Origin of the sequence: Streptococcus sp. DD11 (assembly GCF_001578865.1) — a bacterium.
GTDB lineage: Bacteria > Bacillota > Bacilli > Lactobacillales > Streptococcaceae > Streptococcus > Streptococcus panodentis.
This window is the reverse complement of sequence record NZ_KQ969392.1, coordinates 606,090-656,528: the sequence shown is the minus strand read 5'-3', so window position 1 is coordinate 656,528 and position 50,439 is coordinate 606,090. Positions and strand designations below refer to the sequence as shown.

Sequence of the window (50,439 nt, the reverse complement as noted above, 5' to 3'; positions counted from 1 at the left end):
CAAAACAGATGGCCTGGCTGGCTTGGTAAGGACTGCCTCCGGCTGCCAGCACTAAGGCTGCTGCGCTCATGGCAGAAGCTGAACCGACTTCAGCCTGACAGCCGCCTTCTGCTCCCGAAATGGAAGCGTTGTTGGCGATGACGAGTCCAAAGGCTCCGGCGGATAGTAAGAAATCGAGCTGTTGGCTCTCATCCAGATCTAACTTTTCAATGGCTGAGGTGAGGACAGCTGGCAGACAGCCGGCACTTCCTGCGGTAGGGGTGGCACAGACCAGCCCCATTTTAGCATTATGCTCATTGACGGCAATGGCGTTTTTAGCAGCAGTCAGAATGGTATAGTCTGACAGCGATTTTCCTGATTGAATATAGCGATGCAATTTAGCAGCGTCGCCACCGGTCAGTCCGCTGCGCGATTTACTTTCATCCAGGCCGAGTAGGACGGAGGCTTTCATGACTTCCAGATTTCGCGTCATCAGTCTCAGAACTTCGTCTCTTTCTCTGCCGGTCAGCTCATATTCAGTAGCAATCATCAGCTCGGCAACATTGCCCTGAAAATCTAAATCGGCCTGTTCTACTAATTCTTTGATGGAATAAAACATATGCGCTCCTCTTATTTAAAGAAATTGACATTATGCAGGTGTGGAATGTTTTGAATTTCTTTGATAGCCTCTTCGCAGTTGCGGCTGTCAACCTCAATAATCATAATAGCTTTTTCCCCTGCTTGTTCCCGAGTGACATTCATCTGAGCGATGTTAATATCGTAGCGGGAAAGGGCCTCGGTCACATGGGCAATCATTCCCGGTACGTCTTGATGAACAATGATAATAGTGGGCGTATTCATGCTGAGAGAAACAGAAAAGCCGTTAAGCTCGGTTACTTGGATATTGCCACCGCCGATAGAAACTCCAGTTACACTGATGGTTTTGCGGTCATTTTTGACGGTAATCTTGGTTGTATTCGGATGTGGGGCATTGCTGTCTTTTTGAATGGTCCAGACAATCTTGATACCGCGCTTGTGGGCAATTTCCAGACTATTGGGGATATCAGGGTCGTCTGTATCCATACCCAGAATGCCGGCCACCAGTGCTAAGTCAGTCCCATGTCCCCGGTAAGTCTTGGCGAAAGAATTAAACAGCTGAAATTCAACTTCAGTCGGCTCATCATTAAAAATGGAGGAAACAATTTTCCCAATACGAACAGCACCGGCTGTGTGACTGCTTGACGGTCCAATCATCACTGGTCCGATAATGTCAAAAACGGATTGAAATCTTAATGAACTCATAGCAACTCCTTCATCTTATCTTCTTAGTTTATTATAACAAAGTTAAGGGCTTTCTGCTGATTTTTAAGTTAGAAAAAGTATGATATGGGAAGCACAAGGGTTAAAGCTTTTTTGATTAGACTTATTCGGAAACCGTATGTTGAGTCAGTTGGCCTTAAGCGGCCGGCCTATAAGCAACCAAGTCCGCCCTATCATTGCTAAAGGAAAAGACCGAGGGTCTTTCCTTTGCCTCCTAAGTTTAGAAAAGCTAAATTTAGCTTGACCACAGCGACTGCTGCTTCTGTATCATCGCTTTCAAGAGAACATCACATGTTTTAGACAATCAAGCTGTTCTTTGCTCTCCAATGAAAGCAAAAAAATAGGAATCATTCGTTTCTGAACAGAACTGTTATTAAGTAAGAGCGGTTTTTTGCCTCATTTACTTAAAGCAGGCTTAAAACAAGTAAATACATGTCCTTCTTATTCTCTCCTACACACTGCTGTAATGTATTTAACCCAAGCAATAAAAATCTGTAATGATGAAAGCTTAAGATAGAAACATCACAGAAAAGGAGAATTCAATCATGAATGCACATTTAAAAAAGAAGAAACTGATAAAGGGCGGGCTGTTTAGTTTGGCAGCTGGCGCGGCCTTTCTGCTGCCGAATGCTGTCAGTGCAGACAGCTACACTGTAAAGTCCGGCGATACTCTTTCGGCTATTGCCAGCAGTCACCATACGACTGTTGATGCTATTGCTGCTAAGAATAAACTCAGCGATATCAATTTGATTGCAGTTGGGCAGGTCTTGGAGCTTGACTCGGCTGAAACAGCAGCAGCCCCTGCAGCAGAAACTCCGACAGCAACAGCGGCCTCTGAGATGGGAAGCAGTGCAGCAGATGCGAGTTCTGGTTTGAATGCCCAAGATGCCGAAGCCAAAGAATGGATTGCCCAAAAGGAATCCGGCGGAAGCTATACAGCACAGAATGGCCAATACTATGGGCGTTATCAGCTGACGATTACTTATTTGAACGGTGATTTATCTGAAGCAAATCAAGAAAAGGCAGCAAATGAATATGTGGTCAATCGTTATGGATCATGGACTGCTGCCAAGGATTTCTGGCTGGCAAACGGCTGGTATTAAAGAAAAGGAGGCGGTGGGACAGAACTAAATTTTTAAAAATTTAGTTCGTCGTCCCAGCCCCGCGAGGATGATTAGGAGCTTTTTGGAGTCTAAAAGACGAACAAAAAGTCCAATCAGCTACCGCGCCAAAAGTTTTTTACCAAAACAAAGCGAGACTGAAAGACTTTTGTCTCAGCCTCTTTTTGTTTGACAGTCCTGTAAACTATATTGACAGTTGATTGAGGGCAGCGACCTCTGCCAAAGAAAGACTGCTGCAGTTTTTATCTTTTAAATCCATACATTGTCAGCTTCGATTTGAGAGCGGGGCAGTTTCCTGCGTCTGACTGCCTGCTTTGATTTCAATTTTCATTGAGTAGGACAGGGGCAGGATTGTCTTTGTTTGTTCTTCATATTTTTTCGTGCTATAATAGACCTTGCTCAAGCGACCTTCAATCGTTGAAAGCACAGCACGACCTTCAATCGTGACATAACGAAAAGATGGGAGAACACAATGAGTGATAACTCTAAAACCCGTGTCGTTGTCGGCATGAGTGGCGGTGTGGATTCATCAGTAACCGCTCTGCTCTTAAAGGAGCAGGGGTATGATGTGATTGGCATCTTCATGAAAAACTGGGACGACACAGACGAATTTGGTGTCTGCACGGCGACCGAAGACTACAAAGATGTAGCAGCTGTTGCAGATCAGATTGGCATTCCTTACTACTCTGTCAACTTTGAAAAAGAGTATTGGAATCGCGTTTTTGAATACTTTTTGGCAGAATACCGGGCTGGACGCACCCCTAATCCAGACGTGATGTGTAATAAGGAGATAAAGTTTAAAGCATTCCTTGACTATGCCATGACTTTGGGTGCTGACTATGTGGCTACAGGCCACTATGCTCAGGTCAAGCGGGATGAGGACGGGACTGTTCACATGCTGCGGGGCCGTGACGAGAATAAAGACCAGACTTACTTTCTCAGTCAGCTGTCACAGGAGCAGCTGCAAAAAACGATGTTTCCATTGGGACATTTGGAGAAGCCAGAAGTGCGGGCTATTGCTGAGAAAGCCGGTCTGGCAACAGCTAAAAAGAAAGATTCGACAGGCATCTGCTTTATTGGAGAGAAAAATTTCAAGGAATTCCTCGGCCAGTATTTGCCAGCACAAACTGGAAGGATGATGACCTTAGATGGCCGAGATATGGGCCAGCACGCTGGACTGATGTATTATACGATAGGGCAGCGGGGCGGTCTTGGTATCGGGGGCCAGCATGGCGGTGACAACGAGCCTTGGTTTGTGGTTGGTAAAGATTTAAGTCAGAATATTCTCTATGTCGGCCAAGGTTTTTACCATGACAACCTGATGTCAACCAGCCTTGACGCCAGTCAGGTGCATTTTACAAGAGAAATGCCAGAAGAGTTTACAATGGAATGCACGGCTAAATTTCGCTACCGTCAGCCGGATTCTAAGGTGACAGTAATTGTCAAGGGTGACAAGGCTACTGTAAACTTTGAGCAGCCGCAGCGGGCTGTGACGCCTGGACAGGCAGTCGTCTTCTATGATGGTCAAGAATGCTTGGGTGGCGGATTGATTGACAGGGCCTATAAAGATGAGAAGCTGTTACAGTACATTTAGATTGACAATTTCTCTCAATCTGCTAGAATAGATTTAGCGATACCTATGATGGTCAAAGCTCATGGATGCTGCAGGCTTTTTGTCCTGCACTTCTCGTGACTTGGCCTTTTTTGGTGAAGAAAATGGAATACTATAAGGAAAGAATATGACACACAAGTTTACTGAACATTATGATATTATCGTCATTGGTGCCGGTCATGCGGGAGTGGAAGCATCCTTGGCTGCCAGCCGCATGGGCTGCAAGGTGCTGCTTGCGACCATTAATATTGAGATGCTGGCCTTTATGCCCTGCAATCCATCTATCGGCGGTTCTGCCAAGGGAATTGTTGTTCGGGAGGTGGATGCTCTGGGCGGCGAAATGGCTAAGAATATTGACAAGACTTATATTCAGATGAAGATGCTCAATACAGGCAAGGGACCGGCGGTTCGCGCTCTGCGGGCTCAGGCTGACAAGGAACTTTACTCCAAAGAAATGCGCAAGACAGTTGAAAATCAGGAAAATCTGACCCTGCGCCAAACCATGATTGATGAAATTTTGGTAGAGGACGGTCAGGTGGTTGGGGTTAAGACCGCAACACATCAGAAATATGCTGCTCAGGCTGTCATTGTCACAACGGGTACGGCTCTGCGAGGCGAAATTATCATCGGAGACCTCAAATATTCTTCTGGTCCCAACCACAGTCTGGCTTCGATTGCCTTGGCAGATAATTTACGTGATTTAGGCCTTGAAATCGGGCGTTTCAAGACAGGGACACCGCCTCGTGTAAAGGCATCGTCAATCAATTATGATGTGACAGAAATTCAGCCAGGCGATGAAAAAGCCAATCATTTTTCCTATACTTCTCGGGATGAAGATTACCTTAAAGATCAGGTTCCTTGCTGGCTGACTTACACCAATGCGGAAAGCCATGAGATTATCCAGAATAATCTTCATCGGGCTCCTATGTTTACAGGTGTTGTCAAGGGTGTGGGGCCGCGCTACTGCCCGTCTATTGAGGATAAGATTGTCCGCTTTGCCGATAAGGAGCGCCATCAGCTTTTCTTGGAGCCAGAAGGCCGCAATACAGAGGAAGTCTATGTACAGGGGCTGTCAACCAGCCTGCCGGAAGATGTGCAGAAGGACTTGGTTCATTCGATTAAGGGGTTGGAAAAGGCGGAGATGATGCGAACCGGCTATGCCATTGAGTATGACATGGTTCTGCCTCATCAGCTGCGGGCAACTTTGGAAACCAAGAAGATTTCCGGTCTTTTCACAGCTGGGCAGACCAATGGTACTTCAGGATATGAAGAAGCAGCTGGTCAGGGAATTATCGCAGGAATTAACGCGGCTTTGAAAATTCAAGGCAAGCCAGAGCTCATTCTCAAGCGCAGCGACGGCTATATCGGCGTTATGATCGATGATTTGGTGACCAAGGGAACAGTTGAGCCTTACCGTCTCTTGACCAGTCGGGCTGAGTACCGCCTGATTCTCCGTCATGATAATGCAGATATGCGTCTGACAGAGATGGGACGGGCCATTGGCTTGGTAGATGATGAGCGCTGGAACCGTTTTGAAGTGAAGAAAAATCAATTTGACAATGAGATGAAACGATTGGATACAATCAAGCTGAAACCAATCAAGGAAACCAATGCTAAGGTGGAAGCACTTGGCTTTAAGCCTCTGACAGATGCGGTGACGGCCAAGGAATTCCTGCGCCGGCCGGAAGTTTCCTATCAGGATGTAGTTGCTTTTATCGGTCCAGCAGCAGAGGATTTGGATGAGAAAGTCATTGAGCTGATAGAGACGGAAATCAAGTATGAAGGGTATATCTCTAAGGCTCTGGATCAGGTGGATAAGATGAAGCGAATGGAAGAAAAACGGATTCCCGCCAATATTGACTGGGATGACATTGATTCCATTGCGACAGAAGCCCGTCAGAAGTTTAAGAAAATCAATCCAGAAACCATTGGCCAGGCAAGCCGAATCTCTGGTGTCAATCCGGCTGATATTTCTATTCTTATGGTTTACTTAGAAGGCAGGACGAGGAGCATTTCCAAAAAGCAATGAGCATTGCAAAGTGAGAAGGTACAGGAAGTGACATTCCTGACCTTTTTCTTTGTTTACAGGTTTGTAAAGTTATTATAAGTTTTAACAAGGTACTGAATCCTATTGTTAAGCGAATTTGGCTTTTATTTATATTTATATGTTTGCTTTCTTTTTACAAAACTGTAAAGTATTTGCGGTAGTGGAAGTAGGGGATTCAGGCTGGCTTTTTTAAAAAAACAGCAGCGGATGCAGCCATAGAAGTGACAGGGTTTGCGAGGTCGTTTTCAGAGTAGGAGGAATTCGCTTTTTTCTGGGATTTATGGTAAAATGGCGGAATAAGAGGTCTATGATGAAAAAATTTCGTTTTGCCCCTATTCATTTACTGATGGCGGGCGTCATTTCTTTTATAATATTGGTTATCTGTCTGCGCCTGTTCGGTGATAGTTTTGCCATGCTGGCAGCTCTCTTTGTTGTGCTCGCCCTTCTGGTTCTGTTTTTTATCCAGCAGCAGAAAGTGTCTGAGCTGGATGAGATTGAGCAGATCCATTATGTCAATCATCAGGCGGAAGGGAGTCTGGCTTCTCTGCTGGATAAGATGCCGGTCGGTGTGATCAAGATCAGCGAGGAAAACGGAGATGTAGAATGGTTTAATCCTTATGCAGAGCTGATTTTCACAACGGAAGATGGAGATTTTGATGCTGACTTACTGCAGAATATCATGCAGACAGCTTATTCAGATACTGGCCATTATGCGACTGTCGGGGACAAGAAATACTCTGTTTATTTGGATCAGGCTTCGGGTGTCTTTTACTTTTTTGATGCGTCCAATGAATACGAGGCAACGGTCGGTCTGGTGACTACGCGGCCGGTCATCGGCATCATCTCGGTGGATAACTACGATGATCTGGAAGATGTGGTGTCAGATACGGACATCAGCCATATCAACAGTTTTGTGGCTAATTTTGTGGCTGAATTTGCAGAGCAGTTTCGGATGTTTTACCGCCGGGTCGGCATGGATCGCTTCTATCTCTTTACGGACTATACGGTTTTGGACCAGCTCATGGAAAATAAGTTTTCGATTATCGATCAATTCCGGAAAGAGGCACAAAACCGGGAGCTGCCCCTGACGCTCAGCATGGGCTTTTCCTATGGTGACGGCAATCATGACGAAATCGGGAAAACGGCCCTTCTCAATCTCAACCTAGCTGAAGTACGCGGCGGCGACCAAGCCGTTGTCAGAGAAAACGATGAAGCAAAGAATCCAGTCTATTTTGGCGGGGGAACAGCTGCATCGGTCAAACGCACGCGCACCCGAACCCGGGCTATGATGACGGCTATTTCTGATAAGATTAAAAGTGTTGATCAGGTCTTTGTGGTCGGCCATAGAAATCTGGATATGGATGCATTGGGAGCTTCGCTGGGCATGCAGCTCTTTGCCAGCAATATAATTGATCAGGCTTATGTCGTCTATGATCCTGCACAGATGGCGGCGGATATTGAGCGGGCCGTTCATAAGCTGGAGTCGGAAGGTGCTGATTACTTACTGCCCCTGCAGACAGCAGCCAGTATGGTGACCAGCCGCTCGCTTCTGATCATGGTGGATCATTCTAAGACGGCTCTGACCCTATCCAAAGAATTCTTTGATCAGTTCAGTCAGACCATAGTTGTTGACCACCATCGCCGGGATGAGGATTTTCCGGAAAATGCGGTTATTGCCTATATCGAAAGCGGCGCCAGCAGTGCCAGCGAATTGGTAACGGAGCTGATTCAGTTCCAGAATTCTAAAAAAAACCGCCTCAGCAAAATGCAGGCCAGCATTCTTATGGCGGGAATTATGCTGGACACCAAGGGCTTCTCGGCCCGCGTGACCAGCCGGACCTTTGATGTAGCTAGCTATCTGCGGACCCGCGGCAGCGACAGCGTGGTGATTCAGGATATTTCAGCGACTAATTTTGAAGAATACCGAGCCGTCAATGAGCTGATTTTAAACGGCAGGAAGATTCTGCCTAATGTCATTGTGGCAGCGGGGCCTGAGGAAAATACCTACGACACGGTTGTTATCAGCAAGGCAGCAGATACCATGCTGTCCATGTCGGGGATTGAAGCAACATTTGTGGTCAGCCGAAACACCAAGGGCTATGTGTCCATTTCAGCGCGCAGCCGCAGCAAGATTAATGTGCAGCGGATTATGGAAAAACTAGGCGGAGGCGGTCACTTTAACTTAGCAGCGGCTCAGATTGAAGGGCATTCGGTTGCTGAGGTTGTTCAGACGCTGAATCAGGAAATTATGGACCAAGTCATCAAAGATGAAGTAATGATAGATGAGGAGAAAAAACATGAAAGTCATTTTTTTAGCAGATGTTAAAGGCAAGGGCAAAAAAGGAGAAATCAAGGAAGTACCGACTGGCTATGCCCAGAATTTCCTGATTAAGAAGAAACTGGCCAAGGAAGCTACAGCGCAGGCGGTCGGTGAGCTGCGAGGCAAGCAGAAATCCGAAGAAAAGGCGCATGCTGAACTGGTGGCCGAAGCTAAAATCATTCAGGCTAAGCTGGAAGCAGAAGCAACGCTGGTCGAATTTACAGAAAAAGTCGGACCAGACGGCCGGACCTTCGGTTCTATCACCAGCAAGAAGATTTCTGAAGAGCTGCAAAAGCAATTTGGGATTAAGATTGACAAACGCAATATCAAGCTGGATTCACCGATTCGCTCGCTTGGTTTAATTGATGTCCCTGTAAAGATTTATCAGGATGTGAGCGGTGTTATTAACTTGCGGGTCAAGGAAGGCTGAGGCTGACTGTGAAGGAAGGAACGATCTATGGCAGAGATTGATGAACTGCGAGCCCAGCCTCAGGATATTTTGGCAGAACAGTCTGTTTTGGGGGCTATTTTCATTGATGAAAGCAAGTTAGTCTTTGTTCGTGAGTATATCGAACCGGCGGACTTTTTTAAGTATGCCAACCGTCTGATTTTTAAGGCCATGATTGATTTGGCTGATCGAGGGGATGCCATCGATGCAACAACGGTCCGCAATATTTTGGACAGCCAGAGCGATTTGCAGAATATCGGCGGCCTCAGCTACTTGGTTGAGGTTGTGAATTCTGTACCGACCTCTGCCAATGCGGAATACTATGCCAAAATCGTTGCGGAGAAGGCTATTCTGCGCCGTCTGATTTCACGTCTGACTGAGTCAATCAACCAGGCTTATGATGGTGACCGGCTGTCTGAAGAGATCATTGCAGGTGCGGAGAAGGCTCTGATTGATGTCAGTGAAACAGCTAACCGCAGCGGGTTTAAGAATATCCGGGATATTTTAAATCTGAACTTTGGCAATCTGGAGGCGCGTTCCCAGCAGACATCGGATATTACGGGAATTGCGACCGGCTACCGGGAACTAGATAAGATGACGACGGGGCTTCATGAGGAAGAGCTGATTATTTTGGCGGCCCGTCCGGCTGTCGGAAAGACAGCTTTTGCCCTCAATATCGCCCAAAATATCGGGACCAAACTGGATAAAACCGTTGCCATCTTCTCTCTGGAAATGGGAGCGGAGAGCTTGGTAGACCGGATGCTGGCTTCGGAAGGGGTGATTAACTCTCACTCTATCCGAACGGGTCAGCTGACGGATGAAGAATGGCAGAAATACACGATTGCAACGGCCAATCTGGCCAATGCCAGCATTTACATTGATGATACGCCGGGGATTCGGATTACGGAGATTCGTTCGCGGGCCCGCAAGCTGGCTCAGGAGACCGGAAATCTGGGGCTGGTTTTGATTGACTATCTGCAGCTCATCACTGGTACCGGCCGGGAAAACCGCCAGCAGGAGGTTTCGGAAATTTCCCGTCAGCTGAAAATTTTGGCCAAGGAGCTGAAAGTCCCAGTGATTGCCCTCAGTCAGCTGTCGCGGGGTGTAGAGCAGCGGCAGGACAAGCGGCCGGTGCTGTCAGATATTCGGGAGTCGGGATCCATTGAGCAGGATGCGGATATTGTCGCCTTTCTCTACCGGGATGATTACTATGACCGGGCCGGTGAGGAGGAAGAAGGCATTCCCAATAATAAGGTGGAAGTGATTATTGAGAAGAACCGGAGCGGTGCGCGTGGTACGGTGGAGCTGATTTTCCAGAAAGAGTACAATAAGTTTTCAAGTATTTCTAAAAGAGAGGAAGGATAAAGATGAGTGATGCATTTACAGATGTAGCAAAGATGAAAAAAATCAAAGAGGACATCAAAGCCCATGAGGGGCAGGTTGTTGAGATGACCTTAGAAAACGGCCGTAAACGGCAGAAAAGCAAGCAAGGCCGGCTGATTGAGGTTTATCCGTCTTTGTTTATCGTTGAGTATTCCAATGACGGCGGCCAGCCGGGTGAAATCAGCAACTCCTATGTGGAGTCCTACACTTATTCTGACATTTTAACGGAGAAAAATTTAATCCGTTATTTTGACGAAGACTAAAAAAGTTCCAGAATTTCTTTTTCTGGGATTTTTTCTTACCAGCGTTCGGAAATGAATCGCCCCTCTCTTTTTTTGCAGTAGATTTGTTCAGAAACGTTGCCTTGAATCAGTTTGCCTTAAGCGGCCGGCATGTCAGACTCTTCGAACCTCCCTTTAAACCATAGCAGCGTCTTCTTGCGCTGCAGTCCGGGAGAATTAAGGACATGTGGGGTTATAGTAGAACGAGTATCACTGCTCAAGGAAAGCAAGAGAGAAGTGCCATTCATTTCCGAACAGGTTTGCTCTGAAAATGGTATAATAGACTTAATCGGAAACGAATGCTTACTCTTACTTTTGCTTTCCTTGAATAGTGAGAAACAGAGGACAAAATCGTCTCTTATAGTCTTTTGGTTTGCTTTTAGTAGCGAAACTGTCTGGGGGACAGTTTCAGCCTATCGCTTTGAAATCCGAACGTGACTAATGAAGACAGGTACAGACTAAGAAGATTGAGGGAAAAGATGGGAGGCAGCCATGATTAAAAATTTGGTGTTTGATTTAGGAAATGTGCTGATTGAGTGGAATCCTACCAAAATTTTGACTTATTTTGCGGCAGATGAGGAGGACCGTGAAAGAGTCAGGGAAGCAGTCTTTGACTCGGGGCTTTGGGCCAGGACCGACAGCGGGGAGCTGAGTCTGGAGGAGGCCAGCCGGACAGCCTCTGCTTTGCTTCCGCCGGAGCTAGCCTCTGCCGTCCAAAATATCTTTTATCACTGGTATGAGGTGGTAGCTGTCTATCAGGATCTGCAGAAGAAGATTGAGGCTTGGTCTCAGCAGGGCTATCGAATTTACATCCTCTCTACTACCTGCGAGATTTTTTACCACATTGAAAAAGCGGGGCTCCTGCCCATCTATCCCCTCCTGTCGGGTTATATCCTGTCTTCTGAGGTGGGGGCTGTCAAGCCTGACAGGGAGATCTATCTGGAGCTTTTAGAAAAATATCATCTCCAGGCTGAGGAATGTGTCTTTATTGATGATATTGAGGCCAATCTGGAGGCAGCGGCGGATTTGGGCTTTGCAACTATCCTAGCCAAGAGCGAGGCGGAGAATATTTGGTCTTTGGAAGCGCTGCTGGCCGTCCAAGGAGAATTCCAAAGCTCAGATAAAAGTTCTGACCTTGACTTTTTGCCATGATTGCGCTATCATAAAGACAATTCAATAGGGGAGTCTGTGTACAGTCTGAGAGGAAGTGTAAGCTTCGACCGCACCTGATCTGGGTAATGCCAGCGTAGGAATTCAGCAAGATGTCAGCTTTTTTGTGCACCCTTTCCCGATTGGAAAGGGTGTTTTTAGTACGACAGGCTGCCGTGCATCTGATACTCAATGAAAATCAGCTTTCATCCTCTTCGGAAATCAAAACCAATCGTCGTCCGTTTTGCTTTGTTCTGGCAAAAAACTTTTGATGCGGCGGATAAAATTTCTGTAAGGAAGTGTCATCTTAGATTTTCAAATGTAAAAACGAAACTAAATGTCAATAAGTACAAGGAGGTAAGGAAATGCGTGCTAGTATTGCTTTACAGATACTGCCTTTAGGAGCTCAGGAAAACCGTTTGGCGGTTATTGAGGAAGTGATTGATTTTCTGCAAAAGCAGCCAGTTAAACAGCTTGTAACGCCTTTTGAGACGGTTCTGGAGGGAGAGTGGGAAGAGTTGTTCCCCCTTTTGCAGCAGGCGGTGGAGATTGCTGGGGCTCAGGCAGATACTGTCTTTGCCAATGTAAAAATTAATTACGGAGAGATTTTGTCCATTGATGAAAAACTTGAAAAATATACTGCGGCAGCAGATTAGTTTATTGGGCATGCTGGGCATTTTGGTCCTTTGGCAGCTGGCGGGTTTGCTGCATCTGCTGCCTAAGTTTATTTTGCCGACGCCGCTGGAAATCCTGCAGGCCTTTGTCCGCGATGCGGGGCTCCTTGCCTTTCACAGCTGGGCGACCTTAAAAGTGGCGCTGCTGGGTTTGGTTTTAGGAGTCGTTCTTGCCTGTCTGCTGGCGCTGCTCATGGACAGCCTGCTCTGGCTCAATGATTTGATTTATCCCATGATGGTGGTGGTACAGACCATTCCGACCATTGCCTTGGCGCCCATTTTGGTCCTTTGGCTGGGCTATGGGATTCTGCCTAAAATTGTTCTCATTATCCTGACGGTGACGTTTCCGATTATCGTCAGCATTCTGGACGGTTTCAGGCACTGCGACCGGGATATTTTGACCCTTTTTGAGCTGATGCAGGCCAATCGCTGGCAGCTGCTTTGGCATTTTAAAATCCCGGCTTCCCTGTCTTACTTTTATGCCGGCCTGCGGGTCAGTGTCTCCTATGCCTTTGTTACAACGGTCGTTTCCGAATGGCTGGGCGGTTTTGAGGGACTGGGAGTCTATATGATTCAGTCAAAAAAGCTCTTTCAGTACGACACCATGTTTGCCATTATTATCTTGGTCTCGGCAATCAGCCTTCTGGGTATGAAGCTGGTGGATGTCAGTGAAAAATATGTGATGAAATGGAAGTAGGAGCTCTGCTCAGCTATTTTACAAAAAAGAAAAGAGGTTCATAATGAAAAAAATGTATCAATGCTTACTGGCAGGCTTAGCTGCCTTAGCTATCCTAGGCTTAGCTGCTTGCAGTCAGAGTCAGTCAGGGTCAGAGTCTGCCGGCAAGGATAAAAAGATTGATTTTATCTTAGACTGGTCGCCCAATACCAACCATACGGGCCTGTATGTGGCCAAGGAAAAAGGCTATTTCAAGGATGCAGGGGTTGATGTGGATATTAAGCTGCCGCCTGAGGACAGCACGTCTGACCTGATTATCAACGGCAAGGCGCCTTTTGGTATTTATTTTCAGGACTCAATGGCCAAGAAATTGGACAAGGGGGCAGAGATTACAGCTGTAGCGGCTATTGTCGAGCACAATACTTCGGGGATTATTTCTAAAAAATCCGCCGGCATTACCGAGCCTAAGGACTTGGTCGGCAGGAAATACGGAACCTGGAACGATCCCGTGGAGTTGGGGATGCTCAAGACCTTGGTGGAGAGTCAGGGTGCGGACTTTGAAAAGGTGGAAAAGGTGCCTAATAATGACTCCAACTCCATTACACCGATTGAGAATGGCCTCTTTGATGCGGCCTGGATTTACCATGGATGGGACGGCATTATGGCTCAGTCTCAGGGCATGGAGACCAATTTTTTCTACATGAAGGACTATGTCAAGGAATTTGACTACTATTCACCAGTCATTATCGCGAACAATGATTACCTGAAGAAGAATCCTGAGGAAGCTAAAAAGGTGCTGCAGGCTATCAAAAAGGGCTACCAGTATGCCATGGAGCATCCGGAAGAAGCGGCTGATATGCTGATAAAGAATGCACCGGAGCTGCAAAGCAAGCGGGATTTTGTCATCGAATCGCAGCAATACCTGTCCCAGCAGTATGCATCTGATAAGGACAAGTGGGGGCAGTTTGAGGCCGGGCGCTGGAATGCCTTTTACAGCTGGGCCAAGGACCAGGGAATAGTCGAAAATGACCTGAGCAACAAAGGATTTAGCAACGATTTTATAAAAGAATGACAGAAATTAAACTTGAAAAGGTAAGCTATGCTTACGAGGAGCAGCAGATTTTAAAGGATATCAGTCTGGAGGTCCAAACTGGTCAGGTGGTGGCTATTTTAGGCCCCAGCGGTGTGGGAAAGACGACACTTTTCAATCTGATTGCCGGGATTTTGCCTCTGCAGTCTGGCAGAATCATGTTAGACGGCGAGGACAATCCCAAGGGCCGGGTCAGCTATATGCTGCAAAAAGACCTGCTTTTGGAGCATAAGACTGTTCTGGGCAATGTCATGCTGCCCCTCCTGATTAAAAAGGCAGCCAAGAAAGAAGCGGTTGAGCGGGCGGAGGCTATTCTGCGGGAATTTGGCCTTTATGAAGTGGCGAATCAGTATCCGCATGAGCTGAGCGGGGGCATGCGCCAGCGCGTGGCCCTGCTGCGGACCTATCTGTTTGGCCACAAGCTTTTCCTGCTGGATGAGGCCTTCAGCGCGCTGGATGAGCTGACCAAGATGGAACTGCATGCTTGGTATCTGGATATTCACTGCAAGCTGGGCCTGACCACCCTCCTCATCACCCACAGTATCGAGGAGGCGCTGGCTCTCAGCGACCGCATCTATATTCTGAAAAACCGGCCCGGCCAGCTGGTGGCGGAGCTGCAGCTGGACTGGTCTGGCCAGAAAGACAAGGAGCTGAAGAAACTGGCCTATAAGCAGGAAATTTTGAGGATTTTGGGGGTTAAATCTTAGAACCTGCCTGAATAAATCATCTCACTGTATTAACATCTCTGTTAGCGCCACTCGGCCTTACAGAATCTAAAAATACATCTGCTTTTCCTGTGAAATACTGTCTGGATTGGCACTAGCATACTCCTCAATCTGTCCAACTGATCTTTATGCCTATAGATTCTTAGAATGAATCGATAGGAATGTTGATTTTTAAAAATTTTTATACTAAAATGGCGGTGTCAACAATTTTCAAAGTTGGAAGGAGAAGCAAATGGACAAAGTTCCTAATCAGATTGATTATATAGAATTTCCTTATCCTGACAAGGAGTTGTTCCGTCAAGGAAGAGATTTCTATCGGCAGGTTTTTGGCTGGCAGTATCAGGAATGGGGGCCGGAATATCTGGATACGGCTGACAGCGGCGTTTCCAGCGGTCTGGCTGTCGATTCTGCACGGCTGCAGACTCCTTTAATCGTCCTCTATACAGACCATATCGAGCAGGCGATGACAAGGGTCTTGGAAGCTGGCGGAGAGATTAGTCAGCCCTTGTTTGACTTTCCTGGCGGCCGTCGTTTTCATTTCAAAGACCCGGCTGGCCATGAACTGGCTTTTTGGTCGGAATAACCCATCAAATCAAGCTTGGCAGCTTGGTTTTTTGCAAAAACTGAGACGCATACTTTTCTTTTCTGCCTCTTTACATTCTGCCTTTTTCGTGGTACAATAGCTTTTGTGTGAAATAACAGCAGTTCAAAATGAAGCTCGTCAACAGAAGGTCAGCTATAAGAGTAACCTTTGCTGTTTGGGCGAAGACCTCCTGCACGAATCAGGTTTGAATAAGAGTTATTTCCTCAAATATCATTTATTTAGAGGAGGACATTTTTATGTCTCGTTATACAGGACCATCTTGGAAACAAGCCCGTCGTTTGGGTCTTTCTCTTACCGGTACAGGTAAAGAATTGGCTCGCCGCAACTATGTACCTGGTCAGCATGGACCAAACAACCGCAGCAAATTGTCAGAATACGGTTTGCAGTTGGCTGAAAAACAAAAACTTCGTTTCACTTACGGTGTAGGTGAAAAGCAATTCCGTAACTTGTTCGTGCAAGCTACTAAAATCAAAGAAGGCATCCTTGGTTTCAACTTCATGCTTCTCTTGGAACGCCGCTTGGATAACGTTGTGTACCGTCTGGGTCTTGCGACTACCCGTCGTCAGGCGCGTCAGTTCGTAAACCACGGTCACATCCTTGTTGATGGTAAGCGCGTAGATATCCCATCTTACCGCGTGACGCCAGGTCAAGTGATTTCTGTTCGTGAAAAATCACTGAAAGTACCTGCCATCCTTGAAGCGGTTGAAGCAACTCTGGGACGTCCAGCTTTCGTATCATTCGATGCTGAAAAGCTGGAAGGTTCATTGACTCGCCTGCCAGAACGCGACGAAATCAACCCAGAAATCAATGAAGCACTTGTCGTTGAATTCTACAACAAAATGCTGTAAGATAAGACTTTATATTGTAAGAAGCCTGCAACAGTGGGCTTTTTTCTTTGCCTTGAAAAGCTTATTTTTTTGAAAATTAAAGTTGAAACTGAGAGTTTTTGCCCAGCCTCTATGAAGCTGTATTGCTTTCTCTTGTCATTTTTGATTTTCATTGAACAGGACTGTCACTGTTCCTCATTTTTAAAAGTGTCATTTGAGGGTGAAAAAATGACAGTTGGGGGCAAGTGAAGATTTTTCCAGCAGGATATACTAGAATAAAGAGGTCAAGATTGATTCTTATACTAGACTTGTTTGTGGGTGAGGGTGCAGTTATCATGAGAGTCTGCCCCAGCCTCCTTGCCTCGCTTTTGAATTTGCAGTCTCGGGCTGTTGAAGCGGCCTGATTTGAAGAGGTTTTTGAAGAGCAGGGGAACTGATTCTTTCCTTATGCTTATCCTCAAACTACAAAATGTTAAAAAATTATGCTAAAATAGATTTATTATAGCAAGTCATCTCAGTAATCTGCAGCAGAAAGAGGATGACGGTATTGCTATTGCAGCCCAGCCGGCCCTTTTTTGCATCGGCGGGTAAGGCAAGCCAAGCTTGCAGCAACCGTATCAGTATGGAAGACTTTGAGCAAAGCGAGTGAACATCATGTAGGTTTGAAATAAATGGAGCATGAAAAATTGCTGTTTCAGCTTCATCATCCAAAGTTTGCCAAAACAGCTTACCCTAGTTATCTGAGCTTTTCAAGGGGGATGATGTTTCAAAATATGGGCAGAGCGCATAGAATCACTTGCTTTTTCAGGTGAAGGCCAGTCCCAGGCTGATAGAAACAGCAGGGCTGCTGGAGCGACAGGATGTGCAGTATAAGGAGAAGAAGAATGAAAATTACAATTTTAGAGGATAGTGCGGTTCACCGGGTGCGTCTGGAAACGGCTATCCGGAAGGGTATGGCTGAGTTAGGAGTGGCTGCCCGTATCCTGGCAACAGGAAAAATCATGGAATTCGAGGCTTCTTTAGGCAGGGATACCTCTCATCATCTCTATTTTTTGGACTTGGATATTCAGGGAGAGCGCAACAAGGGATTTGAGGTAGCTCAGCTGATTCGCAGGTACAATCCGCATGCTATTATTGTTTTTATGACGGATGTGCCAGAAGTCTCCCCTCTGGCCTTTCAATACCATGTGTCTGCTTTGGATTTTATTGACAAGGACGGAGCGGACTATGATAAGAGAGTCAAGGAGTGTCTGGAGTACACGGCAAGGCAGCTGCGTATTATTGATCAAAAGGGTGGGAGCAGTCTCCTCTGACAGGATGGTATCGTCAATTCGTTTGTTTTTTATTACTTTGTTAGCTCGCTGCCCTATCGTCCTATATTTTAAGCGATAGGCTGAAACTGTCCTCCGGACTGTTCCGCTATTAAAAGCAAACTAAAGACTATATCGGCTGTTACAGTGTGTAAAGTTTTTTTACAGATTTTTTCAGGCACTTTCGTCTAAATGGTGTATAATGGGGTCAAGAGTCAAAGGGAGTCTGATAGCGTCATTTCGTTAATCTTTTATTACTTTGTTAGCTGAAACAGTCCCAGAGGGCAGTTTCACTACTAAAAGACTATACGGTGTCTTATAAAAGACAAAAGACACCTCCCTCTGCGGGCGATGGCGCAGCCATCATGGGGCCTGTCCCATCGCCTATTTGTGCCAATAAAAGGAAAGGAGCAGACATGAAGGTTCTTGTTACTGGTGCGACAGGCTTTTTGGGGAAATATGTTATTGAAGAACTGGTCGAGCAGGGCTATGAAGTAAGGGCCTTTGGCCGCAATCAGAAGGCAGGTCAGGCTCTGCAGGGACCCTCAGTGGAATTCTTTGCTGGTGACTTTAGTCAGGAAGAAGATATTTTTGCCGCCTGTGAGGGTGTTGATGCTGTTGTTCATGCGGGGGCTCTTTCCACTATTTGGGGTCCTTGGGAGCAGTTTTACCGTGCCAATGTGCTGGGAACTAAGCGGGTTTTAGAAGCCTGCAGGCATTTTGGCATCAAGCGTCTGGTTTACATCTCTTCTCCCAGTATTTATGCGGCGGCGCGGGATCAGCTGGATATCAAGGAAACGGATGCGCCCAAGGAAAATGAACTGAATTTTTACATCAAGAGCAAACTGCAGGCTGAGCGTGTCATTGCTCAATACCCTCAGGTGCCGTCGGTTATTCTGCGTCCCCGCGGCCTCTTTGGTATTGGGGACACCAGTATTTTTCCGAGGGTGCTGCGACTGAGCCAACAATTTGCGATCCCCCTCATCAAGAACGGGCAGCAGCTGATGGATATGACCTGTGTAGAAAATGCAGCCTTGGCGGTGCGTCTGGCCTTGGAAATGCCTCAAGCACATGGGCAGGTTTACAACATTACCAACGGTGAGCCCCATAGCTTTAAGGATTTGCTGGACCAAGCCTTGGAAGGTTTACAGGTGCGTAAACGCTATGTAAAGCTGCCGGCTGGTTTGCTGGCCTTCTTAGCACAGAGTTTTGAAAGCATCTACCGTTTTTTCCGGATTAAAAAAGAGCCTCCACTGACCCTTTACACCTACTATTTGATGCGCTACAGCCAAACGCTGGACATCTCAGCAGCTGTAAGGGATTTAGGCTATCGGCCGCGCTTGACAATCAGCGAAGGAATTGCGAAATATGTCCAAAATTATCGAAACAATTGATTATTTTGCTGCTGGCAGCTGCAGCAGCCATTTACAGAGGATGTTCAAGGGAGTCCCTAAGAAAAAAATCAGCTTCCCGGCCGGTGTTTTTCTGCTTAAACACCGCAGCAAAGGCTATATTTTATACGATACTGGCTATTCCCCAGCTATTCAGAAGCCTTCTTTGAAATATTGGTGCTATGGCTTGGCGACGCCTGTCACTATGAAAAGCGGGGATCGGATTGATCTCCTGCTGCAGGAAAATGGACTGGTGCCTGATGATATTTCCTATATCATCCTGTCACACCTGCATCCTGACCACCTCGGAGGGGCTGCCTTCTTTCCCAAAGCTCGCTTTATCCTCACCCAGGCGGTTTTTGACCGTTATCAGAAGAGGCGCCTCAAAGATTTGATTTTCAGGGAATTTCTGCCGGCAGATTTTGACAGCCGCTTGGAGGTAGTGGAGCCCCAGCAGGTGGAGGCCGCTTTTCTCTACCGCAAGACCGTTGACTTATTTGGCGATGGCAGTATTTATCTGGCTTCGGTAGATGGACACGCAGCTGGTCAGGGCTGCCTCTTTCTGCCGGAGTACAACCTTTTTATTGCTGCGGATCTGTGTTGGGGCGTGGACTTGCTGCCCTATACAGAGCAGATGCGCCTTTTGCCGTCTTTGGTGCAGGACAGCAAGCAGGACTATCTGGCCGGTGTTGCTTTGCTCCGAAGGCTTTTGGCAGACAATCACCAGGTTCTGGTCAGCCACGATCCGACAGAGAGGGTAAAGGAAGTCTTACATGCAAGCAGGAACTTTTCTGAAAACTTTTATTGAGATGCGCTGGCTGCGCCGCTTTGACAGCCGGCAGGCTCTGGAGGCTTATCAGACCAGGCAGCTGGCAGCTTATAGGGCCTTTCTGCAGGAAAAATCTCCTTATTTCAGGCAGGGGATTCCGGCAGATTTCCGCATGGATAAGGCGCTGATGATGCGGCATTTCAATCAGCTAAATACGGTGGGAATGGACCGGGATGAAGCTTTGGAGCTGGCTCTGGAGAGCGAACGAACGCGTGATTTCAGTCCTATGAAAGGGGAAATCGCTGTCGGCTTATCCTCTGGGACTTCGGGGCACCGGGGCCTCTTTATCACCAGTGAGCAGGAGCGCAGTATGTGGGCTGCTGCTGTTTTAGCTAAAATGCTGCCGCCGGGAAAACTCTTAGGCCATAGGATTGCTTTTTTTCTGCGGGCCGATAACGCTCTTTATCAGACGGTCCATTCGGCCCTTATCCGTCTGCAGTATTTTGATACCTTTCAGGCTGCTGAGCAGCATCTGGAGCTTCTCAATGCCTATCAGCCAAGCATATTGGTGGCGCCGGCTTCCATGCTGCTGGAGCTGGCCAAGCTGCGGCAGTCCGGCAGGTTAAACATCGCTCCGCAGAAGGTCATATCAGTAGCTGAGATTTTGGAGGAGGCAGATCGGCAGGCCATGGAGGCTGCTTTTGAGCTGGACAGAATCGATCAGATCTATCAGGCGACAGAAGGTTTTCTGGCTTGCAGCTGTGCCTGCGGTCAGCTTCATCTCAATGAGGACATTGTCTTTGTAGAGAAGAACTATCTGGATGAAGGCCGTTTTTATCCTCTGATTACCGATTTTAAACGCCGCTCGCAGCCTATCTATCGTTATGAGCTGAATGATATTTTAGTGGAAAATCCTGACCCCTGTCCCTGCGGTTCAGTTTTCACTCGGATTGACAGGATTGAGGGCCGGTCGGATGATATCTTTGTCTTTGAAAATGCTGCTGGAGAGCCTGTAGAGGTTTTTCCGGACTTTATCCGGCGCTGCCTGCTCTTTGTGGATGGCATCGGAGAATATCAGGCCGCTCAGCTCAGCAGCCGGCAGCTGGTGATTGCGATTGAACACCGCAGCCGGGAGAGGGAGGCTGCTCTGACTCGGCAATTCCAGCAATTAGCGGCAGATAAGGATTTTCTTGCTCCTCAGCTGATTTTTAAGGACTACCAGCGGGACCGCAGCCGCAAATTAAAAAGAATCTGCCGGATTTGAAACGGAGATTGTTTGGGTCGGGCCCCTCGCCTGACAGAAAGGAAAGAAGATGACAGCAGTAAAAAATCATATTAAGATTGTTGGCTACGGCACGCAGCTGCCGCGCAACACAGTGACTTTTAAGGATCAGACCCGTTACCGAGTGACCGAAGGCGAAGAAACCCAGCTGGACTTGGCGGCGAAGGCTATTGAAAAGGCTTTGAAACATGCCGGACTGACTATTGCAGACATTGACTGTCTTGTATCGGCCAGTGCAGTCGGGGTTCAGCCCATTCCTTGTACGGCAGCTCTGATTCATGAGCTGGTGGCGAAGGGGCTGTCTATTCCGGCTATGGACATCAATACAACCTGTACCAGCTTTATTTCTGCTCTGAGCCTGATGTCGCATTTGCTGGAAGCCGGTGAGTACAGGCGTATCCTCATCGTTTCCAGCGAGGTCGGCAGTCTCGGTCTTAATCCTCAGCAGAAAGAGAGTTTTGAATTATTCAGCGACGGTGCGGCAGCCTTGATTTTTGAAGCAACGCAGGAAGAAAGAGGCGTCATTGCCAGCCTGCAGCGGACTTGGTCTGAGGGTGCGCACGATACAGAGATTCGCGGCGGTCTGACTTCTTTTCACCCCAAGGAATATTCAGACAGCACTAAGAGCCACTATATGTTTGATATGAACGGCAGAAAAATTCTGCTGCTGTCTGCAAGGAAGATTCCGGAAATGTTTGAGGAATTTAAGACCAAGAGCGGTCTCAGTGCAGCAGAGTTTGACTACATCATCCCTCATCAGGCCAGCCGGGCGCTGCCCATGATTATGCACAGTCTGGGGATTCCTGATCATCAGTATCTTGACTTGGTAAAGGACTATGGCAATATGGTTTCCGTCGCTGTGCCTTTTGCTCTCTGCTATGCTTTGGAGCGCGGCTTGGTCAAGGAAGGAGATACCATCGCTCTTATGGGAACGGCAGCCGGTATGACGGTCAATATGCTGGCCATGAAGCTGTAATCCCTGGAAGGACGGACTAAGCGAAGGCAGTATCGTCCGTAACTCCAGTACAAGCTGAGGCTGCCTACCGCTGTCTTTTATCGTCATTTAGTTTGTTTTTATTCGATTGTTAGCTTGGCTTGCTCTGACAGTCTGGAGGACCTGATACTTGAAAGCGGTGGGAGCCTGTCCCAGCCTCACTCTTCTGGACTTAACGAAAATTGGGAACTGCGTTTCCTTTACTCACAACTTCCCACAGTCCGGGGCTCTGTTGAAGCTAAAGTCCGCCATCACACGAGAATAAAGATATGAATCGGTATAAGATGCAAAAGTATCCGCTGGCCGCTCTAAAAAGGACAGGCAAGAAAAAAAGAAGCTGGGACAACAGCACCCAACTTCGTATTTTTCTATTGTTTGACTGCCAGAAGCAGTGGCTGGGAAAGCTTCTGTTGACTTTGGTCAACCAGCATCTTCCCTGCACAGCTCATCAGGCACTTTTATACTCTCCGAAAATCTCTTCAAGCTTCGTCAGCGTCGCCTTGCCGTACCCCAGTACAGCCTGCGGCCCGTTGCCTAGTCCTAAAGACAAACTAAAAGACTTGCTGACGACATCAAAGACTCGGTCTGATTGATTTTATACGGTATCTTCCCAAAGATACATCCCTCTGCGGGTGAGGGCGCAGCCATCATGGGGGTCGTCCCACTCTATTTGTTTAAATCATTTTCAAAAGAAAGTCGGCTATTTGTTCGGGACTTTCTTTTTTTCCTCTGGCAATCCATATCTGACAGACGCCGAAAAAAGCGTTGGTCAGGTAGACCGTGCTGTATTCTTTTTCAAACTGGCTGTAAATCCGGCTGCTGAAGCGGTCCTGCAGGTCCTCAGCCAGCATGACCTGAAGCTTGTGGCGCAGAAAATTCTGGATTTCCTTGGTGCCGTTTTCCGTCAAAAGAGCTGCCAGAAGCGGTTCCAGCTGCAAAAATTTAAAGACTTCAATAATAGCTGTCTTGATATTTTCCTGATGGTGGCTGAAAATGTACTCCAACTGATGAAAAAGCCCCTGCTGGTAGCGCTCAATCATGTCGTACTTATCCTTGTAGTGCGTATAAAAACTGCTGCGGCTGATACCGGCAGCCTGTGCCAGCTGCACAGTGGTGATGTGGTCAAAAGACTCCTGCTTCAGCAGCTGGACCATGGCATTTTCGATAATGGCCTTGGTCTTCTGGCGCTTATTACTTTCAAACATAATCCTTCTCCTTTTTACTACATTCTCTCCCATTGCGGCAAATGAGGCGTCTGCCTGACTCGCTGCTGTTAGAATGATTGTCTCCTGCTTCTATTATATCAAATTTTTAGGAAAATCGTACCAGAAGAAACTCTTAAAAAGGCAGAAAATTTAACAGCGGCCCTCAGCAGAGAAGATTTTTTCAGACTTGCCCCGTTTTGGCTGATGGTTTCAGCTGTATCGGGTCTTGGAAAAGCAGTTTGCCAGCTGGTCCTGCTCTTTCTATTTTCAATCCATATGGGCTTATCTTTCGCGCGTTCCGACAGTTCGGGTTTGTTTAAAATAGAAAGGGCAGGTGTTGACGGTGTGCAGGTTTTCTGTTTTTTTATCGGACAGTCCGTCAGTTCGTTTTCCTTTTACCTCCAGACCATCTCCCTAATAAAAGCAAACTACGGGGGTGCGATAGACAGAAAATACAGACTAAGAGCCTGGCAGAGACTGTTTTTACAAGTCTTTTTAATTGTTCAGGAAAATTTCCTGTTTTGTTTTCTTTAAGTTTTCTTTAGCTTTCTTTTAAGTTTTCATCCGTAAAATGACTGTAGATTTAAGAAAGACAGAGGGGGAGAATCCCATGGCTAAAAAAACAATCAAGAAAAATTTTCAGCGCTTTGAAAGCAAATATATTATTCGGAAGGAAACATTGCTGGATTTATTGCAGGAATTTGAAGGCTATTTAGTCGAAGACGAGCATGCCTACTCAACCATCAATAATCTCTACTATGATACGCCGACCTATCAGATTATCCGAGAGACTTTGGAAAATCCTTATTTTGATGAGAAGCTGCGTCTCCGCACTTATGAAGAATATCCGACAGAAGGCAGTCAGGTTTTTCTGGAAATAAAGAAAAAGATGCGCGGCATCGTCTACAAGCGCCGGATTGTCAGCAATCTCCTGACGGCAGAAGCCTATCTGGACGGCGACCGCAGCCAGCTGGAAGACAGCCAGATTCGTGAGGAAATCGACTGGCTTGCCCAGCATTTCGGCGAGATTGGACCCATGATGCTGATCTGCTACAACCGCTACTCTATGAAAGGTCTTGAGGACGCGGCTGTTCGGATTACCTTTGACCATGATCTGACTTACCGTCCGTACGATTTGAGCCTCTTGGACGGCCGTCACGGAGACCCCCTCCTGCCGGCTGATCATGTCATCATGGAGGTCAAACTGCCAGGGGCCTGCCCTGCCTGGCTGAGTGACATACTGGAGCGCTATCAGCTGACTCCAGCCTCCTTCTCCAAATACGGAGTGGCCTATCAAAAGGCCGCAGATTATATCCCAAGCAAGTAAACTAGATAGGAACAGAAACATGAAAAAAGCAAAATCGAAATTTCAAAAAATCAAACTCTTAGTGCCTTTAGCCTTGGCCACTCTGGCTCTGGCTGCCTGCAGCACCAATTCAAGCAGCAGCACAACAGCCAGCACCAGCAGCAGTCAGAACACCAGCGCAGCCAGTACCAGTCAGACTAAGACAAACACTGCTGACTACTTTGCCGCAGAAGACTCAGATGCTTCTTATGATGCGTCCAAGGCAGCAACCATCAGCTTGAGCGGGTCAAGCGCTCAAAGCACTGGAGACGGAGTCAGTGTATCCGGCTCAACTGTGACGATTTCCGCTGCTGGGACCTATGTCATCTCCGGCAGCAGTGAAAATGTGCAAATCGTCGTTAAGGCCGGTGACAGCGATCAGGTGCAGATCGTTCTCAATGGTGTCACAATGACCGGAACGGATGCGGCTATTTTGGTCGAACAGGCAGGAAAAACGACCCTGACTCTGGCAGATGGCAGCAAGAACTCTATCTCTGATTCGTCTAACCACAGCAATACTGACGCGGATGCGGCTGTTTTCAGCAGTTCGGATCTGACTCTCAATGGCTCCGGCAGCCTGACGGTCGATGGCAAATATGAAACGGCCATCAAGTCGGAAAGCACCCTGCGAGTGACCGGCGGCACCTATACTATCAATGCAGCCAAGCACGGCCTCTCCGCAGACAATGCCCTTAATATCAAGGATGCGACGATTGATGTCAAGGCGACAGAGGATGCCATCCATGCTGATAATGACAATGATACCTCACTGGGCAATCTCTATATCCAGTCCGGTACCGTCACGATTGATGCCGGAGATGACGGGCTCCACGCTAGCAATACAGCTGTGATTGACGGCGGCACTATTAAGGTCTCCAATAGTACAGAGGCTTTGGAAGGAACCAATGTCACCATTAATGGAGGAGAACTGGACTTCTACGCGACGGATGACGGTATCAATGCTGCTAGCGACGTGAGCGGAGCGGACATCTTTATCAAGATTACCGGCGGGGAGATCAAGGTAGAAGTTGGTCAGGGAGATACCGATGCCCTTGACTCCAACGGTGATATCATCATGTCGGGCGGCAATTTGGCTATCACTTCCACCGTTTCTGCCTTTGACTTTGACGGAACAGCCACCTATACTGGCGGCACCATTACTGTAAATGGTGAAACCCGTACCGAAATCACAGCTGACGGACCTGGCGGCGGCGGTTTCGGCGGTGGTGCTCCCGGCGGTCAGGGCGGCGGGCCCGGCGGATGGTAATCCAGTCAGACTCTTCGAAAACCAAGTCCAAGTGCCGTTATACCCTTTGACGAGCGAAGCGGATCCTTCCAATCAGAAGCGCTATCTGCAATCGCAAAACCTCTGCTGGAGCATTTTGAGCGGCGAGAGTGAGACAGCATCCCATGATGGCTGTGCTCTCATCCACAGAGGGATGCATCTTTTGGAAGATACCGTATAAAAAATCGGCGAGGCGGAGTCTTCGATTCCCACCTCCGCACAGCTCGAAGCTGGGACGACGAAGTGTAAATAAAGTCAAGCAAAGCTGGATGTCAAAGCAGCGGCTCGTTGCCTCGTTTGATTTGAGTATCTATATAAAACAGCCCCTCATTCCAGAAGGAGATGAGGGGCTGTTTTGCTATTCATCCAACTGAATCAGCATCCTGTCCGTATCCACCGTCACCTGCGCTCCGATGGTGATGGTAAAAAGCGGCTGGGTGTGGGCAACAAAGTCCAGATCGTACATAACCGGAATGGTCTTGAGGACGGGGTGCTTATCCAAGATGTAGAGGAGCAGGTCTTCTGTCATCTGGCATTCTTTGGGGAGGCTGCCGATGAGCAAGGTCTGCGGATTAGGATAGGCTTGCAGGAGGGCTGCCAAATTGCGGTCAAATTCAAGATAGTCCTCCTCCTCCTCGACAAAGAGGACATAGCTGTCAGGCTGGGGGGCGTAGGGCCGTATCCTGCAGGAGGGAGAAGGTGGGCAGATTTCCTCCAATAGCGGTCGCACGCGCCTGGCCGGGATTGGAGACCTTCCATTCAGTTGGCTGGAAGGTCAGCGGGGCATCTGGCAGATACCATTCATTGCTGCCCCATTTCTGACTGGGGGCCAGCTGGTAGCTGGTCTGGCCCAGGGCCTTGATCCAGCCCTCAGTCTGGTAGTCCTGCAGGGGATCCATCGTATACTCAAAGAAAATCAAAGAGTAAACTAGGAAGCTGGCCGCAGACAGTACTGGAGTGCGTGACACAAACTTTGCTTGCCTTACCCGCCGTATTCAACTGCTTCGTGGGTTCGAAATAGAAGGAGTAGGAAAGGTTATTCGCTGAGTTTGATGCTGCCGGATTGATTGTTGACGGTTAGGTCAATGGCGGCGTTATCAATCTTACGGGTGGCTGAGCCGCCGATCGCATCATCATTCTTACCGTAATTCACCTGTATATCATCAGGGAGGCTGATGTCGCCCAGCTCTGTTTTCAGATCAAAGGATAGCTGAGACAGGCTGCCGGACACTAGGTTCAGGTTGACATCTCCCAGTTGGTCGGTGATAGTGATTTTTCCAGCCAGCTCCAGCTGTTCGGAGTTCAGTGACCCGCTTGAGACTGACAGGCTGCTGTCGGAGATTTTGCTGGTGTTTGCACGAATGTCGCCCAAATCGGTGCTAATCTCGCCGGAGGAGAACTGACTGTTGTTCAGGCTGATGCTGCCTGAAGACAAGCTGAGCTTGCCAGAGCCAATCTGACTGTTATTAAGGGTGATATCTCCTAGTGAATTACTGATTTTGCCAGAGGTGAATTGGCTGTCATTAACAGTCAGGCTGCCATTGGACAGGGAGAAGTCAGCGTCTTTGACCGACAGATTGGAGAGGGTCACATCGCCCAGAGATGCATTGCCGGTGAATGTCTCAAGCTTGGTCCCCTTGGGCAGGGAAAGCTCCACAGTACGCTTCTCCTGAGATTCTTGGTCAAATAAGCTGAGTAAGGAGCGGATGCCAGTGCTTATCCGGATGCCAGTGCTTATAAAGAAAGACTTTTTGCTGTCTTCCTTGATGTTTAAGGAGCCGTTTTCATCAGTTGCCGTGATTTTTCCCAGCGCTTTGCCGTCAATCTCATAATTGCTGTCGCTTTGATAATAGGTCAGATGGGCCTTGTCATCAGGAGATTGACTGATGACAAGATTTCTGGCTGCCAGGTCAATATTGAGGGAAGAAATGTCAGAGAAGCTTTTTTCTTCCTTGGTTAGCTTTAGCTCGCTATTGGCAGAATGAATCAAGTCGTTGACACCGCCTGTAACGGAGCCGATGGCTGTCAAGGCTCCGCCAAAGAGACAGGCTAGAACAGCTGCAGATAAGAGAGATTTTTTCCAGTTGATATTAGCCATGACGAACTCCTTTCTTTGCAAACAGTTGGGCTAGTTTGACAAATCCATTCCTGCCAAACTGAGAAATCGGAGAAATGCCTGAGTAGAAGATACCGGACAGTCCCAGGGATAGGACGCTGAAGCCCAGGATGAACAGGAAGGCTGGGACAGAGGTTGTCAGTCCCAGTGTCAGAGCGTCCCAGATCAGACTGATGCCGAAAATAAAGCAGGCAAAGGAAGCTACAGCCATGACCAGAGCAAGGATGAAAATCAGGAGGAAGAATACAAAGGTCAAAATTGCGGCCACTATAAAAAGCGGAATAGCCAAAGGTGCCGCCAAAATGGACAGGATGGCAATCTGGACGATGCTTTTCGTGCTTTTTGGGGTATTGCTGTCTTGATTGTCTTCTTCTACCTTTTTATCCAAAAGATTCAGCATAATCTCATGGGCTGCTTCCTTGGGGCTGCCTAGGTCGGCCATAGCCGCTGCTTCCCCTTCTGGTCCTACCTCGTCAAAGTACTCGACGAAGTAGTCCATAGTCTCTTGGTAGTCTTTGCGCGGTAGTTTTTTCAGATATTTTTCTAGCTCAGCTAGATACTCGGTTCTTGTCATGGCGGATGCTCCCTTCTATGATGCCGCTGATGGTTGTCGTGTAGGTCTGCCACTCATCTTTCAGAGTGTTCAGTTGCTCTTGGCCATAAGCCGTTAATGAGTAATACTTTCTTTTGCGTCCTTGATACTCCTGTGAATAAGTAGCCAGAAAACCATTTTGCTCCAACTTCTTTAAAATAGGATATAAAGTTGATTCCTTGATGTTGGCAATCAGCTTAATGGTTTGGCTGATCTCATAGCCATAGGAGTCGTCTTTTTCAAGGATTGCTAAGATAAGAAACTCAATCAGAGCAGATGATGTGGGAAAATACATATGCACACCTCCTTGTGTAAAAATTCTATATATAATCTTTATATACGTAGTGTACCTTCTTTTAAAACAAATGTCAAGTAAATATATAAATTTTTTATATATTTTTTTAAAAAGCAGAACTTTCGGTTTAAAATAGCGGATGTTTTCTTCAAATATTGATGCTGTTTTAGATTTTTGCCCATTTCTCAAATGCTGGGGCCGTTCGCTCCAACAATCCACTGGATTGTTGGAGGCTGTAGATAAGGCAAATGCAGTTTGCATCAAAACTATCCAGTCCCAGAAACACGAAAGTGAGGCTGGAAGACTGCAGACAGAGCAGTGTCAAAAGAATGTCAGACTTCTATGATTAGCCGCTGTTTATACTCTTCAAACATTTCTTCAAACCACGTCAGCGTCGCCTGCTTTTTTCCAAATACGCTTCTTCATTTTTACAAGAACTTTCGTGAATTCATAGGTTATAAATTGAAATCCTCTTCTATAAAATGGTAAAATGGTGTCAGTCTATCTAAATGAGACAGAAACGATGAAATGAATATGAAAAAACACAAAACTCTTTACAAATTTATCGGGCAGACCCTGCTTTACTTTTTCATTTTTCTGGCCTTGCTTTATTTTTTCAGTTATCTTGGCCAAGGGCAGGGCGGCTTTATTTACAATGAATTTTAATATAAGAGAGAAGAACGATGTCACATACTGCAATACATGATATGATAGAAACCATTGAGTCTTTTGCTCAGGTGCAGCCGGACTTTCCGGTTTATGATATATTGGGAGAAGTTCATACTTACGGCCAGCTCAAGGCGGATTCGGATGCCTTGGCGGCTGAGATTGACCGACTGGGCCTGCCGGCCAAGTCTCCGGTCGTCGTCTATGGCGGTCAGGAGTATGAGATGCTGGCCGCTTTTGTGGCTCTGACCAAGTCGGGACATGCTTATATTCCGATTGACAGTCATTCAGCTCTGGAGCGTGTCGCGGCTATTGTAGAAGTGGCTGAGCCCAGTCTGGTGATTGCCATCGCTGACTTTCCGCTGGCTGATGCGGCAGTAGCGATACTTACGGCTGAGCAGGTCCGCTCGGCTATCGCCCGACAGACAGCTTATGAGCTGACCCATCCAGTCAAGGGCGATGAGAATTACTACATCATCTTTACATCCGGTACGACCGGCAAGCCCAAGGGCGTGCAGATTTCCCATGACAATCTGCTCAGCTTTACTAACTGGATGATTGGGGACAAAGAGTTTGCGACGCCGTCCCGGCCGCAGATGCTGGCCCAGCCCCCCTATTCCTTTGACCTGTCGGTCATGTACTGGGCGCCGACCTTGGCGCTGGGAGGAACGCTTTTTGCTCTGCCAAGTGCTCTCGCGCAAGATTTCAAGCAGCTGTTTGAAACGATTTTAAGCCTGCCCATTGCCATCTGGACGTCTACGCCGTCTTTTGCGGATATGGCTCTGCTGTCGGAGGATTTCAATAGTGACAAGATGCCGGGGCTCACGCATTTCTACTTTGATGGTGAGGAGCTGACCGTCAAGACTGCTAAAAAACTGCGGGAGCGGTTCCCTCAGGCTCGCATTGTCAATGCTTACGGTCCGACCGAAGCAACGGTAGCCCTGTCGGCAGTGGCTGTGACCGATGAGATGCTGGCCGGCTGTAAACGTCTGCCCATCGGCTATACCAAGGCAGATTCGCCGACCTTTGTCATTGACGAAGAAGGCCGAACAGTCCCTCACGGTCAGCAGGGGGAGATTATCGTCTGCGGGCCGGCCGTTTCCAAGGGCTATCTGAACAATCCTGAAAAAACAGCAGAGGCTTTCTTTGACTTTGAAGGGCTGCCGGCCTACCATACCGGTGATGTCGGATCAATGACTGCAGATGGTCTGCTGCTCTACGGCGGCCGCATGGACTTTCAGATTAAGTTCAACGGCTATCGGATTGAGCTGGAAGATGTGTCGCAAAATCTTAACAAATCCAACTATATCGAGGCTGCGGTAGCTGTGCCCCGCTATAATAAAGACCACAAGGTTCAGAATCTGCTGGCCTATGTGATCTTAAAGGAGGGAGTGGCTGCGCAGTTTGAGCGGGAAATCGACATCACCAAGGCCATCAAGGAAGACCTGCAGGATATTATGATGCCCTATATGATGCCTTCTAAGTTTCTCTATCGTGAGTCCCTGCCCTTGACACCCAACGGCAAGATTGACATCAAGGGGCTCATCAGTGAGGTCAACCAGCGATGATCGATTTTCTCAAACAGCTGCCTCATCTGGAGCCTTACGGCAATCCAGTTTACTTTGTCTATATCATTCTGGCGGTGCTGCCCATCTTTGTCGGCCTCTTCTTTAAGAAGCGCTTCCCACTTTATGAAGCGCTGGTCAGCCTGGCCTTTATCGTCTTTATGCTGACAGGACCCAGTCTGGTGCAGATTTATGCTCTTCTGGGCTATGTCGTCTGGCAGACCCTTTGGCTCTATTCTTATAAAGTCTACAGAAAAGCGCGTGACAGCAAGTGGATCTTTTACCTGCATACGCTGCTGGCGGTGCTGCCGCTTGTCTTTGTAAAGGTAGAGCCGGCTATCAGCGGTCACCAGTCGCTTTTTGGCTTTTTGGGCATTTCTTATCTGACCTTTCGCTCAGTCGGTATGATGATTGAGCTGCGGGACGGGGTCCTGACTGACTTTAGCCTTTGGGAATTCCTGCGCTTCCTGCTTTTCATGCCGACCTTTTCGAGCGGTCCTATTGACCGTTTCAAGCGCTTTAATGAAGATTACCGAACGATTCCGGAGCGCGAGGAGCTGCTGGATATGCTGGAGCAGTCGGTCCGCTATATCATGCTGGGCTTTCTCTACAAGTTTATCCTGGCTCATATCTTCGGCCATTTGCTGCTGGGCCACCTGAAGACCTATGCTCTCTATACCGGCGGCTTCTTTAATCTGGGGACTCTGGGCCTTATGTATGCCTTTGGGCTGGACCTTTTCTTTGACTTTGCCGGCTACTCGATGTTTGCCTTGGCGATTTCCAATCTCATGGGCATCAAGAGTCCGGTTAATTTTGACAAGCCTTTCCTGTCACGCGATTTGAAGGAATTCTGGAACCGCTGGCATATGAGCCTGTCCTTTTGGTTCCGCGACTTTGTCTTTATGCGGCTGGTCATGGTGCTCATGCGCAATAAGGTCTTTAAAAATCGCAATACAACATCCAGTATAGCCTATATCCTCAACATGCTGCTGATGGGGTTCTGGCATGGAGTGACCTGGTATTATATCGCTTACGGTCTCTTTCACGGTGCCGGTCTGGTCATCAATGACGCCTGGCTGCGCAAGAAAAAAACGCTCAATAAAGAGCGCAAGGCCAAGGGCCTGCCTCCCCTGCCTGATAACAAGTGGACTCAGGCTCTGGGGATTGTGATTACTTTCAATGTTGTCATGCTCTCATTTCTAATCTTTTCCGGATTTTTAAATGAGCTTTGGTTTAAAAAATAAAAAATGAAGGAGGAAATTACGATGGATGTAAAAGCAGAAGTGATTGAAATTATCGACGAACTTTTTATGGAAGATGTCTCTGACATGATGGACGAGGATCTCTTTGATGCGGGGGTCTTAGACAGTATGGGGACGGTGGAGCTGATTGTAGAGCTGGAAAGCCGTTTTGATATTCGCGTTCCTGTATCAGAGTTTGGCCGCGATGACTGGAATACAGCTAATAAAATCGTCCAAGGCGTGACGGAGCTCCGTGATGCTTAAACGGTTATGGCTGATTTTGGGGCCGGTTTTCTGTGCACTGGCTCTGGTCGCCCTGCTGGTATTTTTCTATCCAATCGAGATAAAGCATGATGCAGAGACGGAAAAGCGCTCAGCAGTGACCCTGACGGCGGAGAATTTCAAAAGCCGCAGCAAGAAAATGACAGCCCTGACTGACAGGAAGCTGCGCTTTGTGCCTTTCTTCGGCTCCAGCGAATGGCTGCGCTTTGACAGTGTGCATCCGGCTGTGCTGGCGGAGAAGTACGACCGTAACTACCGGCCTTACTTTCTGGGCCAGCGGGGGGCAGCTTCGCTCAATCAGTACTTTGGCATGCAGCAGATGTCCTCGCAGCTGGAGGGACAGACCGCAGTCTACGTCGTATCGCCCCAGTGGTTTACCAAGACTGGCTATGATGCATCTGCCTTTCAGCAGTATTTCAACAGCGATCAGCTGACGGCCTACCTCAGCCAGCAGCAGGGAGATGCCGCAGCCCAGTATGCAGCCCGGCGCCTTTTGCAGCTCTATCCTGGAGTGGCTATGGCAGAGACCGTGCAGAAGATTCGCGACCGCAGGCAGCTGACCAGCTTTGAGGAGGATTATCTGAAAATGATGACCCAGTTCAACCAGCGGCAGGATGCTGTTTTCAGTATGTTGGCAGCTCCTAACAATGACAATTATGACAGGCAGGTCCTGCCCTATGTCGATCAGCTGCCGGATGCTTTTTCCTATCAGGATTTGGAAAAAATTGCCATCAAAGAAGCGAAGAAGCATACCAAGAGCAATGATTTTGGCATTGATGACAATTTTTATGAGCTGCGCGTAGCCCGCAAACTCAGGAAATACAAGGATTTTCAACAGCGCATTTCCTATGAAAAGTCACCGGAATACGGCGATCTGCAGCTGGTTCTGAATCAATTTGCCAAATCCAGGACCAACGTGATCTTTGTCATTCCCCCAGTGAATGCCAAGTGGGCGGCCTACACTGGCCTGCGTCCGGACATGTATGAGCGGACAGTCGCGAAAATCAAGTATCAGCTGGCAAGTCAGGGCTTTAGCAACATTGCCGACTTCTCGCAGGACGGCGACAAACCTTATTTTATGCAGGATACCATCCATATGGGCTGGAATGGCTGGCTGGCCTTTGACAAGGCTGTCGATCCTTTTGTAGCCAATCCCCAGCCGGCTCCCAGCTACCAAATCAATGAGAGATTCTTTAGCAAGGAATGGGCCCAGTATACTGGCAAACCGGAAGAATTTGAGTAAAGGCCAGCGGTGGAAGAGAAGGAAATTTTCCTCAGGTCAGGGCGGCTGCTCCAGCTGGCCCAGCCGGCTTTAGGATAGCCATTCTTAGTTTTTAAAGGAGATGAGCAGATGATTCGACCCACTCAATCCAGAGATGTCCCAGCTATTATGGCAATTTATGATGCAGCCCGGCAGTTTATGAAGGAACAGGGAAACCCGACCCAGTGGCCCGCTTCCTATCCTAGTCGGACTATAGTAGAAGAGGATATAGCCAGAGGAACTTCCTATGTTGTTGAGCAGGAGGGGTGCATCGTTGGCACCTTCGCCTTCATCATCGGAGAGGACCCGGCCTATCAGGTCATTGAGGATGGGAGCTGGCATTTCTCAGAACCTTACGGCACCATCCACCGAATAGCCTCCTCGGGCCAAGCTAAGGGGCTGGCCCGTCAGTGCTTTGACTTTTGCCTGCAGCAGATGCCCTATCTGCGCATCGATACCCATGCGGACAATCAGGCCATGCAGGCTGCAGTGCTGCGCTATGGCTTTGCCCCATGCGGCAGGATCTATCTGGCAGACGGCAGTCCACGGCTTGCTTATGATTATCACCAATAGAAAAAATCTGCTTGACGGCAGATTTTTTTGGTTTATATCAACACATAATTCTCCACAGCCTCGGCTGCCCCATGCTGGTTGTTGCTGTAGGTTTGGACATTGGCTTCCTGCTTGACGCCTTGCGGCGCATTGCCCATGGCGACTCCCAGTCCTGCCAGCCGCAGCATGGGGATGTCGTTGAAATTATCACCGATGGTCATGACCTCTTCCAGCGGAGTCTGGTAATACTGGGCAATCTCCTGCAGGGCCTGCTCCTTGGACACATGCTTGGCTGTGACTTCCAGGTAGTTGTCCTTGGACAGGTAGAAGGCAGTATGAGGAAAGTCCAGTGTCTGCAGGTAGGCATGCAGCTGCTGAATGACCGCCGGCTCATCAATTAAGAGCAGCTTGTGAAGGGGCAGCAGGACATCCAGCACCGGCAGGAGGGCATTCTGGATAATGGGCTGCTCACCGGTGATGTCAGCTTCCATCTGTACCCACTGGTCCAAGCGGTCGGCAATCCAGTCCTTGCCGGAGTAGAGGTTGATGGAAACGCTGGGAAATTCGGCCTTGACTAATTCCAGAAAGGTCCGAATCTCCTTCTTATCCAGCGGGTGCTCGATAATGGTGCTGTACCGCTGGGGGTCGCCCTTAATCACCAAGGCGCCGTTGTAGCAGGCCAGCGGATTGCCATCCAGCCCCAGCTCCTGTGCGATAGGCTCCATGCCCAGAGGCGACCGGGCAGAAGCCAGTACAAAAGGAATCCCCAGCTCTTTGAGTGCCGGAATCATGTCCTTCAGCTTCTGGTCGACTTGGTGCCGGTCGTTCAAAATAGTCCCGTCAATGTCGCTGATAATCAGACGGATGGTGCGTTTGGTCATAGTGCTGCCTCCTTTGAAGTTGCAGATAAGCGTTGGCCACAATACAGTCATTTAGTTTATCTTTTATGACGTCGTTAGCTCGCTTTGCTTTAACAGTCCGGGGGAGTGAAAAGGTTTGGGGAACTTTTTCAGCCTGAGTTTAGAAACAAAAGAGTGAAGGGAGTCTGTCCCACCGCCCACTACTAAAAGCAAACTAAAAAACTATATAATCTTGAATGCAATGGTTATCCATCAAGTGCCGGTTCTAATAGATAATGGTTACCTGACCTGCCAGCAGTTCCTCCACTTCCGGGCTGGGCTGCTGGTCGGTAATCCAGTAGTCAAAGTCGCTGATAGTTCCTAAGATATAGCTAGAATCTTTGTGCTGCTTTGCCTGCTCAGCCAGCAGAATCTTGGTCTTGGCATGCTTCAGTGCCAGCTTTTTCAGATGAGCGTCTTCCGGATCCTCAAAGCTGACCAGACCGTCACGGATGCTGGCAGCCCCGATAAAGGCAGTATCAAAGGAAGTCTGCTCTAAAAGCTCTGCTTCATTGAGGGCATAGTAAAAGCGGTTTTTAGGATGAAATTTTCCGCCTAAGAGATGAAAATCCACCTGCTCCTGAGAGCTGAGCATGATAGCATTGTCCAGCGAGTGGGAGTAAATGGTCATAGGCAGCTCAATGCGCTGGGCCAGATGAAGGACCACGGTAGAAACATCAAAAAAGCTGACTTGGCCGGGCTTGAGAAAGTCACGGGCCTTAGCTGCAATAGCCTTTTTTTCCTGGGTCAGCTGGCTGATGCGGTCGTTAAAGGACGGAATCTGCTGGCTCTTCTCCAGCGGGATAATGCCGCCATGGGTCCGCCGGACCAGCCGGCGGTCGCTCAGAATGGAAAAATCCCGGCGGATGGTGTCCTTGGAAACCTGAAAATAGTCCATCATATCCTTGGCAGCCAGCTGCTTTTTATCCTGCAGCAACTCCAGCATCTTGGAAAGGCGCTGTTCTTGGTACATGCTTTTCCCTCCTTGTCTTGCTAAGAAGAGTATAACATTTTAAATAAGTCTTTGCAAGTCTTTTTAATGATTTTTAAGTTTTTGTAAATATGAGCATCAAAAAAACCGAGTAGAGCTCGGTTTTCATCATTATCATCATCGAAACACATTTTTCAATTAAGGTGTTTGGATATTGACAGAGCCGTCGCTGCCGACCTTAACATCAACACCGCCGCCTTGGACATGGACACCATCTTCGTTTACATTAACACCGGCGCTGTCAGTTTCTACATTAGCAGTACCGTTCTCATTGGCTTCAACAGAAGCGCTGCCGCTTTCGTCGCCGCCATTGGCTTCAACACTGACATCTCCGCCGTTAACATTGACACTGGCACTTCCGCCTTCTTCGGCTGAGCTGCTAGAGCTTGAAGCGCTTGTCTTGGCTTTAGATGAAGAAGATACGCTAGAGCTTGAGCTGGAACTTGAGCTCTCTTTTGTATCTTTATTTGCAGCGTTTCCGCAGCCTGCTAAAACAAAAAGTGCAACTAGTGGTAATAAAAATAAAGAAATTTTAGATAATTTTTTCATTTTACCCTCCTTCTAAGTATAATATTAAACGATTATGACAAGCATATCAAACAAAAACAGAAAGTTACAAAAATAACATACCGCTTTAACCTAAATGACATATAAAAAATACACAAAAAACCGAATCTGTCCATATTTCGCAAGGGTTTGAGAGAGAAAGCAAGATTTTTCTCTGTAACATTTTTGTAAAATAATTCTTCCTGAATCGCTCTGACAAACAAGGAAAATCCTGCTCTGTCTGTCCTCTTTTGCTTCTTTTTGCTATAATACTTTTATGCTATCAAATGAATTTCAGCAGCTGATGCAGCAGGACACCGCCGCAACGGCTAAAGCACTTCTCGGCATGAGCCTTCTCTTAGACGGAGCCGTCCTTGGCCGCATTGTCGAAACGGAGGCTTACTTGGGCAGTGAGGACAGCGCCTGTCATTCTGCCGGCGGCCGCCGCACCCCTAAGAATGCATCCATGTATTTGCCCGCCGGGCACTGGTATGTCTATCAGATTTACGGCCATCAGATGCTTAATCTTGTGACCAAGGGAGAGGGAGTGGCAGAGGCCGTTCTTATCCGAGCATTGGAGCTGCCAGACGGCCGGCTGCTGGCCAATGGTCCGGGCAAGCTGACTCGATTTGCCGGCATTGACAAGCACTTTGATGGGCAAAATCTAGCGGCTTCCAGTCTGCAGCTGGCAGCGGGTCGCCGGCCCGTCCAGATCAGCAGCCGGCCTCGTATCGGTGTCACCTGTACAGACAGGTGGCGGGATCAGCCGCTGGGCTTTTATGTCGCCGGCAACCGCCATGTGTCAAAAATTTCCAAATCAGGCCTGCTGGCAGATGAGGATACTTGGGAAAAGGCCGGCAAATGAAGAAAAGAGAAATTTTGAAGCGAGCAGGAAGGCAAGCAGCGCAGCCTATCGGATTGGGCCGGGAAAAAGACCAGCGCCTGGCTTCCTGCTTCGCTCTTTGCTCTTGATGGACTAGAAAAACGCTTAGGAATTTCCAAGCGTTTTTTTAGGATGAGCCTCGTCATTTATAAAATTTTCTCGAACTTCTCGATATAAAAGAGAGTCAGTGTCATGATAATAGTCAGGACAAAGAGGACGATGATGGCCGGTGTCCAGGATTGAAAAACATCAAAGCTGAAACCGAACAGGCTGGGGCCTAGGGCGGCCAGAATGTAGCCACCGGTCTGGGCCAGACCGGAGAGCTGGGCTGTCTGTTCAGGCGTGCTGGTCTTGAGTGAGAAAGTCACCATGAGATAAGGGAAGAGAGCGCTGACCGAAATGCCGATCAGCAGATTGAGAATCAGCCAGTAAATAAAAGAATCCGTGTTGATCAGCAGCATAGCAATCCCTGTCAGACCGGAAGCAGCCACCAGGCTGATCATGATGCGGCGCTTTTGAGCTGACAGGCGTGCTGTCAGACTGGGAATGGTCATGGAGAAGGGCAGGCTGATGAGGGAGAAGACCGAAGCCAGCATACCGGTCGCATCCTTTGACAGACCGGCCTGCAGCGCCAGGGTCGGCAGCCAGGTCATGGCGGTGTAAAAGAGCAGGGACTGCAGGCCGCCAAAGACAATCAGCGCCCAGACCTTGGGATTTCTCAGGAGCGCTCCCAGCTGGCTGTCATGGCTCTTGCTGGTCAGGCGGTGGTTGTGCCGGCTGTTGGGCAGCCAGACCAAGAGGACCAGCAGGCAGACAAGGGTCAGTACCAGAATCAGCCCCCGCCAAGAACTGGCCTTGACAATGGGGACTGCCGCAGCTGAAGCCAGCGTAATCGAGAGCCCCATGGAAGTGATGTAGAGAGTGGTCAGAAAGCCGATCCGATGAGGCTGGTTGGCCTGAATGACGGAGGGCAGCAGGACATTTAAAATAGCAATCGCAGCGCCCAGAATAATGGTGCCGGCATAGAGCAGGGGCAGACTGACTATCCGAATGAGCGAGCCCAGTGTCAGTGCCAGAAGCACCAGACTAAAGAGCCTTTCCAGTCCGACCTTCTGAGCCAGCCGCGGGGCAAAAGCCGAGCAGAGGGCAAACATGATGAGGGGCAGACTGGTCAAAAGCCCCAAGGAATTGACGGGGACCTGCAGTCCTTTAGCGATGTCGGTCAGGACAATCGGCAGGACGGTAAAAGGTGTCCGCAGGGCAATGCCCAGCATCATAATGCCCGGCAGCAGAAAAGCGGAATGATTTTTTTTCATAGCATCTCCTAAAAAGTAAATAGATACAAAGAAAATCAAAGATGACCAGAGCAGAACGAAGCCTGGCGGTATCCTGTCATCGTCAGGATTCTTATAGACTATCTGATCAAAGCCGCGTCCTTCTGTAGATGACGGAACAGAGCCTTCAGAGGAGCCGGTTTCACTGCCAAGCAGCTGGCTCCGATCCAGCTGATTTTCTTCTTATATAAGGCAAGAATGATTATACCACAGAGCTGTCAGAAATGGTATAGGGCTAGTCCATCAGGTCCAAAAAATATCGGGTGATGATGGTCTCGGGCACAGGCTGCCGCTCTTGCAGCCACCAGCTGACTGTCTCTACAAAGGTGGAGGTCACATAGTTTTTCAGAAAGTTCTCGGGCAGCTGGGCCTTGGTCTGTAGCAGCTGCTCCTGAATCCGGGGAAAGAGATAATGCTCCAGCTCAATCTTCAGGCGATTGGTGAAGTAAGAGTTTTTAGACAGGAGCAGGGTTGCAATCCTGTCCTGATTTTTGCGGAAATGGTGGAAAATATGAGCAGTGGCATCAAAGAGATCGCCGCCTTCCGGGCGTTCGATAAAGGTATGCTGAAAAAGATCCTGACAGAGTTCTTCCAGCAGGGCTTCCTTGGTCTCAAAGTGGGCGTAAAAAGTAGACCGCCCTACATCCGCCAAGTCAATGATTTCCTGTACCGTGATGCTTTCATAGCTTTTCTGATTGAGCAGGCTGATAAAGGCTTGGTAAATGGCTGCGCGTGATTTTTTGACTCGTCTGTCCATAGCGATTCCGGACAAAAGAGCAGGATTGTTCCGTAATGGACAAAGCCTCTCCTTTGCTTCTTGTTTCCTTTCTTGAAATGTTGGATAATAGAATCAAACAAGGTGTTCTGTTTTGAATATATTATACTATAACATTGCCTGATTTGACAAAGGAGCCAGCCATGAAATCCAGTAAAAATATGACCATCGCCTTTCTGTTGAATTTTTCCTTTGCCATTCTGGAGTTTGTCTTTGGCCTGCTCTTCAACTCCAGTGCGGTGCTGGCCGACGCTGTTCATGATACGGGAGATGCTCTGGCCATCGGTCTCTCCACCTTTTTTGAACAGATTTCCAATAAGAAAGAAGACGGCAACTATACACTGGGCTACAAGCGCTACAGTCTCTTGGGAGCTCTGCTGACCTCGGTGATTCTGATTTTCGGCTCCATCATGGTCATCATCGAGAATGTTCCCAAGGTTTTTGCGCCTGAGAAGGTCAATTATGACGGCATGCTGGTGCTGGGGATTGTCGCGATTGTGGTCAATCTGGCGGCCAGCAGGGTTGTCAGCCACGGTCACAGCCATAATGAGTCGATTCTCAGCCTGCACTTCCTAGAAGACATCCTAGGATGGGTGGCCGTTATCCTCGTCTCTATCGTGCTGCGCTTCACCGATTGGTATTTCCTGGATCCGCTGCTGTCCCTCCCGATTGCTGGCTTTATCCTCAGTCAGGCCCTGCCAAAGTGCTGGGACAATATCAAGATTTTTCTGGATCATGTGCCCAGTGATGTGGACCTGAGCCGGCTCTATGGGGAGGTGCTGGCGGTAGAAAATGTTCAGGCAGTCACCCAGCTCAATGTCTGGACGACAGACGGTCTGGAAAAATTTGCCATGATTCACATCTGTCTGGAAAATCCTGCCCTGCTGGCAGAGACCCAAAACACTCTCCGCCAAGAACTGCAGGCCTACGGCATCACCAAGGCAACCATCCAGACCGATGAAAGCCAAGAAAAGCATGAGGAATGCTGCTTAGGCGGAGAGTGATGCACTCTGGCTAACCCCATATGCTGTTAAACACAGGCCGAGTCAGGGGATGCAGGTCTTAGAGACAGTCTGTGGAATGTTAAAATAGGTTGATAATCAAAGCCTGTGCTGAAAAACAAGGTTTTAGCAAAAGGGAATTGAAAGTTTATCTTAACCGTTTCAAGCGGGCAAAAGAAAAATTGTTTGGGAAAATACCAAATTCAACATATGGCTTACTACTTGGAATGAACTCTAATCAGAAGTTAGACACCCTTATTTCTTATGTATCATTATAAATATATTCGTCTTTCTTGTTGCAACCATTTACCAAATGTGTTAAAATAACCTTATCGAATAGGGGTATATCGCTGCGGCATATACTTGGGCAGTCCGATGCTTCGGGCTGTCTTTCGTTTTTATAAGTCTGGTATGACGGTTTTGAGAGCGCCTAAGTCATGAAAGATTCGTAGTTTCACAGCTTCAGGGCTGTTTTTTTGTGCCCAGCCACGGAGCTGGAATGGGAAAATACTTCTAACTAGTTTCTGTTTTAAAATCTACTAAATATAGTATAAAATCCATTTATTCGATTAATTATTTATTATATTGACAAAGATATTTATCTATCATATACTAGTTATTGAGAAAATCTGCCTTTCTCTAAAAATAAAATAGGAGGTAAAATGAAAAAGAAACTGTTTAGTATATTGCTATTTTTAGCAATGATTTTTGGTTTTCAGCAGGGCGTTGCTGCAGATCAGATGATTCAAGCAGATATCAGCAGCGACGGCCAGAATCAGCTGTCAGTGACTCTGAGAAACCAAAGCAACAGCGATATGAGTGATGTAAACTACCAGCTCAATCTACCGCAAGGTTATCAGCCGGACGGCCAACTGCCTGAGAAAACGCTTTTAAAGGCTGGCCAGTCTCATGAGTTCACGGTCAGAGTCAAGCAGAACAAGACAGGAATTCTGCCCAAAACTGGTGAAAAGATACTTCTTTTCTCGCTAGTTGGCTTTGCGTTGTTAGCCCTAGGTCTTTTCCTATGGAAATACAGTGCTTCAAGAAAAGTTTTCCTGACGCTCCTGCTTTTGGCAGGCAGTGTGCTTGGAACGGTCTTAGTATCAGCCAATACGCTGACGGGCTCTTTACTTGAGGTTAGTCAAACTGTGCGTCTGTTTAATCAGGATGTCCCAGTGCATTTGGCTGTTTACTATCAAGCTGAGGCGGATAATGGCAGTCTGGCAAACACATCATCGTCTAGTTCAGTAGCAGCTCAGTCATCTGCTCCAGCATCTTTGGTAAACCAGTCCGCAAGTTTGGCCAGCAGTTCATCGAGTGCGAGCCTATCAGTCTCAACATCAGCCGGCAGCAGCTCGTCATCGTCTGCTACAGACCAAGTATCGAGCCATCCTGTGACAAGCGATGTAAGCTCAGATTCGTCCGACAGCAGCCTGTCGGTTCCGTCTACAGATAGCGGACAGACTACGACCGTATCTAGTAGCGACCAGTCTTCGGTAGATACCACGCCATCATCTTCAGCTGTGACTGTCCCTGTGACAGATAATGGCTCGGTGTCAACTGATTCCAGCAGCTCAAGCACACCTGTGACGGATTCCGACACCAATACAGGAGTCGTGGACACCACCACAGGTACTGTTGCGTCTAGCTCAGATGCGGCTGTTCCTACAGTCCCGTCTATAGATAGCGGCGCTTCTGTTGCTCCAGGCGGAGACAGTGCAGCAGTAACGGATACGGGCACTCCAGCAGATAGTGGCAGCCTACCGACACCATCGGCTGATTCTGGTAATAGCGCAACTGTTTCTACAGGAGATTCATCCGCTGTAAATACAGGACCAGTTGTTTCAGAAACGGACAATTCAGGCACATCTGAGTCAGGTACTCAGACAGATACAAGTGCTGGTAGTTCTAGTTCAACTGCAACAGACCCGACAGCCTCTTCAACAGATGGCGGCAAGGAAGATAAACCGTCAGCAGATAGTAACCAGTCGTCTAATGACGACAAGCCATCTTCTGATAAAACGGATGAAAATACAAGTTCTGACAATGCGTCAGAAAAAGAATCTTCTGAAGAAATTTTAGTTTCAGGCTATGCTCTTTCCAATCTCACAGGCAGAGGTATGGAGTTTGGAGAAGTCAGTCTGAGAGAAAATGGAAGGGAGATTCAGACCTTTGAGACGGACAGCGATGGCTACTTCTATGTCCATCTGACCAAGGGCAAGACCTATACCCTGCATGGTAAGGATTTTGAGGCTAGCATTACGGCCAATGGCAATAATGACTTCCAAGTTCACAACATTTTGGGTCAGTTTTCTCTGGGACGCAATAACTCAGATACCAATGGCAAAGTAGTCCTCAATCCATCTGTTGTCCAGCTGGATATTGTAGATTATCAGGTAGATGAAGCGGCCCATCAGGTCATCTTCCCCGAGGAGAAAAAGCTCAATCCGGGAGATATCATTGTCCTGCCAGCCAGCGGCAGCTATCCGACCGGCTTCGCCTTTAAGGTTATGTCTTCTAAAATTGTAGACGGCAAGACAATCCTGACGGTGACCAATGCCAGTCTAGAAGAAGTTGCCAAAGAAATTGATGTGCAAACCGAGTTTGACTTCTCGGAAGGCACAGTGGTCTTGGCTGAAGGTACGACCATGGTCGAAGGTGAAGATGATAGCTTGGGCAACCGTGCTTCGATTTCAGCGGAAGCGGCAGCAAGACGTGTCTGGAAGAAGAAAATCGGCGGCGTTGATGTTGCCTTTAAAATTACCGGTAAAGTAGAAAGCAAACTCAACTGGTCATTTGGCCAATCGCCACATGTTTATGTCCGCCCATCTCTGAACTTCAACCTGACTACTGACTTTACCAAGGAAGCCAGCTTTAGCGGCAAAAAGAAATTATTGACCGTTCACTTCACAACCTATTATGGTACGACTATCACCACGGACATCTATGTCTTTGTAGATGCCAAAGGAAAGTTCAATATCAGTACAGAGAGTGATTTGGACTTGGCGGCAGAGCTGGGTGTCAAAGATGGAGAAGCTTACTTTGAACAGCAGGTTCAGCTGGAGAATGAATTGGACTTAAATATGTCCGGACAGGTCAAAGTCGGTCCATTAGCCGTCTTTAAACCAGGATTTTTAAACCTATCGGCTGCTTCCTTTGATGTAGCGGTTGGTCTCGGTCTGGATGGAGCCTTTAATGCTAAGGTAAGCCAGAAAAATCTGCAGGCGCCTAAGCTAGAGGAAGCCAGCGGTCATGTGATCCTCTTTGGTGATTTGACCATGGGCTATGAAGTCGGTTTTGCAGGCCTCAAGCTCAAAGGAAAATTTCTCAAGAATGAACGCTTCTTTGAATATCCTTTAGCTGAAGGAACTTACAAACCAGACAGCGGCAAGCGCAAACTCAAAGATGCCAAGCCAATGACCGAGGAAGACTATCGCAGCGTTGGAGATGACACATCCAGCTCTTCAAATGATAATGAAGATGGGGAACCAACTACGGGTTACCGAGGACTTGAGCCAACACGCCCTATCACCAATATTAAGATTGGTGAACTGCTTTTTGATATTAACAAATACCCATGGATAAAATGGGAGTTGGCAGGTGGGCCGTATACTTATCCAGATATTCCAATAGAAACAGCCCACTATCATGCTTTCCATAGCAATGTAGATAACAAACCTATTTATTACACTTTATATGATGCTAATAAAGATGGAAGTCCAGAAATATACTATTTATTGGATGGAAAAATTGTATCAGTGGTTTTAGCGCCTGCAAATGGGATGTATTTTATAGACTATGCCAGCTATAGTGATGTTAAAATTTTGGATGATGGTTCGATAAGAACTTATTCAGGCTATGAAGACACGTATAATGGCACATACAATGGTAAAAAACTTTCAAATTATCGAATTTACAGAGTTGACCCAGAAACTGAAAGATTGGAATCGACAATATCTCTCTATAGTTTGCAAGGGTCTAACTTTCTTTATGAGTATGGAGATATAGAAAAAGGTAGGTCAGCTATGACTATTGGTCAGGCAGAAAGAACCTATTTAACTGCTCCAGAAGTTGACTGGGAAAGTCTGCCTTGGCAGCCCTTCGTGAGGCGTGAAGACTGGCTTAGAGATCCAGAATTATATGATTTTGACAGATATGGTGCGGTCTAAACATTGATTATTCAGATGTAGATGAACTTCACTATTATAAGGAACCAGAATTCTCATTTTCTGGTTCCTTTTTTAGCATCCACCACCACTTCTCTGTCTGAAAATTCGCCCTTTTCTAACTTCGGGGGCGTTATTGGTGAAAATAGACAGCTTGTAAAAAATGTGCAGTTTTGGAGAGATTTTTTAGTTAAAAATCAGTGCAAAAGCATTGACATTGCATTTTTTTTGACATATACTATTGAGTAAGGAAGTATGCGGACAAGGCTGATGATGTCCTGTCTTCAAGCGCCTTCCTGTGGTATGTCGGTCAGCCGCTCAGGCCGCAGCATTCTGTCACACTGCTGGACTGAGAGCTGGAGATGACGACGGCAGGGTTTCCTGTCTGTCTGACTGCGCTCCTCTTGGAAAAGAAGGCCCGTAAAAAAATTATTTTAATCGTGAAAACCCAGTGTTTTCGCTGGTTCTTCTAAGTTTTTTGTGGAATTTCATTTTTTTTGAGGCAAATGTGTTGACATCGTGTCAATCTTATCATATACTGTATTAGGAAAATGTTTAAATGACAAATTTTGTTTTGTTCCTAACATTTCCTACTATTGTATGCATATCGATAAAGGAAGTCTGATCAATAGACAAGGAAGCTGTCTCTGGCTGCTGTTTCTCTTTCTGCTTTGATTTCACACGCCGCTGGCTTCGGCTGGCCGGATGGGATTTCAAAATAGTCTGAGGACGGGCCTGACAGAAGTCCATCTAGTTGAAAAGACGAAAAAAACACCGCAAGATAAGAAACTTACCTTACGGTGCCGGCCGCTTGGCTGAAACAGGGAAAACTCAACTTCACACACACGGTTTAACCTGTCTCACTAAGCATGAGGAAATTTACAAAAGAAGCTGCTTTGAGCAGCATCCGGACGCGCGAAAGCAAATGTTTTGGCATTGGTTTTTTGCGCCTTGGCTGATAAATAAAAAAATCGTTCCGTCGTCAATCCTTGGATTGCTTCAAGAGCCGTTTTCTTGTGACTATCAGGCAGATACCGCTTAAAGCTTCTATAAACTATATAGTTTTGTTCTTTTTGTAAAATTTTATACTCTTAGCCTAACGAAAGAACCTTAAAAAAACCTTAAAGGAATTTTTAAGCGAAGAAGATTTTTTTAAAGCTGTTATCTTTAAAGCATATTTAAGAAAGCAAAATGATTTTTAAGAATCATAGATGGGAGTAATAATCAATGGATTTAATTGCTATCTTGGTTCAATTTCATCTGATAACGGCAGCTCAAAAAGAAGAAATTCTTCAAGATATGCCACAATCAAATATGCCATTAGAAAGATATCTAATCAGCAAAGGCTATGTGACAGAAGAAGATATGCTCAAAGTCATGAGTTACTACTACCGTGTACCTCATGTCAATCTATCGCAGTTTGTGATAGAAAAGGAAGCTGTCGAGAAGGTTTCGGAAAAAGTTGCTAAACGTCATGGATTGATTCCAATCTCTTTTTCAGATGGAGCAGAGGAAGAAGAACCAAAACTGATAGTTGCGATGGCAGACCCAAGCAACTATATCGCTCTGGACGATGTGAAAATCGTCTCCAAAATGGCGGTAGAAGCTTATGTAACTTTCCGGGATGATATTGAGAAGTATATCGATCAGTATTATTCCAAAGGAGAAGAAGCCCAGCAGGCAGCGACTGAGATCGAAGGCTTCGGTATGGAAGATGAGGTCATGGAAGAAGACCTCGAAATCAAAAACGCTCCGGTGGTTCGGCTGATTGACTCGATTATCAGTCAGGCGATTAAGACCCGGGCCAGCGATATTCATATCGAGCCCTTTGAAAAGACCGTCCGTGTCCGCTTCCGGGTTGACGGGACCTTGGTGGAAAACATGCAGTTGAAAGCCAACACCCACTCAGCCATCGCGACACGGATCAAGATCATGAGCGGTCTGGACATTGCTGAGCGGCGCATTCCTCAGGATGGTCGGATTGAAACGACCATTGACGGCAGGGATGTGGACATGCGGGTTTCCGTATTGCCGACAGTCTTCGGGGAAAAAATCGTTATTCGGATTTTGAACCGGAATGCGACTCTCCTCAGTAAGGAGGAGCTGGGCTTCTCGCCAGCCAATGAAAAGATTTTCGATGAAATCCTCAAGGCACCGGAAGGGATCATCCTCCTGACCGGTCCGACAGGAAGCGGAAAGACGACCACTCTTTACACAGCGCTCCGAGAGCTCAATGATGTAGGAAAAAATATCATCACGGTTGAAGATCCGGTTGAGTACCGATTGGAAGGTGTCAACCAAGTCCAGGTCAATAATAAAGCCGGACTGACCTTCGCCAGTGGTCTGAGGAGTATCCTGCGTCAGGACCCGGACATCGTTCTCTTGGGGGAGATTCGGGACGAAGAGACAGCCAGTATCGCGGTTCGGGCCGCTATCACCGGGCACGTCGTTCTCTCGACTATCCACACCAACGACACAGCCAGTACGGTCAACCGTTTGGTCGATATGGGCATCAAGCCTTATCTGGTCTCAACGGCGACAGTCGGCATTATCGCACAGCGCTTGATCAAGCGTATCTGTCCTAAGTGCAAGACCGAATATACTGTAGAGACAGATGCTCATGCAGCAATCGGAATTCACAAGGGAGACACCATGTATCGCGGGCGCGGCTGCAACTACTGCAGCGGCACGGGATATTATGGACGGATAGCTATCCACGAAATTATGGCAGTGACAAGGGAGATAAAATCACTAATTAATGACGGTGGAACAACAGCTCAGCTTCGGACAGAAGCCAAGAAAAATGGAATGCGGGATCTGGCCGAGGAAGCCATCGATACTGCAAAACAGGGGATTACAACGATTGAAGAAGCGATGAAGATTGCCTTTAGTCTGGAAGGGGAAGTTTAGGATGAATTTGGATGAGTTAATTAAGCAGGCCATCGAAGCAGGTGCGTCGGATATCCACTTTACGGTCGATGCCGAGCCCACCATGCGCCTGCACGGGAGGTTAACCCAGCTCAGCAATACAATTTTGACCAATGAGGACACCGTTCGCTTTACCAAGCAGATCTTGACAGAGAAGCAGATCGCTCATCTGTTGGAAGTCGGCGAAGTGGACTGTGCCTACGAGGTTGATAACGGCTACCGTTTGCGGGTCAATATCTTTAAACAGAAAAACAACTGCGGGATTGCCCTGCGGGTCATTCCCAAGGACATTCCAAGCATGGAATCGCTGGGACTGCCGCCGGTCATCAGAAAGCTGGCCGAAAAACGCCGGGGCTTGATATTGGTCACCGGACCAACAGGAAGCGGGAAGTCAACGACGCTGGCGACCATGATCAACTACATGAACAGCCTGCGCAGTGAGCACATCATTACCATCGAGGACCCGATCGAGTACATGCACACGCATAATAAATGCTTGGTCAACCAGCGTGAGCTGGGAGCAGATACGCAGAGCTTCGGCAATGCCCTGAGAGGGGCCCTGCGTCAGGACCCGGATGTCATCCTGGTCGGAGAAATGCGGGACAAGGAAACGATCGAAATCGCCCTGCGGGCTGCAGAAACCGGTCACTTGGTCCTGTCAACCCTCCACACGGTCGGTGCTGTCAACACCATGGACCGGATCATCGACGTCTTTCCGGCCGAGCAGCAGGAGCAGATCCGCGTCCAGCTCTCAGCCGTGATGGAAGGCGTCGTCTCCCAGCAGCTGATGCGGACTGCGACCGGCAAGGGCCGGGTAGCCGCCTTTGAAATCATGCTGGGGACGCCGGCCATTCGCAACCTAATCCGCGAAGGGAAGACCCACCAGCTGCTGACGCCGATCCAAACCGGATCGCAGCTGGGCATGATTACCATGGATGCTTCGCTCATGAGTCTCTACCGCCGCAATGTCATCGACCAGAGAACCCTGCTGTCTTACTCAGTAGACAGGGCTCAGGTCGAAAAAGCACTGGGAATAGTAGGGAGCTAGCACATGACACTGTATGTTTGTAAATATTTAGATGGTAAGCAAGGTGTGGTCACTCTGGAGGTGGATGCACCGTCTCGGACAGACGCTGTCAACAGGATCCGCCTCAAGGGCAAGCCCATCAGCATCGAAGAGAAGGTCATGGGCTCCAAGGAGATCACTCTCTTCCAAAGCAAGAAGATCAAGCTCAAGGACATCTCACTCTTCTGTAAGCAGATGTCCGTCATGCTCAACTCCGGTATCCCCCTCAACAATGCGGTGGATATCCTGGAGCAGCAGTCGGATGCCAAGAATCTCAAGGCCAGTCTGAAAATCATCAGTAAGAGCCTGAAAGAAGGGAATCAGCTGTCCAAGGCCATGCTGGACCAGGAAGGGCTCTATCCCGATCTCCTGATCCGCATGATCCAGGCCGGTGAAAAGACCGGTAAGCTGGACGAGGTGCTGGAAAAGATGTCGGAGCACTACACCAAGGAGCTCAAGACCAGCCGGCAGATCCGCGGAGCTATGATCTACCCCGCAGTTCTGGCCTTTCTGGCTGTGGCTGCCGTTCTGGCCCTGCTCTATGTGGTTATCCCCAGCTTCTCAGGGATCTTTGAGCAGAGCGGCATGGCTATGCCGCTGCCGACGCGGATCGTCCTTGCTGCCAGCAACTTTGTCCGCTCTTACTGGTATATCCTCTTTGGCGTGACAGGACTTCTGGTCTTTCTCTTCCTGCGCTACCGCAGTACGGAGACAGGCCGCTACCAGCTGGACCAGCTCAAGCTCTGGCTGCCGGTCATCAAGGGGCCGATGCAGAAGATCATCACTGCCCGCTTTGCCAGCACGCTGGCCATTCTGACCAGCGCCGGTATTCCTCTGGTCGAAGCTATCGAGTCTGCGGCCGCAACGACCAATAATGCCGTCGTCATTGATAAGCTGAAAACAGCCAATGAAGGCCTGCAGAAAGGGGAGCGTCTGACAGGGATGATCGCCGCTACCGGCCTCTTCCCGCCGATGATGCTGTCCATGGTCAAGATCGGTGAGGAGTCCGGCTCACTGGAGTCCATGCTCAATAAAACATCGGACTTTTACGAAGAAGAGCTGGAAACAGCCATCAAGCAGCTGCTCTCACTCTTGGAGCCAGCCATGATCATCGTCATGGGGGTCATCATCGGAGGCATCGTGGCTTCTGTCATGCTGCCAATGTTTGAACTGGCTCATGCTGTGGATGCAGGTGCTGAGGCAAATCAATAACCGATTTGCCTTAGACAAGTTAGGAGGTCGCAGGGCGGACCTGACCGTCTGCCTTGCTCATAAAATGTTAGGAACTGTACCCCAGCTGGGAGTTTGTAGGGTCTCCCAGCAAGGTACAAAACAACCGCCCCTGTGGGCGAACATATTAAAAAAATATGAAAAAGAAATAGGAGAACTATTCAAATGTTAAACAAATTGCAAAAATTCCGTCAGGACTTGAAGAAAAAAGGT

The 50,439-nt window shown here is 47.9% G+C and carries 46 protein-coding genes, 1 pseudogene and 1 riboswitch; of the genes and pseudogenes, 35 read left to right on the top strand and 12 right to left on the bottom strand.

Features of this window, described 5'->3' with window-relative positions:
• Together STRDD11_RS03085 and sdaAB are read right to left on the bottom strand one after the other, a co-directional pair.
• The coding region (locus STRDD11_RS03085; RefSeq protein WP_128835376.1) for an L-serine ammonia-lyase, iron-sulfur-dependent, subunit alpha at window positions 1–598 on the bottom strand (598 nt) is incomplete at its 3' end.
• 11 nt (window positions 599–609) lie between these two features.
• Window positions 610–1,281, bottom strand: a complete 672-nt coding sequence (sdaAB, locus tag STRDD11_RS03080) for an L-serine ammonia-lyase, iron-sulfur-dependent subunit beta (RefSeq protein WP_128835216.1) — start codon at window positions 1,279–1,281, stop codon at window positions 610–612.
• A 563-nt stretch (window positions 1,282–1,844) separates the two neighbouring features.
• On the opposite strand from sdaAB, the gene STRDD11_RS03075 reads away from it, so the two are divergent.
• From STRDD11_RS03075 to STRDD11_RS02975, 20 genes are all read left to right on the top strand, one after another.
• On the top strand, window positions 1,845–2,402 hold the full coding sequence (locus tag STRDD11_RS03075; RefSeq protein WP_128835214.1) for an aggregation-promoting factor: 558 nt from the start codon (window positions 1,845–1,847) through the stop codon (window positions 2,400–2,402).
• 466 nt (window positions 2,403–2,868) lie between these two features.
• Window positions 2,869–4,014: a tRNA 2-thiouridine(34) synthase MnmA gene (mnmA, locus tag STRDD11_RS03070; RefSeq protein ID WP_277592697.1), complete on the top strand. Its 1,146-nt coding sequence runs from the start codon at window positions 2,869–2,871 to the stop codon at window positions 4,012–4,014.
• 145 nt (window positions 4,015–4,159) lie between these two features.
• Window positions 4,160–6,061: a tRNA uridine-5-carboxymethylaminomethyl(34) synthesis enzyme MnmG gene (gene mnmG, locus STRDD11_RS03065; RefSeq protein ID WP_128835210.1), complete on the top strand. Its 1,902-nt coding sequence runs from the start codon at window positions 4,160–4,162 to the stop codon at window positions 6,059–6,061.
• 298 nt (window positions 6,062–6,359) lie between these two features.
• The gene (locus tag STRDD11_RS03060) at window positions 6,360–8,405 is read left to right on the top strand and encodes a DHH family phosphoesterase (RefSeq protein ID WP_128835208.1); all 2,046 of its coding nucleotides are present in this window, start codon (window positions 6,360–6,362) and stop codon (window positions 8,403–8,405) included.
• Entirely contained in the window at window positions 8,377–8,829 is a 453-nt protein-coding gene (gene rplI, locus STRDD11_RS03055) for a 50S ribosomal protein L9 (protein ID WP_128835206.1), read from the top strand. Before STRDD11_RS03060 ends, rplI begins: the two co-directional genes overlap by 29 nt.
• Before the next feature lie 27 nt (window positions 8,830–8,856).
• Window positions 8,857–10,212, top strand: a complete 1,356-nt coding sequence (gene dnaB, locus STRDD11_RS03050) for a replicative DNA helicase (RefSeq protein ID WP_128835204.1) — start codon at window positions 8,857–8,859, stop codon at window positions 10,210–10,212.
• A 2-nt stretch (window positions 10,213–10,214) separates the two neighbouring features.
• A complete protein-coding gene (locus STRDD11_RS03045; RefSeq protein ID WP_128835202.1) occupies window positions 10,215–10,493 on the top strand; it encodes a Veg family protein in 279 nt (92 codons plus the stop codon).
• 510 nt (window positions 10,494–11,003) lie between these two features.
• A complete protein-coding gene (locus STRDD11_RS03040; protein WP_128835200.1) occupies window positions 11,004–11,663 on the top strand; it encodes an HAD family hydrolase in 660 nt (219 codons plus the stop codon).
• Window positions 11,664–11,679: 16 nt separating this feature from the next.
• Window positions 11,680–11,780: riboswitch (TPP riboswitch) on the top strand.
• 245 nt (window positions 11,781–12,025) lie between these two features.
• On the top strand, window positions 12,026–12,316 hold the full coding sequence (locus STRDD11_RS03035) for a thiamine-binding protein (protein WP_128835198.1): 291 nt from the start codon (window positions 12,026–12,028) through the stop codon (window positions 12,314–12,316).
• Window positions 12,279–13,031, top strand: a complete 753-nt coding sequence (locus STRDD11_RS03030) for an ABC transporter permease (RefSeq protein ID WP_128835196.1) — start codon at window positions 12,279–12,281, stop codon at window positions 13,029–13,031. Before STRDD11_RS03035 ends, STRDD11_RS03030 begins: the two co-directional genes overlap by 38 nt.
• Before the next feature lie 43 nt (window positions 13,032–13,074).
• Window positions 13,075–14,082: an ABC transporter substrate-binding protein gene (locus STRDD11_RS03025; RefSeq protein ID WP_164828348.1), complete on the top strand. Its 1,008-nt coding sequence runs from the start codon at window positions 13,075–13,077 to the stop codon at window positions 14,080–14,082.
• Window positions 14,079–14,807 (top strand): ABC transporter ATP-binding protein, encoded by a 729-nt coding sequence (locus STRDD11_RS03020; protein ID WP_128835192.1) that lies wholly within the window; start codon window positions 14,079–14,081, stop codon window positions 14,805–14,807. The genes STRDD11_RS03025 and STRDD11_RS03020 overlap by 4 nt, the downstream gene beginning before the upstream one ends.
• A gap of 250 nt (window positions 14,808–15,057) precedes the next feature.
• On the top strand, window positions 15,058–15,408 hold the full coding sequence (locus STRDD11_RS03015) for a VOC family protein (RefSeq protein ID WP_128835190.1): 351 nt from the start codon (window positions 15,058–15,060) through the stop codon (window positions 15,406–15,408).
• A gap of 257 nt (window positions 15,409–15,665) precedes the next feature.
• On the top strand, window positions 15,666–16,277 hold the full coding sequence (gene rpsD, locus STRDD11_RS03005) for a 30S ribosomal protein S4 (RefSeq protein ID WP_008810013.1): 612 nt from the start codon (window positions 15,666–15,668) through the stop codon (window positions 16,275–16,277).
• An 863-nt stretch (window positions 16,278–17,140) separates the two neighbouring features.
• Entirely contained in the window at window positions 17,141–17,569 is a 429-nt protein-coding gene (locus STRDD11_RS03000) for a response regulator (protein ID WP_164828347.1), read from the top strand.
• Window positions 17,570–17,982: 413 nt separating this feature from the next.
• Window positions 17,983–18,960, top strand: a complete 978-nt coding sequence (locus STRDD11_RS02995) for an NAD-dependent epimerase/dehydratase family protein (protein ID WP_164828346.1) — start codon at window positions 17,983–17,985, stop codon at window positions 18,958–18,960.
• Window positions 18,935–19,765 (top strand): MBL fold metallo-hydrolase, encoded by an 831-nt coding sequence (locus STRDD11_RS02990; RefSeq protein WP_128835184.1) that lies wholly within the window; start codon window positions 18,935–18,937, stop codon window positions 19,763–19,765. The genes STRDD11_RS02995 and STRDD11_RS02990 overlap by 26 nt, the downstream gene beginning before the upstream one ends.
• Window positions 19,731–20,990 (top strand): F390 synthetase-related protein, encoded by a 1,260-nt coding sequence (locus tag STRDD11_RS02985; RefSeq protein WP_128835182.1) that lies wholly within the window; start codon window positions 19,731–19,733, stop codon window positions 20,988–20,990. The genes STRDD11_RS02990 and STRDD11_RS02985 overlap by 35 nt, the downstream gene beginning before the upstream one ends.
• Window positions 20,991–21,039: 49 nt before the next feature.
• Window positions 21,040–21,984: a 3-oxoacyl-[acyl-carrier-protein] synthase III C-terminal domain-containing protein gene (locus STRDD11_RS02980; protein WP_128835180.1), complete on the top strand. Its 945-nt coding sequence runs from the start codon at window positions 21,040–21,042 to the stop codon at window positions 21,982–21,984.
• Between the two features lie 287 nt (window positions 21,985–22,271).
• On the top strand, window positions 22,272–22,595 hold the full coding sequence (locus STRDD11_RS02975; protein WP_128835178.1) for a hypothetical protein: 324 nt from the start codon (window positions 22,272–22,274) through the stop codon (window positions 22,593–22,595).
• Window positions 22,596–22,676: 81 nt separating this feature from the next.
• Here STRDD11_RS02975 and STRDD11_RS02970 read toward each other — a convergent pair whose 3' ends face one another.
• A complete protein-coding gene (locus STRDD11_RS02970; RefSeq protein WP_128835176.1) occupies window positions 22,677–23,207 on the bottom strand; it encodes a TetR/AcrR family transcriptional regulator in 531 nt (176 codons plus the stop codon).
• A 610-nt stretch (window positions 23,208–23,817) separates the two neighbouring features.
• Between STRDD11_RS02970 and STRDD11_RS02965 the strand changes: the two genes are divergently transcribed.
• Both STRDD11_RS02965 and STRDD11_RS02960 read left to right on the top strand, forming a co-directional pair.
• On the top strand, window positions 23,818–24,534 hold the full coding sequence (locus tag STRDD11_RS02965; RefSeq protein WP_128835174.1) for a polyphosphate polymerase domain-containing protein: 717 nt from the start codon (window positions 23,818–23,820) through the stop codon (window positions 24,532–24,534).
• 19 nt (window positions 24,535–24,553) lie between these two features.
• Window positions 24,554–25,819: a carbohydrate-binding domain-containing protein gene (locus tag STRDD11_RS02960; RefSeq protein WP_128835172.1), complete on the top strand. Its 1,266-nt coding sequence runs from the start codon at window positions 24,554–24,556 to the stop codon at window positions 25,817–25,819.
• 376 nt (window positions 25,820–26,195) lie between these two features.
• Here the strand turns inward: STRDD11_RS02960 and STRDD11_RS02955 are convergent.
• From STRDD11_RS02955 to STRDD11_RS02935, 4 genes and pseudogenes are all read right to left on the bottom strand, one after another.
• Window positions 26,196–26,742, bottom strand: a pseudogene (locus STRDD11_RS02955) (LD-carboxypeptidase); the annotation flags it as partial.
• 131 nt (window positions 26,743–26,873) lie between these two features.
• Window positions 26,874–27,935, bottom strand: coding sequence for a DUF4097 family beta strand repeat-containing protein (locus tag STRDD11_RS02945; protein WP_128835166.1), 1,062 nt, complete (start codon window positions 27,933–27,935; stop codon window positions 26,874–26,876).
• The gene (locus STRDD11_RS02940; protein ID WP_128835164.1) at window positions 27,928–28,527 is read right to left on the bottom strand and encodes a DUF1700 domain-containing protein; all 600 of its coding nucleotides are present in this window, start codon (window positions 28,525–28,527) and stop codon (window positions 27,928–27,930) included. The genes STRDD11_RS02945 and STRDD11_RS02940 overlap by 8 nt, the downstream gene beginning before the upstream one ends.
• A complete protein-coding gene (locus STRDD11_RS02935; RefSeq protein WP_128835162.1) occupies window positions 28,502–28,840 on the bottom strand; it encodes a PadR family transcriptional regulator in 339 nt (112 codons plus the stop codon). Before STRDD11_RS02935 ends, STRDD11_RS02940 begins: the two co-directional genes overlap by 26 nt.
• A 534-nt stretch (window positions 28,841–29,374) precedes the next feature.
• On the opposite strand from STRDD11_RS02935, the gene STRDD11_RS02930 reads away from it, so the two are divergent.
• The 6 genes from STRDD11_RS02930 to STRDD11_RS02905 all read left to right on the top strand — a co-directional run bounded on the left by STRDD11_RS02930 (window position 29,375) and on the right by STRDD11_RS02905 (window position 34,428).
• Window positions 29,375–29,506, top strand: coding sequence for a teichoic acid D-Ala incorporation-associated protein DltX (locus STRDD11_RS02930; RefSeq protein WP_128835160.1), 132 nt, complete (start codon window positions 29,375–29,377; stop codon window positions 29,504–29,506).
• Window positions 29,507–29,523: 17 nt separating this feature from the next.
• Complete coding sequence (dltA, locus tag STRDD11_RS02925) at window positions 29,524–31,074, top strand: D-alanine--poly(phosphoribitol) ligase subunit DltA (protein WP_128835158.1); 1,551 nt, start codon at window positions 29,524–29,526, stop codon at window positions 31,072–31,074.
• The gene (gene dltB, locus STRDD11_RS02920) at window positions 31,071–32,315 is read left to right on the top strand and encodes a D-alanyl-lipoteichoic acid biosynthesis protein DltB (RefSeq protein ID WP_128835156.1); all 1,245 of its coding nucleotides are present in this window, start codon (window positions 31,071–31,073) and stop codon (window positions 32,313–32,315) included. Before dltA ends, dltB begins: the two co-directional genes overlap by 4 nt.
• 21 nt (window positions 32,316–32,336) lie before the next feature.
• Window positions 32,337–32,576 carry a D-alanine--poly(phosphoribitol) ligase subunit DltC gene (gene dltC / locus STRDD11_RS02915; RefSeq protein WP_128835155.1) on the top strand — a complete coding sequence of 80 codons (240 nt, stop codon included), beginning with the start codon at window positions 32,337–32,339 and terminating at the stop codon, window positions 32,574–32,576.
• Complete coding sequence (gene dltD / locus STRDD11_RS02910; protein WP_128835153.1) at window positions 32,569–33,837, top strand: D-alanyl-lipoteichoic acid biosynthesis protein DltD; 1,269 nt, start codon at window positions 32,569–32,571, stop codon at window positions 33,835–33,837. Before dltC ends, dltD begins: the two co-directional genes overlap by 8 nt.
• A gap of 108 nt (window positions 33,838–33,945) precedes the next feature.
• Window positions 33,946–34,428 carry a GNAT family N-acetyltransferase gene (locus tag STRDD11_RS02905; RefSeq protein ID WP_128835151.1) on the top strand — a complete coding sequence of 161 codons (483 nt, stop codon included), beginning with the start codon at window positions 33,946–33,948 and terminating at the stop codon, window positions 34,426–34,428.
• A 32-nt stretch (window positions 34,429–34,460) separates the two neighbouring features.
• Here the strand turns inward: STRDD11_RS02905 and STRDD11_RS02900 are convergent, their stop codons facing one another.
• From STRDD11_RS02900 to STRDD11_RS02890, 3 genes are all read right to left on the bottom strand, one after another.
• Window positions 34,461–35,288 carry a Cof-type HAD-IIB family hydrolase gene (locus tag STRDD11_RS02900; protein ID WP_128835149.1) on the bottom strand — a complete coding sequence of 276 codons (828 nt, stop codon included), beginning with the start codon at window positions 35,286–35,288 and terminating at the stop codon, window positions 34,461–34,463.
• Between the two features lie 244 nt (window positions 35,289–35,532).
• Window positions 35,533–36,279 carry a DeoR/GlpR family DNA-binding transcription regulator gene (locus STRDD11_RS02895; protein WP_128835147.1) on the bottom strand — a complete coding sequence of 249 codons (747 nt, stop codon included), beginning with the start codon at window positions 36,277–36,279 and terminating at the stop codon, window positions 35,533–35,535.
• A gap of 156 nt (window positions 36,280–36,435) precedes the next feature.
• Entirely contained in the window at window positions 36,436–36,846 is a 411-nt protein-coding gene (locus STRDD11_RS02890; RefSeq protein WP_128835145.1) for a hypothetical protein, read from the bottom strand.
• Between the two features lie 274 nt (window positions 36,847–37,120).
• Here STRDD11_RS02890 and STRDD11_RS02885 point away from each other — a divergent pair, with 274 nt between their 5' ends.
• Window positions 37,121–37,708, top strand: coding sequence for a DNA-3-methyladenine glycosylase (locus STRDD11_RS02885; protein WP_128835143.1), 588 nt, complete (start codon window positions 37,121–37,123; stop codon window positions 37,706–37,708).
• Between the two features lie 164 nt (window positions 37,709–37,872).
• Here the strand turns inward: STRDD11_RS02885 and STRDD11_RS02880 are convergent, their stop codons facing one another.
• Window positions 37,873–39,042: a CynX/NimT family MFS transporter gene (locus STRDD11_RS02880; RefSeq protein ID WP_128835141.1), complete on the bottom strand. Its 1,170-nt coding sequence runs from the start codon at window positions 39,040–39,042 to the stop codon at window positions 37,873–37,875.
• Window positions 39,043–39,295: 253 nt separating this feature from the next.
• Window positions 39,296–39,817, bottom strand: a complete 522-nt coding sequence (locus STRDD11_RS02875) for a TetR/AcrR family transcriptional regulator (protein ID WP_128835139.1) — start codon at window positions 39,815–39,817, stop codon at window positions 39,296–39,298.
• A gap of 161 nt (window positions 39,818–39,978) precedes the next feature.
• Between STRDD11_RS02875 and STRDD11_RS02870 the strand changes: the two genes are divergently transcribed.
• The 6 genes from STRDD11_RS02870 to STRDD11_RS02845 all read left to right on the top strand — a co-directional run bounded on the left by STRDD11_RS02870 (window position 39,979) and on the right by STRDD11_RS02845 (window position 50,208).
• The gene (locus STRDD11_RS02870) at window positions 39,979–40,839 is read left to right on the top strand and encodes a cation diffusion facilitator family transporter (RefSeq protein ID WP_128835137.1); all 861 of its coding nucleotides are present in this window, start codon (window positions 39,979–39,981) and stop codon (window positions 40,837–40,839) included.
• A gap of 659 nt (window positions 40,840–41,498) precedes the next feature.
• Window positions 41,499–45,005, top strand: coding sequence for an LPXTG cell wall anchor domain-containing protein (locus tag STRDD11_RS02865; RefSeq protein ID WP_128835135.1), 3,507 nt, complete (start codon window positions 41,499–41,501; stop codon window positions 45,003–45,005).
• A gap of 751 nt (window positions 45,006–45,756) precedes the next feature.
• On the top strand, window positions 45,757–46,044 hold the full coding sequence (locus tag STRDD11_RS02860; RefSeq protein ID WP_128835133.1) for a hypothetical protein: 288 nt from the start codon (window positions 45,757–45,759) through the stop codon (window positions 46,042–46,044).
• A gap of 185 nt (window positions 46,045–46,229) precedes the next feature.
• Complete coding sequence (locus tag STRDD11_RS02855) at window positions 46,230–47,912, top strand: GspE/PulE family protein (protein ID WP_128835131.1); 1,683 nt, start codon at window positions 46,230–46,232, stop codon at window positions 47,910–47,912.
• Window position 47,913: 1 nt separating this feature from the next.
• Entirely contained in the window at window positions 47,914–48,978 is a 1,065-nt protein-coding gene (locus tag STRDD11_RS02850) for a type IV pilus twitching motility protein PilT (protein ID WP_128835129.1), read from the top strand.
• Window positions 48,979–48,981: 3 nt separating this feature from the next.
• Window positions 48,982–50,208, top strand: coding sequence for a type II secretion system F family protein (locus STRDD11_RS02845; protein ID WP_128835127.1), 1,227 nt, complete (start codon window positions 48,982–48,984; stop codon window positions 50,206–50,208).
• The last annotated feature ends 231 nt before the right edge of the window (window positions 50,209–50,439 follow it).

Excerpts from the sequence above, each read along its gene's own strand:
- sdaAB (WP_128835216.1), bottom strand. The coding sequence starts at position 1,281 with ATGAGTTCATTAAGATTTCAATCCGTTTTTGACATTATCGGACCAGTG.
- STRDD11_RS03075 (WP_128835214.1), top strand. The coding sequence starts at position 1,845 with ATGAATGCACATTTAAAAAAGAAGAAACTGATAAAGGGCGGGCTGTTT.
- mnmG (WP_128835210.1), top strand. The coding sequence starts at position 4,160 with ATGACACACAAGTTTACTGAACATTATGATATTATCGTCATTGGTGCC.
- STRDD11_RS03060 (WP_128835208.1), top strand. The coding sequence starts at position 6,360 with ATGGTAAAATGGCGGAATAAGAGGTCTATGATGAAAAAATTTCGTTTT.
- rplI (WP_128835206.1), top strand. The coding sequence starts at position 8,377 with ATGAAAGTCATTTTTTTAGCAGATGTTAAAGGCAAGGGCAAAAAAGGA.
- dnaB (WP_128835204.1), top strand. The coding sequence starts at position 8,857 with ATGGCAGAGATTGATGAACTGCGAGCCCAGCCTCAGGATATTTTGGCA.
- STRDD11_RS03045 (WP_128835202.1), top strand. The coding sequence starts at position 10,215 with ATGAGTGATGCATTTACAGATGTAGCAAAGATGAAAAAAATCAAAGAG.
- STRDD11_RS03040 (WP_128835200.1), top strand. The coding sequence starts at position 11,004 with ATGATTAAAAATTTGGTGTTTGATTTAGGAAATGTGCTGATTGAGTGG.
- STRDD11_RS03035 (WP_128835198.1), top strand. The coding sequence starts at position 12,026 with ATGCGTGCTAGTATTGCTTTACAGATACTGCCTTTAGGAGCTCAGGAA.
- STRDD11_RS03030 (WP_128835196.1), top strand. The coding sequence starts at position 12,279 with ATGAAAAACTTGAAAAATATACTGCGGCAGCAGATTAGTTTATTGGGC.
- STRDD11_RS03025 (WP_164828348.1), top strand. The coding sequence starts at position 13,075 with ATGAAAAAAATGTATCAATGCTTACTGGCAGGCTTAGCTGCCTTAGCT.
- STRDD11_RS03020 (WP_128835192.1), top strand. The coding sequence starts at position 14,079 with ATGACAGAAATTAAACTTGAAAAGGTAAGCTATGCTTACGAGGAGCAG.
- STRDD11_RS03015 (WP_128835190.1), top strand. The coding sequence starts at position 15,058 with ATGGACAAAGTTCCTAATCAGATTGATTATATAGAATTTCCTTATCCT.
- rpsD (WP_008810013.1), top strand. The coding sequence starts at position 15,666 with ATGTCTCGTTATACAGGACCATCTTGGAAACAAGCCCGTCGTTTGGGT.
- STRDD11_RS03000 (WP_164828347.1), top strand. The coding sequence starts at position 17,141 with ATGAAAATTACAATTTTAGAGGATAGTGCGGTTCACCGGGTGCGTCTG.
- STRDD11_RS02995 (WP_164828346.1), top strand. The coding sequence starts at position 17,983 with ATGAAGGTTCTTGTTACTGGTGCGACAGGCTTTTTGGGGAAATATGTT.
- STRDD11_RS02990 (WP_128835184.1), top strand. The coding sequence starts at position 18,935 with ATGTCCAAAATTATCGAAACAATTGATTATTTTGCTGCTGGCAGCTGC.
- STRDD11_RS02985 (WP_128835182.1), top strand. The coding sequence starts at position 19,731 with ATGCAAGCAGGAACTTTTCTGAAAACTTTTATTGAGATGCGCTGGCTG.
- STRDD11_RS02980 (WP_128835180.1), top strand. The coding sequence starts at position 21,040 with ATGACAGCAGTAAAAAATCATATTAAGATTGTTGGCTACGGCACGCAG.
- STRDD11_RS02975 (WP_128835178.1), top strand. The coding sequence starts at position 22,272 with ATGAATCGGTATAAGATGCAAAAGTATCCGCTGGCCGCTCTAAAAAGG.
- STRDD11_RS02970 (WP_128835176.1), bottom strand. The coding sequence starts at position 23,207 with ATGTTTGAAAGTAATAAGCGCCAGAAGACCAAGGCCATTATCGAAAAT.
- STRDD11_RS02965 (WP_128835174.1), top strand. The coding sequence starts at position 23,818 with ATGGCTAAAAAAACAATCAAGAAAAATTTTCAGCGCTTTGAAAGCAAA.
- STRDD11_RS02960 (WP_128835172.1), top strand. The coding sequence starts at position 24,554 with ATGAAAAAAGCAAAATCGAAATTTCAAAAAATCAAACTCTTAGTGCCT.
- STRDD11_RS02945 (WP_128835166.1), bottom strand. The coding sequence starts at position 27,935 with ATGGCTAATATCAACTGGAAAAAATCTCTCTTATCTGCAGCTGTTCTA.
- STRDD11_RS02940 (WP_128835164.1), bottom strand. The coding sequence starts at position 28,527 with ATGACAAGAACCGAGTATCTAGCTGAGCTAGAAAAATATCTGAAAAAA.
- STRDD11_RS02935 (WP_128835162.1), bottom strand. The coding sequence starts at position 28,840 with ATGTATTTTCCCACATCATCTGCTCTGATTGAGTTTCTTATCTTAGCA.
- STRDD11_RS02930 (WP_128835160.1), top strand. The coding sequence starts at position 29,375 with ATGAAAAAACACAAAACTCTTTACAAATTTATCGGGCAGACCCTGCTT.
- dltA (WP_128835158.1), top strand. The coding sequence starts at position 29,524 with ATGTCACATACTGCAATACATGATATGATAGAAACCATTGAGTCTTTT.
- dltB (WP_128835156.1), top strand. The coding sequence starts at position 31,071 with ATGATCGATTTTCTCAAACAGCTGCCTCATCTGGAGCCTTACGGCAAT.
- dltC (WP_128835155.1), top strand. The coding sequence starts at position 32,337 with ATGGATGTAAAAGCAGAAGTGATTGAAATTATCGACGAACTTTTTATG.
- dltD (WP_128835153.1), top strand. The coding sequence starts at position 32,569 with ATGCTTAAACGGTTATGGCTGATTTTGGGGCCGGTTTTCTGTGCACTG.
- STRDD11_RS02905 (WP_128835151.1), top strand. The coding sequence starts at position 33,946 with ATGATTCGACCCACTCAATCCAGAGATGTCCCAGCTATTATGGCAATT.
- STRDD11_RS02900 (WP_128835149.1), bottom strand. The coding sequence starts at position 35,288 with ATGACCAAACGCACCATCCGTCTGATTATCAGCGACATTGACGGGACT.
- STRDD11_RS02895 (WP_128835147.1), bottom strand. The coding sequence starts at position 36,279 with ATGTACCAAGAACAGCGCCTTTCCAAGATGCTGGAGTTGCTGCAGGAT.
- STRDD11_RS02890 (WP_128835145.1), bottom strand. The coding sequence starts at position 36,846 with ATGAAAAAATTATCTAAAATTTCTTTATTTTTATTACCACTAGTTGCA.
- STRDD11_RS02885 (WP_128835143.1), top strand. The coding sequence starts at position 37,121 with ATGCTATCAAATGAATTTCAGCAGCTGATGCAGCAGGACACCGCCGCA.
- STRDD11_RS02880 (WP_128835141.1), bottom strand. The coding sequence starts at position 39,042 with ATGAAAAAAAATCATTCCGCTTTTCTGCTGCCGGGCATTATGATGCTG.
- STRDD11_RS02875 (WP_128835139.1), bottom strand. The coding sequence starts at position 39,817 with ATGGACAGACGAGTCAAAAAATCACGCGCAGCCATTTACCAAGCCTTT.
- STRDD11_RS02870 (WP_128835137.1), top strand. The coding sequence starts at position 39,979 with ATGAAATCCAGTAAAAATATGACCATCGCCTTTCTGTTGAATTTTTCC.
- STRDD11_RS02865 (WP_128835135.1), top strand. The coding sequence starts at position 41,499 with ATGAAAAAGAAACTGTTTAGTATATTGCTATTTTTAGCAATGATTTTT.
- STRDD11_RS02855 (WP_128835131.1), top strand. The coding sequence starts at position 46,230 with ATGGATTTAATTGCTATCTTGGTTCAATTTCATCTGATAACGGCAGCT.
- STRDD11_RS02850 (WP_128835129.1), top strand. The coding sequence starts at position 47,914 with ATGAATTTGGATGAGTTAATTAAGCAGGCCATCGAAGCAGGTGCGTCG.
- STRDD11_RS02845 (WP_128835127.1), top strand. The coding sequence starts at position 48,982 with ATGACACTGTATGTTTGTAAATATTTAGATGGTAAGCAAGGTGTGGTC.